This is a genomic window from Peribacillus psychrosaccharolyticus ATCC 23296, assembly GCF_000305495.1.
In the GTDB taxonomy this organism is placed as follows: Bacteria; Bacillota; Bacilli; order Bacillales; family DSM-1321; genus Peribacillus; species Peribacillus psychrosaccharolyticus.
Map to the genome: position 1 here is coordinate 1 of NZ_AJTN02000249.1, position 57671 is coordinate 57671.

Genomic DNA, 57671 nt, shown 5'->3' on the forward strand with positions numbered 1-57671 from the left:
GAAAAATGTTTTGAAGTGCTTAAATAACTTACACCTCTTACCTGCCCGTTAAAGGGCGTTGATTATGTGTATTAATAACAATATCTTGGAAGGCATTTCTGCCGCATACACAGAATACTTCCTCACTTTTTAGCAGTACATGGCAGTGCAGGCAATACTTCTTTTTCATATAGCTCAACTCTTTTCGTAGGTTCTGTATATATGATATTCAGAAAAAAAAAAGAGTTGCAGCAATGTGCAACTCTTTTTTCTATGATGCTTTTTGGACCGTCGCTAGTTGAGTTTGTTTTGTGCTTGGAATAATGTTAAATAAGATATTTAAAACGATTGCTGTCATACTTCCAGCTACAATGCCATTGCTCGTGAGAATTTGCATACTTTCTGGCAATTGGGCAAACAACGAAGGGACCACCGTAACCCCCATGCCCATTCCTACTGAACAGGCAATAATTAATAGGTTCTCTTGCGAAGAAAAATCTACGGTACTGAGCATCTTTATCCCATATGCAAGCACCATCCCAAACATGGCAACCATGGCACCGCCTAGAACAGCTGACGGTATGACGGTTGTGAATGCACCAATTTTCGGCACTAGGCCAATCAGTATAAGCATCCCGCCAGCCGTATAAATAACATTTTTACTTTTAACACCTGATAACTGAAGCACCCCGACATTTTGGGAGAAGGCTGTATAAGGAAACGAGTTAAATAATCCACCGAGTATTGTCGCTATCCCTTCTGCACGGTATCCCTTTGATAAATCCTCTTCGGTTACTTCTTTTTCACAGATGTCACCGAGTGCATAATAAACACCTGTTGACTCAACAAGACTTACGATGGCAACCAATGTCATGGTAAGGATTGCCGAAACATTAAACGTCGGCATCCCGAAGTAGAAGAGATGAGGGATATGCATCCATGAGGCATCACTGACAGCCGCAAAGTTAACTTTCCCCATTAATACCCCTGCTGCAGTTCCACAAAGAATCCCTATTAAGATCGCAGCAGACCGAATAAACCCATTGAAAAATTTATATAGAAATAGAATGAAAAGTAAAGTACCAAACGCAAGTGTGAGGTTTTCAACCGATGCAAAATCAGCCGCTCCCTCTCCACCAGCCATATTATTCATGGCTACTGGGATGAGGGTAATTCCAATAATCGTAACGACTGATCCCGTCACAACTGGCGGGAAAAATCGAGCTAACCGACCAAACCATTTACTAATAATAACGACAATTAACCCCGAAACAAGAATGGCCCCGTAAATAGAGGTAATCCCGGATTGCTTACCAATAGCAATCATCGGTAAGACGGCCGTAAATGTACAGCCGAGCACAATGGGAAGACCTATACCTGACACTTTGTTTTTCCAAACCTGCAGAATTGTCGCAATTCCACACATAAAGATGTCAATAGAGATCAAGTAGGTTAATTGTTCAGAAGATAGCTTTAAGGCACTTCCGACAATTAAAGGAATTATAATGGCACCCGCATACATGGCTATGACATGCTGAAATCCAAGAGCAGCTATTTTTAACGGTGATTTATTCATAAGCTGTTACCAAGCTTTCTTCAACAAAGGTAATGGATCCTTGTTGTAATGCTTGAATTCTTGCTAAAGATTCGACACGAACTCCCTGCTTTCGAAGTTGTGCGCCGCCGTCTTGGAAAGCTTTCTCAATCACAATCCCTATTCCTTGTACGGAAGCTCCAGCTTTCTCACAAATCTCCATTAATCCGAGCGCCGCTTGTCCATTCGCCAGAAAATCATCGATAATCAACACCCGGTCACCTGATTCAATATAGTTCGTTGAAACGGTTATCGTATTTGTTTCTTTTTTAGTATAAGAATATACCGTTGCCGTCAGTAGTCCTTCTGATAGTGTCAGAGATTTCTTTTTTCTAGCAAAAATCATTGGAACGTTTAATTCTAAGGCAGCCATTAGGCCCGGTCCAATACCAGAGGATTCAATTGTTAAAACCTTCGTAATCCCTTCCTCATTAAATCGTTCTGCAAACTCCTTTCCAATTTCCTTCATTAAGACAGGGTCCATTTGATGATTTAAAAACGAGTCCACCTTTAATATTTGATCGCTGAGCGCTAAACCTTCTGCTTTGATTTTGTCTTTTAAAAGCTGCATTTTTTATTCCTCCTATATAAACTCATTAAATACATAAAAAAGCCCGGAAGATCTTGCTTACTCTGACTAAAGAGTAAAGCAATATCTCCCGGGCTATCGTGAAGAAACAGCAAATAACACAGCTGTCCTTACTAGTAGACGGAATAGTACTGCTTACCCATAGTCAGATTATTTACGGTAATCCGGTAGAAACTTGCAGGCCATATCCCTGCTATTATATGAGTAAAACTATGACGAAAAATAATATAGTTGAATTATAACAAGATTTATCTCCTTTGAATAGACCAAAAACGTTATTTTTAGATAACTTCCTCATAATTTCTAAATGGTATTCTGACTTCATCCCTTTTTTAATAAAAATCGTTAGTCAAAACGTCCTCTTCACAAACCATTCACAGAAAGTTCATTTATCGTCACATTTAAATTGGTAAATAAGTCCTTGCCTAAAGCTTTACCCTATTTCCACAGTGTTAACAGGATCATTGAACACTTTGTGACTTTGTTAAAAAATGCTAGTTTCTATCCAGTTCTTTTGTATGATGAGAAAGTACTCATACCATTTAACTAGTTCAGAAGGGAGTGAAATCCATGCCGTCTCCTCAAGTAAAAAACAAAAAAAAGATATCAATTAAAGAGGATTCCACATTAAAAGGAACATTTGCTGCCGTTATGATTTTAGGAGCCATTATCGTCATTACCTGGGCTAGTGTTTATTTCTTATATGTAGGACGTCTTTAGGAACAAAAAGGGGGAAAAATCATGCATATGCATAGGTTTGAAAAAATTTGGCTTATTTTCGGAGTTGGGGCACTCCTTCTATTTTTAACCGTTTTAGGAGTAAGCGCATTCTATCTAGGCAACCAGCCGCCAAGCTGTTTAGTAACGATCGATCCTGAACAAGTAGACACAACTGCACCATTTAATAAACCAGGATTGAATAAAGTGGAAGGAAAGGACTGGGATTATGAGCTCGTTTATGTCGCTTCCGCCTTTTCCTATAATCCTGTAAAAGTTGAAGTTCCGTTAGGCTCCACGGTCAAGGTTATGGCGACTACCAAAGACGTAATACATGGATTTGAAGTAACTGGAACAAACATTAATATGATGCTTGAGCCCGGATATGTCAGTGAATATGTCGCAAAGTTTGATAAAGCGGGCGAATTCCTGATTATTTGTAACGAATATTGCGGAGCCGGCCATCATATGATGAGCTCCAGAATCGAGGTCGTTGAAAAATGAACAAACTCTCTGTAACTACCAAAGTTGATCCACGTGATGCTAAACTTTCCATGGCACATTTCCATGTCGCTTTTATCGCATTGGCACTAGGAGGTTTTGCAGGTTTGCTGCAGGTCTTAGTTCGTTCTGGGACATTCGAACTTCCTTTTGGTATTACTTACTATCAAGTGTTAACCGTACACGGTGTTTTACTTGGCCTTATATTAACAACATTTTTCATTATTGGTTTTCAATTTGCTGCCATCAGCAGGACCGCTGGCACTTTATCGAATAAAGCTAGGTTGATCGGTTGGATTGGTTTTTGGACTATGACACTCGGTACCGCAATGGCTGCTACAATGGTGTTATTAAATGAAGCCTCTGTTTTATTTACCTTTTATGCACCTCTAATGGCGCATCCAATTTTCTATATTGGATTGACACTTGTTATTGTCGGAAGCTGGCTATCCAGCGGAGCAATGCTTTCATCTTATATAGGATGGCGTAAACAAAACCCTGGTAAGGTCAGCCCACTGTTAAGTTTCATGGTTGTGGTTAATACCTTGTTATGGCTGGTTGCGACGATTGGTGTCGCTGCTACTGTCTTATTCCAAATGCTTCCGTTATCACTAGGAATGGTTGATTCAATAAATGTATTGGTCAGCAGAACGTTATTTTGGTATTTCGGTCACCCACTCGTTTATTTTTGGTTGTTGCCAGCTTATATGTGCTGGTATGTGGTTATTCCAAAAATTATCGGCGGGAAAATTTTCTCTGATTCATTAGCACGAATGTCCTTTATCCTATTCTTGCTTTTCTCTATTCCAGTCGGTTTCCATCATCAGCTTACCGAACCTGGGATTGATCCAGCGTGGAAATTCCTACAGGTTATCTTAACCTTTTTAGTGGTCATTCCATCTCTTATGACGGCATTCTCTATGTTTGGAATGTTTGAAAACTATGGTCGTTCTAAAGGAGCAAAAGGATTATTCGGCTGGTTTAAGAAACTGCCGTGGGGAGATGCTCGATTTGTCGTTCCGTTCATCGGGATGGTTGCTTTCATCCCAGCAGGTGCAGGAGGTTTAGTTAATGCATCTAACCAATTAAATCAAGTGATTCATAATACCATTTGGGTAACGGGTCACTTCCATTTAACACTTGCAACATCCGTTGTTTTAACCTTTTTCGGAATTGCTTACTGGTTAATTCCACATTTAACAGGTCGTGTGTTAACGAAAAAAATGAACAAATTGGCTATTATCCAAGCCTGTGTTTGGGCCATCGGTATGACCTTTATGTCAGGTTCCATGCACCTTGCTGGACTGCTTGGAGCTCCACGACGCTCTTCCTATTCTACGTACGGGGATTCCCAAACAGCGATTGACTGGATTCCCTATCAAATAGGTCAAGCAATTGGCGGATCTATTCTATTTATCGGAATTATTCTTGTTCTCATCATCTTTATTAATCTTTCATTCTTTGCACCAAAAGGTGAGCAAGAATTCCCAATTGGCGAAATGGCTGAAGAGGCAGAAAAGACACCAATGGTATTTGAGAATTGGAAGATTTGGATCGGTTTGACCATCGTTCTTATCCTATTCGCTTACACCATTCCATTTATTGATATGATACAAAATGCACCACCAGGCTCAAAAGGGTATAAATTTTGGTAATTAACATTGAAAAAAGTGCTTAAACTTTCCGTTTAAGCACTTTTTTTGCGTTCTGCTATCCTTGAATACAAAAAGCAGCAGGCACTTTGCCCGCTGCTCATTTTTAATCAAGCTGATAAATTTGACTGTATTTCTCTTCAAGGTAGCTGATCAGGTAAGCTGCATTTAACCCCTCACCAGTTGTAGCTTGAAGAATTTCAAGTGGTTTTTTTGTGCTGCCGTATTGATGAATATGTGTATTGAGCCAAGTTCTAATCGGTGTAATATCACCTTTTTGTAAATATGCATCAAAGTTTGGCAGCTCTTCTGTCATCGTATGCTTGATCTGTGCTGCATACATATAACCTAATGCATAGGATGGAAAATAACCGAAGCTGCCATCTGCCCAGTGGATATCCTGTAGGATTCCTTCTGCATCATTTCTCGGTGTAATGCCTAGGTATTCTTGATATTTCTTATTCCAAGCATCCGGGAGGTCCTTAACTTCTAAGGTTCCACTAAACAACTCTTTCTCTAATTCATAGCGAACCATGATATGTAATGGATAGGTCAGTTCATCAGCATCCACCCGGATAAACGACGGTTTAGATTCATTAATTCCCCGGTAGAAGTCCTCTAATGATACATCTGCAAATTGTTCAGATGCATATTCTTTTAGTACTGGATATTGTTTCTCCCAGAAATGAATATTCCGACCGATAAAGTTTTCAAAAAATAGTGACTGTGATTCATGAATTCCCATCGATGTTCCTGTATCAAGCAATGTCCCGGTTAATTCTTTTGATATGTTTTGCTCATAAATGGCATGTCCGCATTCGTGAATGCTGCCAAAAACAGCTCCGCGAAAATCATTTTCATCATAACGTGTTGTGATTCGGACATCTCCTCGATTAATTCCTGTTGCAAACGGATGAACTGTCTCATCCAAACGCCCTGCCTCGAAATCATAGCCAAGCTGCTGAAGAATATTCAGACTGAACGCTTCCTGGTCCTCTTTTGAGAAATGAGTATATAGGAATGATGTCTCAGGCTTATGATTACTTTGAGCAATTCTTTGTACTAATGGGACAATCCGTTCACGAAGCTCTCCAAACACTCTATCCAAAATCTCGACTGTCATGTCTGGTTCATATTTATCCAATAGGGTGTTATAAGGATGATCCGTATATCCCCAATAGTCAACAAATTTCCGCGTATATGAAACCATTTGTTCTAAGTATGGTTCATAAATCGAAAAATCGTTCTTTTCTCGAGCTTCCATCCAAGCACTTTCAGATTTAGATTGTAAGATTACAAATTCCTTGTATTCATGTGCCGGGATTTTCTTGTTACGATCGTATTCTTCCCTACTCTTTTCAATCATGATTTTGGTCGTCGCAGACAATCCGTCGGTTGAGGTGAGCAAGGTTATGAACCTGCCCATTTCTTCGCTCGTTGACAGCTGAAATACCTCTGCTGCTAACATACCGATTACTTCAGACCGTTGTGCTGTTCCTTTAGCAGGAGCACCTGTCCGTAAATCCCAAAAAATGACCGCTAATGCTTCGTTATACGCGGCAATTTTTTTCACATACTCTCGATATGCTGTTTCTACGTTTATTTGTTCAGCCATTTATTTACCCCCCTATTGTTTACTCTTGGATTTTACCATATTTTTTCAGAATTGAGACAGGAAGATGAAAAGAAAAAAACCGAGGAAATCCTCGGTTTTAGGGTGCAGTAGGTAAAACAGCAATTATTTTAGATAGTGTATCCTCAGTTAACTGTTTATCTGTCAGTATATGAATCGAACCTGAATCATCACTTGTACGGATTAACCGGCCGATTCCTTGTCTTAATCTAAGCAGCATATACGGAAGATCAACCTGTTCAAATGGCTGATCAGCTGCTTGACGTTTTGCTTGGAAAACTGGATCATGCGGCGGGAACGGCAGTGAGAAGATGATTACATTTTTCAATGAATCACCTGGTATATCAAGCCCCTCCCAAAGGTGATAAGAAAGAAGCACCGATTCTTCGTTTGTTTGGAATTTTTTCACCAGTTCACTAATTTCTTCGTCGCCTTCATAATAGAATGGAAACTCAGTATCCTTCGCATGCTTTTTAAACCAAAGCAGTTCTTCCTTCGATTGGAAAAGCACGAGTGTTCTGCCGCCATTATCACGAATACTATTCATGCTGTAATCTAATTTATCTATTTGGTTTCCTGATTCAAATACTGGTATAGAAAGATCCATAACCTCATCATACTCAAACGGAGATGATACAGAAAAACTGCTGTAGTCCTTGATACCCAAGCTTTCAGCCAGATAGTCAAATGACTTATTATCAGAGAGTGTTGCGGAAGAAAAAATATAAGGCATTTTCTTTGAAAACACTTCTTCTCCAAGAATATCCTGAACAAGCCGTGGCATGATAACCAGCGTTTTAGTATCTTGATTTTCTTCAAACCAGGTGACCGCCTGACGGTTCTTCAAGAATAATGATAATGAATAGCCAAGCTGTTCTAGGTATTCCTCAGTAACCTTTAAATCATAATCATTAATTGTATAAAGCTCAGCTTCAAACACAAGACTCTCTTCAAGCTCTTCCACCTTCTTGTGGAGTTTGCCTGCTAAAGAGATGATGTCATCTGATTCAGGAATTTCGTAACGATTTGATCCTTCGACAGGTATCGAAAGGACATCAAGCAAAGTAAAGAATTCCTCGTTTATATCGATTAAGTCTTCAATAATGTAAAGTGTTTCCTCACGAACTTGATTAGCCATTAATAATTCAAGAACATTAGCAAGCGCGGCTTCACTCACTTTATATGTTAATGCTTTTTGAGCTGAAATTTCTAGTAGATGTCCTTCATCAAACACGACACAGCTATGCTCCGGCAATAATGGAAGCTGTCCTTCACGTTTGCGTTTTTCTTTTGTCCACACATGTTCCATAAAGAAATCATGTGAACAGATAATCAGGTCCGTTGACTTCCGATAATGGTCACGTGACAACGTTTGACCACAGCGATGCCGTTTATCACAGGTAAAACAGTTCTGCAGCTGATCCCAGCCGACTTTCGACCAATCCTCGTCATTTAAGTATGCATATTCTTTTCGTTCCCCATAAGGGCTATAAGAGGCCATTGAGCCATTGCCATAAACGAATTTTGGTAATTCATCATACACACGGTCAATTCCTTCAGAATCTTCATTTGTAACTGCGGTCTCTAATTTTTTTAAACAAAGATACTGATCATGATATTTCGCAAGTCTTACATCAATGTCGATTCCCAGCATTTCTTTGATCTTTTGAATGTCGCCTTCTTCTTTAACAAGCTGTTCAATCAATGTTTCATCCGCACAGGAGATAATAGCGGGCTTATTCGTATATCGAGCGTAGCACAGTGCGTAGAGCAAATAAACCAAGGTTTTCCCGGTGCCTACACCTGCTTCAGCAAACATTACCTCTTTATCTTTAAATGCTTTTTCAAGCTGAAAGGCCATAAAAATTTGTTCATCGCGGAGCTCAAAGCCTTTTTCTGGAAGAATGTCATAAAAAACATCCCCTATCCATTCTGAAAGCTTATCGTAAAAAGAATCTTCCTTGGTAACTGGAAAAGGCAGCGTTTGTAGCATCGTATTCTCCCCTTATCTATCGTCAAATAAAATATACCCGTTTCAATGCAAAATTACATTATCCCCTATTTTATATGCAGAGTCAAGGGAGAGTTGCCGAAAGCGAATGATTCATCATTCCATTTTTCCTGCAAATAAAAAAGCATAATGAAAGGGGCTAAAGATGCCTTTTCATTACACTAACTCTTTTCGTCTATTCCTGCCGATAAGAAGAAGTTCCTTGAAGATGGTAAGCGAGTGCATGATAAAAATTTTTTTCCGCCTCCTTCAACCCGTTAATCCCCTTCTCATTATGGACATCACCCCTTATACATTCGTAAGAAGAGGATAAAGCTTTCGTAATTCGGTAAAATTCATCGACCTTCGAATTCATAGACACGTCTCCTTTACACAACTATTGATATGAATCTAGTTTATGCTGAAACGCCTCTTCCTATACCTCGTTTAGGACAACTCAGAATATAATAATGAATCCGCGCAGGGTTTAAACGTGTCGCTTTGTTTGACGTTAAGAACACACCCTGACACTTAATTATAGCGGGGGTATATTCTCTATTTCCTTACCTTCTCAGCTGTTATTCCCGTCTGGGCAGGCATTATTCCCGTCTAAAAGAGGCTTAATCCCGTCTCGGCACTATTTTTAATCAATTAATACCTGAGGGGGTATCTTCACAGGGTCGAAGCAATCTTTCGATTACCCATTTTTAAGAACAGCAAATGTATCATTTTCCCGCCTTTGATCATTCTTTCCAAACCTCTTTTGTCTATGATAAAGGCAAAAAGCAGGCTCTTCTTTAGAAGAGCCTGCTTTTTTCTTTGCATATAATTAAGCTTTTTGAACGTTAGAAGCTTGTGGTCCACGTTGTCCTTGTTCCACTTCAAAAGTCACATCTTGACCTTCTTCAAGTGTTTTGAAACCTTCGCCTTGAATAGCTGAGAAATGTACGAATACATCGTCTCCGTTTTCGCGTTCGATAAAACCAAAGCCTTTTTCTGCGTTAAACCATTTTACTTTACCTTGTTCCATTTGTTATTTCCTCCTAGTGTGCTAACCACACATTCTATTACTATCCTTGCTCATTGTGATGATGAGGTAAAAAGTTTAGAAAACTTGTTTTTCCTTACATCCGAACAAAAATAATTCTCCTATAGAATAGCAGAAATGGGCACTTTTTGCAATACATTCGCACGAAAAAATTGGGAGGTTTTTTACATTTATTCACTTTTTTCAGTCTTGGAATTTCTTCCGATTTCCCCAGTACTGATAATAATCTGTACGGATAAAACCATTGAAAAGTTTCCGTTTCTTAGTAGCTTGTTTTCCAAACAGTAATTCAAAGTCTGGATGAGATGTAATAATATAAATAGACCAAGTATCTAGATCACGGAAAACACGGCCCATATCTTTGTAAATTTGTTCTACCTCTAATTCCTCACCAATTCGTTCACCATATGGAGGGTTCCCAACAATAATCCCAAAATCTTTTTTAGTTGTGAAGTCACTTACCTGCATCTGTTTGAATTGAATTAAATCTCCAAGGCCCGCCTCAAAACTGTTATTTTGGGCGATTTCCACAAGTTTATGATCAATGTCGTATCCTGAGATATCCAAGTACTGATCATAGTCTGCAAGATCCTCGGCTTCTAGTCGAGCTTGTTCCCAAACCTTCTTATCAAACCATCCCCATGTTTCACTCAAGAAGTCACGATTAAAGCCTGGAGCTATGTTTTGACCAATCAACGCAGCTTCGATTGGAATTGTACCAGATCCACAGAATGGATCAACGAAAGGCTTATCTGGATGCCAGCTGGTCAACATAACCAATGCTGCGGCCAGCGTTTCTTTAAGCGGAGCTTCACCTTGACCAGTTCTGTAACCTCGACGATGCAGGCCTGTACCGCTTGTATCAAGCGTAATGGTCGCGATATCCTTTAAAATCGATACTTCAATTTTAAATAACGGTCCCGTTTCTTCCAGCCAAGAAACCCTTTTATAATGTGTCTGTAACCGATCAACAATCGCTTTTTTAACGATTGCCTGACAGTCAGGAACGCTAAACAAAGTCGATTTAACCGACTTCCCGCTTACAGGAAATTCTGCATCTACCGGCAAAAAATCTTCCCAGTTTAATGCCTTTGTATTTTCAAATAAATGATCAAAGGTCTTCACTTTAAATTCTCCAACCTTAATCTTTATCCGGTCTGCTGTACGAAGCCATAAATTTGAACGGGCAATCGCCGTCATATCACCCTTGTACATAATTTTCCCGTTTTCTACTTCACATTCGTATCCTAGTGCTCGTACTTCTTTTGCTACTATTGATTCAAGACCCATAGCTGAAGTTGCTATAATATCAAATTGTTTCATCGTTACACCAGCTTTCCTTCAAACCATACTCCCAAATTTGCAGTAAGCACATTTTCTGCTGGAGCAGGTTTTAATATCTTTCTATCCTGACACTTATCTTAGAACTGTGCTGTAATATACCAAAAACCAACAAGTTATGTATGACATCTATTATACCCTTTAATTCGACTGGGTATCTATTTCCTACTTAAAAAACAACTTATATACAAACAAAAACTCTCCTCGCTAAAGGAGAGCTGTGTTTGAGTTGTTTTGATATGAAAACGTTCTGTAAGCCATGTTTTGTTCCTCAGTACTGCGAACGGTGAATAATCACCTCGTACTTCGGTGGTAATCATCTATCTACAGAGAGCTAAGTCTCTGTCCTTCTCCTCGTTGAATTCCAAGGAAGAAAGCGCCCCTACCTTAATTTGGGTTTCTCGCTCGTGGGGTTTACCTCGTTCCACCCTTTTCATTTCTGAAAAGGCTACGTCACTGTGGCACTTTTATAGGTATTCACACCATATCCGAAGACTTAGGTGTTTTCCCTGCCGTCAGCAGTTAAACTGCTGCCCAAGCTTATTTTTTCACCAGGCACGAACACTACTGGCATCTCAGCCAGTGCGAGCATGGACTTTCCTCTACAATATAAAATATTGCAGCAATTACCCAAACGTTTTTCATAACATTAACTAGTATAATTCAGTTCGTGAAAAACATCAATGGTAAATGTTATTCACTTTTAAATAAAGACGTTCTTATTCGTACAGCTTACTTCCAAACACATGCTTTTCCAGATTAGACAGCCTTTTTAAAATATCAAAGTTGGTTGTACCCGGTGTTGCTGAAGGAGCTGCCTGGCTGCGGCGTGTTGATTCCTCTGCCAGTTTTTTTAATTTGGTATTCTCTTGACGTAAATCTTCAATTTCTTGATAAAATGCTTCATAATCCTTAATAACGAGATCTAAAAATTCATCAACATCTTCGGGCTTGTAACCCCTCATACCTGTTTTGAAATCTTTTTCTAATATGTCTTTCGCAGTCAATTTTATCTTATCAGCTTGCATAAGATTCACCTCAATACTTTCGCCATCGACTTTTTATTATTTTTTCAAATAAGCATACATTTGTCAACATTCTTCATTAAATATCATAAATCATTCAGCCCAGTTCTGCTCTTCCCCTGCTTGTTGAAGATCGTCGAAGGAAACTCGGAAGACTGGATAATCCCTGTATTCGCCCTGTTTCTTCGCCTCATTTAAGGCGAATTTCGGGCTTCCTTCTCTCTCTTCATCATAAAGCAGAAGCATTGCATCACTTTTTTTACAAGGTATTCATTTTTCATTTTTAACTGATGCGGACCTTCATAAGGCTTTTGGTAAATGGAACCAACAAAATCAGCTCGTCCAATAACGGATTCGTAATATTCTTTGTTATCTTCTTTCCAGGATTCCTCCTGATTTAGGTAGGGCGTAATCACACCAACCTGTGGTCTGCCGCCGAATTCTTCACGAAGCTCATAAGCTGTTTCAGCAGCCCATAGCTCTGTTCCCAGCTGGCCGGTGATAATGACCCATTCCAGTCCTTCTTCAACAAAAGGAGTCAGTCGCTGCTTAATCGCTTTTTTTATATATGTGACACCTTCATGGTCATTCTTAAAAATACCATATTCAAAGGGTTTATATCCAGTTATATACATCACTTTCATTTGATTCACTCCTATGTATAGGAACAAGGGCATAGCAGCCCTTGTATGCTAATTATAAGTTAAAAATGATGTGGTCTTGGCGGGCAGCAATGCTTATGCATAGGCATAGGCGGCGGGCTGCTGCAAATTAAATCTTGAGTGTAGCATTCGTTAACAACAGATTCAGAATGCGGGAAATAATGTTGATTTTGAATAATATGCTTATTTACAGTTGTATTATGAGTTGGGTGAACATACGGTACAACTGTTTTACTCACATTAGTATTTACTGTATTTTGAGTTGGTGAAACTTGTGCAGGTGCTACGTTTGTAGGACCTTGATTAACTGGTCCCATGCCGTAACCAGGTTGAGCTCCATAGCCCATCCCATAACTCGGCTGTTGTCCATACCCCATTCCCATTCCTTGTGAAGGCATACCATAACCTCCTGTTTGCGCACCCATTACTTGAGATGGTGCTGCAAAGCCTGCTCCTTGAGTCGGCGCTTTATAACCTTGGCTTAAAGATTGAGTTTGCTGTTGATACACATTAATTTTTTCCATAATAGCGAATATCCCCTTCCAACATATTTTTTATTTTACATTTACAGAATATGACAAGAAGGGCATTCATGTACTAGTCAATAAACCTATCTTTAAAATTAATCGCAGATTCTTGTTTAGATTGTTGAAATAAATAAAGGTCAAACCATCCTAAAAATAGAATGGGCTTAAACAGTTTATCAAGTCCTAGTCTCGGTTATCTGCCGATTGTTTGTCTTTTTCAAGATGTTCCTTAACTTGCTTTTTCTTCAATCGAATGAGCCTTTTATGAAGGTCCATAACGGAAGAGGATGAAATATCCATGGAGATGGGCAGCTCGGCGAATGCTTTTTCTACATACTCACAGGCTTTTGAATAATTCTTATACTGATGTTCGAAAAGCTTCGCACATTCTAGTGCCGCTTCTCTGCGGTGCTTACTACTCCCCTTTTCGCTGACCTCCTGCCAAATTTGGCAAGCACCATCGAAATCTTTTTCACGCTTTTTTTGAAAAGCAATTGCGTGCATGGCCGCTAAACGGTCTTCTTCTGTTCCTTCTTGGATAACCTGTTCATATGCCGCTATTGACTGCTTCTTTTCCCCAAGATATCCTAACCAGCGGGCAACTTCAAGCGATTCTTCTCCATATCCATCAGCTTGAAGAATTTGTCGGGATAAATGAATATACAGGGTAATTAATGATAAAACATCCAGCTCATTATGTTTGAGGACACCAAAGAGAATCTCCGGGTCTTGTCGTTCAACAAAATCAAAGTAAATTATGGGAGCTAAGTACCCAGGAATATCATCTTGACGGGAGAACCCAAGAATTTCGGATTCCACATTTGCTAATTTTACTCTTTCTAACTTGTTCTTCCATAGCCTTCTCGAAGCATGATACAAATCAAAATGTCCGAATTCGGGTAAAAGCGGTACATGATTCTTAATTAACGTGTGCTGCGTTTTAACTTGAGGCCAATCAAATGCCTTCCCGTTATATGTGACGAGCGTTTCATAATTAATTTTCTCTAAAAAACTATGATAAAATGGAACTTCGCTGCCCGGCTGTGGAAGAATATGCTGCCTGACAATCACTTCTTCACCGCTGAAAAAGGCGTAACCCAGTAAGAAAATAGACGTACCTGCACCAGCTCCTAGACCTGTTGTTTCTGTATCGAAAAAAAACAGATCTTCGCTGTTTAACCCTTTGGCTGACAGCGGGTGCTCGAGATTGCTTTCATTCCACAAGGATACGATTGTCTGAAAATCTGTAAAGGAATAGTTTCCATGTATAGTATCAATCGGATAACGCACCTCTCGTATTAAACAATACTGTTCATCGAGATAATAGGCTGTCGTATGATGCTCATTCCACTTTTCTATAAAAGGAATGTCTGTTGCTTGCGGCAATTGATTTACTTTTTGTACCGATGGTTTTTCCTCAATATTAAGATGACCCTTCATTCGGCTCAGCTTATTCTTCATCGACAAATCTATCTCACCTCTATATATTCAAGGCTTGTGTTGACCAGATCATTAAAACTGATCAAGCACCTCAATACTTCTTTGTTTAGCGCTTATCCCTTCGATTTCCGTACCAATACACGAAGGACAACCATCCTTACATGGACATTTTCGGATAAGGTTCTTTGCTGCTTCTTTTACTTGGTCAAATCGATTATACACATCTTCTGCCAGTCCAATTCCACCTGGATAATGATCATAAAGAAAAATAGTAGGTTTTTGAGTATGTGCTGCTTTAATCTGTGCAACAACATGAATGTCGTTACGATCACACATAACATGAACGGGTACCACATGCTGCAGTACATTAGAAATACCAAACAGCAGCTGCTCCAGGATTTTTTCCCCTAGAGTTTCATCGACTTCTTGTAATTCTAACCAAGCCGCACTCGTATGCAATTCCTCTTCCGGTAAGTAAATCGGGCCAGATCCTATATTTTCAAACGTAGACAACTTAATCTTTTTAAAAATGCTCGGTAATATATTAATCGAGACATCACCGTAATGTATAGATGATTTCTCTCTCTTTTTCGTTTTATCGATTTCTAACACCTTAAGCTGTACAGCGAGGTTCGCATCTGTATAGTATTCTACGTCTACTTGCCTAACGAACGCTTTTTTATGATCCCAGTCGAGCTTTTCAACCTGATACTGAACCCCTTCATGCAGGTATATGGCTTCGTCATGTAAAAGGGTCATGGCACTGAAACGATCCATTTCACCTATAATCTTAACATTTGCGGTTTCTGATTGATCAATAATCACTACGTTCTCCTGTGAAGCAGATCGTAAACTAATATTCCCTGCAGGAAAAGATTGGTTAGCCCAGTAAAATGTATCACCGTTTTGATGGATGACTCTTTCTTCAACAAGGTATTCAAGGATGTCTTTAACATCAAGGGGTCCAAATTCTTCATTTTCCTTTAACGGTAGTTCATACGTGGCACACTTTAAATGGTCGACCAAAATAATTAGATTCTCCGGGTTAATTCTAGCTGATTCAGGAGAACGATCAAAAAAGTATTCAGGGTTTTGGACAATATATTGGTCAATAGGGGTTGATGCTGCCACCATAAGAATAAGCGCTTCCCCATGCCGGCGGCCTGCACGGCCAGCTTGCTGCCATGTACTCGCGACACTTCCCGGATAGCCTGTCATTACGCATACCTGCAGCTGTCCAATATCTACTCCTAATTCGAGTGCATTCGTACTAACGACACCTATAATCTCACCTTGCCGTAACCCGCGTTCTATCTCTCTCCGCTGCTTCGGGAGATACCCGCCGCGGTACCCTCTGATTGCTTTTGAACTAATTTGGTTCTTAACCAGTTCTTGTAAGTGACTCAAGATAATCTCGACTCTTACCCTGCTCCTGGCAAAAACAATGGTCTGAATTTTATTTTTTAAAAATTCTTTAGCTAAATGATTCACTTCGACCGTTGCACTTTTCCTGATGTTTAATGGTTGATTCACAATCGGCGGATTATAAAAAACAAAGTGCTTTCTTCCACTAGGTGCTCCGTTGTCATCAATCAAGCGCATAGGTGCGCCGGTTAACTGCTCCGCTAATTCTTTAGGATTCGCTATCGTTGCCGACGTACAAATGAATTGAGGGTTACTTCCGTAAAATTTACAAATTCGCCTCAGCCTGCGGATCACATTGGCCACGTGACTTCCAAAGACTCCGCGATACGTATGAAGCTCATCTATTACAACGTATTTTAGATTTTCAAATAGACTTACCCATTTGGTGTGATGCGGGAGTATAGCCGAATGCAGCATATCTGGGTTGGTTATCACAATATGTCCCGCTTTTCTCACTACCTGACGGATTGAAGGCGAGGTATCACCGTCGTACGTATAACTTTTTATATCGATTCCCATTTCATCAATAATTTCATTTAACTCGCTTTTCTGATCTTGAGCGAGTGCTTTAGTTGGAAAGATATAGAGCGCGCGATTACTGTTATCTTCAGCTACTGATTGTAATACCGGTAAATTATAACAAAGGGTTTTACCTGAAGCTGTGGGCGTTACAGCAACAATGTTCTCACCCTTTTGTAAGGTTTCATAGGCAGTATATTGGTGGCTGTACAGTTCACCAATTCCTCGTTTTTGCAGAGCCGCCTTAATTCGTTCATCTACACTAGAAGGCATAGGCTTGGTTTTAGGCTCTTTGGGTTCGATTTCATGCCAATTAATGATATTCTCATTCTTCCGTAACTCTTGAATTAACTCCGAAAGTGATTTTTTACCTATCAAATCTCTTCACCTCTTTATATTTCGCTGATGGATATTATAAATTTACCTAACTTTCCATTCAAATAGACGGGCAGTCAGTTTAGGATGATTTTTTTCCGTTTCAATGTTTCCCTTGATTCTTCTATTCTATCGAATATGCGTTCTGTTAAAAAGGAAAACCTATTTTCCTTTTTAGGGAAACTCCATTTTACCATACAAAAAACAGGACATCTTCGTGTCCTGTTTGGTATTGATGCCTATTCAGTAAAAGCCAAAATGGCTTCTGCCAGCTTTTCTGTTTCTTCGAACATCCCCATATGACCACTTTCCTTTAGGGTTACTTCATTAATCATCGGCCCATGTACAGAAAATGTTTTTTCACTAGAGATGACTTCATCTTTTTCACCAGCTACTAGTAAAACAGGGACCTTAGCATGCTTTAACACGTCATTACGGTCTTTTCGACTGCGCATTGCGCCAAGTGCCCCGACTGCTCCTGAAGCACTGGTGTTAAGACCAATTTGTATGGCTCTTTCGACGTCTGCATTGTCTTTATCCGCAAAAAGTTTGGGCACTAAACCTTCTACGAAACTCTTTATCCCATTTTCTTTAATACTTTGGACAGCCTGTACTCTTCCCTCTTTGCCCTTTTCATCATCTGGAAAGGCGGTGGAGTGGATAAGTGAAAATCCAGCTAATTTATCTGGATAGGTATCTGCATAGGTGAGCGTAATATATCCCCCAAGTGAATGTCCAAATAAATAAAAATCAGTGAGACCGAGTTCTTCTATTAATTGGTGAACATCTTCAGCTAAATCTTCAATTTGATAATCTTTCCCATTTGGTTCTGTATCTCCATGACCGGGAAGATCAAGCGCAATCACTCTTCTTTTTGATTCAAGTAATGGGAGTAAATCCTGCCAGTAATCTTTACTGCCGCAAAATCCATGTAAAAATACTAAAGGTGTGCCTTGTCCGCTGTCTATGTACGAAAGTTTACTTGTCATCCTTATCCCTCTTTCTATTCTCCTTATTTATCCTAATAATTCCCTATCTGATTTTTTTCAAACCAACCTATGCAAAGAGCACATATCATTGAAAGCGGTCATAGCCTATTTAGAAGACTTTGAAAGGAGCGACATAGTGATGCCGTCGTCTAATAATGAAAAAAAGGAACCTTATCGACATGAAGTCCTCAATGAATTTGTTTCAAAAATGGATCGACTATTTGCAGATAAGCCTATAAAGGGTATGCTGCAATCTATGGATGACTTCTTCACTTCATCGAATTCCGGCCGCAGCTTTCCTGTAGAAATCATTGAAACGGAATATGCATACCAAATATCAGCCTCACTTCCAGGTGTAAAAAGACAGCATATTGGTATTGAAGTTCTTCCACAGGCGATTATGATAAAGGTGAAAGTTCAAGATAAAGAAAATAGTCGTTTAGGAATCAATGGTTTTCGCAGACCGACAGATTGGCTTTCCCGTACGATATCCTTATCCAAGCCGTTTGATGATAAAAAAATAAATGCTCGACATCGTGATGGCATTCTTCAGTTAACTGTTCCGAAATTGAAAGGTAAATCCATTTCTATTAATGAATAACTTTATTCAAAAAAACTGGCGTCAAATCCGTCTGCTGCTTGTATCAAGCATGCTAAAAGCGGATATGGCGTCAGTTTTTTTATTTCACAAATGTAAAGATGCTTCCCATTCCTTTCACCATGGAAGAAACCTGATTAACCGTATTCATCATCTGGCCAGCTGTGCTCATCATTTTATTAACATCCAGTGAACCATCCTGTGTTTTAAATTGGTTCATTACAGATGAAATTCCAGAAGGCTGACTCTTTTGCATAAACTGCTGTTGTGGGTAAGGATTGGCCGTATTCCCTTGTTGCTGCTGCAGTGGTTTCATCGGTTGCAGCGGATTTGCAAAGGGATTAAATGATTTTTTCACAGGTGGTCTGTTCGTTGGCTGCATTGGCATACCTGGAGCTGGAAAGCTCCCTCCCGCTTGAGGTGGAAAGGGCTGATAGGAAGGATAGGGAGGGTAATTTCCATTATAATTATACCCAGCCTGTTGAGCAGGTTCCACTGGCATATATGGCTCATTCATTTGAACATACTGGGGCGGCAGATAACCATTCCAAGGCGGTTGTTCCATATAATAACCCGTATATCTAGGATTCACGTTACAGTAGGATGTCCTATTATTCATATGTGCTCTCTCCTCACATGACATTAGCTGATATACTATATGACTATGTCTTTAGATGTGTGAGAGCCTTTCTTTTACCTACACGTTCGCAAGCTTACGATCAATTTCATCACGAACATTATGAAGAATGTAACGAACTGATTGGATATGACTTTTAAACCGCTTATAGCTTGTCTTTGGAAAAAAAGCCTGCACCGCTACGTCAGACAGATTATTTGCTGTTTGTTCGATTTGAAGAGGAAATAGATGCGTAAAGGATTCCATCCCCATCCATTCCTTCATACTATCTTTCCACTCGCTGCAGGCCGTGTGCACTTCATCAGCGAACGGCTTGACTTCGCTGTAAAAATCCTTTTCCTTCCCTGCTGCCCGAACTTCTTCATATATAACATCTGCTTGCTCATTAAACTGAATGAGTTTTTGCGTCAGCTCTTTTGCGTAGTTTTTATTTATCATAATGCCTCCGAATATTCTTTTTCCTTTAGTATAAAACACTTTTAGGAAATTTCATATGAAGGCATACTTCTCTTTAAATCTGCTTGATTCATTAAATGATTCATCGATTCTTTTTCAGCAAAGTCCACTCCAGCATTCCATTTTCCTTCTGTCTTCACAAAATCAGCTTCAACAGTTTGAACAAGATGTTCCTGCGTGCTCCATAAACTTGTACTTTGTTTGTGAACAGATGCAGCCACTCCTTTTTCAAGCTGATCAAGGCCGGCATTTATTTCATTAAGAAGATCTAAAATCTCCTTACTGGCAATCTTGCAGCTTCCCATTGCTTTCCCCTCCCTTTTCGTTATATATAGAGTTCTGCCTTTTTTTGAATTGCCCTTTCGCGTTGACAAAACTAGAAGGATATCGTCAAAGAAAGTGAAAATGCTTCATTTTTCTTTCTTTCGACAAGTTAAGAATGATTAAGAGCAGAATTGTAGAAACTACTAGCAGGAGGTGACACCTTTTGAAAAACAATAATAGTAAAGACCAAAACCTTAAAAAGCAAAAAAACCAAGAAAATAAAAAAGCAGGAACCGGTAATCCAAAAACTTCTGGTCCTGATCGTCCATCAACATAAGGCGTTTTAAATAGTTTAGACTAGTCATTTGCTTCAGGGAAGTGCAGCTTTAATCGCTGCAAATACCTGAAGCTGTTTTTGTTTCTTCTGGTACCATTTGGTCAGGTTAATGGTTTCTTGAAATTCCGGTTGATCATACCATTTACTCTTAACTAATACAGATCGATTCCATTGGATCGACTCATCAATATAGTGGGTAACGACAGGATAAATGGTTCGTAAATAAGGAGTTTGACTAAATACGATATTTGAAAACCGCTGATAATCATGTCTTGACCCTGTATGTTCTGTTTTATTTGAAAAAGCAAGGAACTCCGAATGAAGTAAGTCAGAAAATAAAATAGTATATAGTTTTTTTCCTAACTCGATTCGATCATCCAAACTTCTAAAATTTGCAACGGAAGACCCATACCATTCCCCGTACCTGTTTGGAAATAATACCGTGCTGAAATGGAGCATGTCTTGAAAGAGGAAACGAAACGAATGAAAGACTGTGGTATAGGGTCCTTTTCTGATTACAGGAAGATCAATGATATGCTGTTCATTGACAATCATTGAGTAAACCAGTCTTTTCTCGTCATGAACCTGCCAGAAATATTTCCATTCTGCCTCTATAAAGGAAGATATATAAAAATACTTACATAAATGAAACAAAGGACGCCTCCATTTCGTCGAATAATGAAAGAGAAGTAATTGCGGGTAGGCATCTCGAAAAATCAACCAGTTTGCCTGTTCATAGGTCAAGAAAAGGAGCTTTTTATAGGATGACGTCAACAAAATTCCATAGTTTCGACTTGCTAGATCACACATATTCCACCCAGCATTTCTCGATACCATACCAGCTAAATAGGACCAGTGAATCGTCGGGTGCATGGCAAAAAAAGCTTCATATGCTTTTGTTCTGGTAATATTATCCTTATTTTGATTGTCAGTTTGTTTCTGGATAATCCTAAGGAGTAATTGTTCTTCCCTTGGCAACTCCTTTGGAATCGTACAACTCATCATTCTTGCTCCCTCTTTTCTAAACGTTCCAATTTGCATTATCTGTTAGCGTTTTGTGAAAATAGACATTTTATTCACTATAACCATTCTTTTTTTGCTATCATAGATAGATGAAAAAAAAGGAGGGACAAAAATGGCTTTCCACTATCCCAACGGTCGTAAATTTATTCCGCGGAAATCAGACCAATCTGTACGCCCGCAGATTAAAGCAGGCTTCAGTAACCGCGGGAAAACGCTCGAGGATGACTTGAATGAGACAAATTCTTTCTATCTCGCACAAGGGATCGCCGTTGTTCACAAAAAACCTACGCCCATTCAAATAGTGGATGTTCATTATCCAAAACGAAGCGCTGCAGTCATTAAAGAAGCATACTTTAAACAAGCATCCACTACGGATTATAACGGCGTTTACAAAGGACACCATCTTGATTTTGAAGCAAAAGAAACCCAAAATACAACATCATTCCCATTAAAGAATTTTCATGAACATCAAATCGTACATATGATGAACGTGACCAAACAAGGCGGTATCGCCTTTGTTATTATTCGCTTCGCTGTCACGGATGAAATATACCTAATGAATTATCCTGAAATTCATTTTTTTTGGAAAAGGATGCAAGATGGTGGAAGAAAGTCAATTACGAAGGAAGAAGTAGAAGCTGAATCAAAAAGGATACCGCTTGGCTTTCAACCGAGAATTGACTATATTAAAGTAATAGATTCTATTCTTTCGAAATAGAGTCTGAGTTGTTTATTAAGAAAGGCAGGTAAGCTGTAATGGCTGAGAAATATAACAGTAGACAAGAAAGACGAAAGCAAACTGAGAACCAAAAGAAAGCAAAGAAAAAACCTAAACGTGGAATGTTTAAACGGATCATGATGATTCTTGGTATTTTCGTAGGGATCGGACTTATAGCCGGAGGAGCAGCATTTGCCTATTTTGTTAGTGGTACTCCCGAGCTTGATGAAAGTCTTTTAAAAGACCCCATTGCCTCAAAAATATATGATGTTGATAAAAAATTATTATCAGAAGAAGGTATAGAGAATAGAGAGTATGTCAATTACGAAGACATTCCAGAGCTTGTCCAAGATGCAGTTCTAGCAACGGAAGATGTTCGCTTTTATGATCATCATGGTATTGATTTTTACCGACTGGGTGCAGCGGTACTATCAAACGTTACAAACGGCTTCGGATCTCAAGGTGCTAGTACCTTGACGCAACAGGTCGTTAAACGTTCCTACTTAACTCCTGATAAGACAATTAAACGAAAAGTCCAAGAAATGTGGCTTTCGATTAAACTAGAACAAAAATATACAAAAGAAGAAATCTTTGAAATGTATGTAAATAAGATTTTCTATGGCAACCGTGCCAACGGAATCTCTACCGCAGCAAAAACGTATTATGGAAAAGATTTGAAGGATTTAACACTTAATGAAGTAGCTATGCTTGTCGGACTGCCGCAGAGCCCAAGTAATTATGAACCCTACGGTCATCCTGATAAAGCGAAGAAACGTCGTGACGTTGTCCTTCACTTAATGAATAAACATGGCTATATTTCAAAAGAAGAGATGGAAAAGAACCAAGCTATTGCAATTGAACAAGGCTTAAAAGACAAAGATACCAGTAAAACTGATACAACTCCTTACGATGCTTTCATCGATGAAGTAATTGAAGAAGTTCAAAGTATGGGTGATTATAACGTCTATACAGACGGTCTAGAAATTTATACGACAATTGACCGTGATGCACAGGAATATGTATATAAATTATTGAATACCAACGATATTGTTCAATATCCGAATGAAAAGTTACAAGCGGGTATTACCTTGCTTGATACCGAATCCGGTGAGATACGGGCAATCGGCGGCGGTCGTAACACCACGGTAAAACGCGGATTTAATTATGCAACAGAAGCGAAGCGCTCACCAGGATCAACCATAAAACCGATCATTGATTATGGTCCAGCTGTTGAATATTTAAATTGGTCAACCTATCAACCAATCATTGATGAACCATATCAATATACCAATGGTACCCCAATTAAAAATGCTGGGGGCACCTATAAAGGGCAGGTTACCGCTCGTGAAGCATTGGCCCGCTCATTAAATATTCCAGCCTTGAAGACCTATCAGGCTGTTGAGGAATACGGCGAAGGAAAAGGAAGAGAGTTTGCAGAGAAACTAGGCGTGCCTATTGATAATATTAACGAATCTGCCTCTATTGGATCAATGGATTCAGGAATCTCTTCCATGGAATTGGCTGGAGCATACAGTGCGTTCGGGAATAACGGAATTTATAACAAACCACATACCGTGACAAAAATTGTCCTAAGAGACAAAACAGCTATTAAGCAAAAAGTTGAATCGAAAGCTGTCATGAAAGAATCGACTGCGTTTATTATTTCAGATATGTTAAAGAGTGTAATCAATGAAAGCTACGGAACAGGAATCCGGGCGAAAGTTCCGGGACTACCGATGGCAGGAAAAACCGGTTCAACTAACTTCACTCCTGAAGAAAAAGCAGCCAATGGCATTCCGGCTGATGGTGTCCGCGATAGTTGGATGGGCGCATACACCACCAATTATACCGTCGGAGTCTGGGCCGGATATGATAATAAGCCGAAGGAAAAACTAGACTATGTGGGCAGCAGCTCGCAAAGAATCCCTAAAGAAATTATTAAAAACTTAATGCAATATGTCTCAAAAAATAAAGAAACAAAAGATTTTAAACAGCCAAACAGTGTAGTTAAAGTACAGGTTGTTAAGGGCTCAAACCCTGCCGTACTGGCTAACAGCTATACACCAAGTCACCGAATTACAAACGAGTACTATGTAAAAGGACATGAACCAACTCAAGTAACCAAGGAATACACTAAATTAGGTGCTCCGCAAGGTTTAACTGGTGCCTATAATCAAGAACTCAATGAAATTAATCTTAATTGGAGTTATCCAACTCAAGACGAAGGAACACCTGAATTTGAGGTGAAGGTTTCAATTGATGGCGGAGGTTCGAATGTACTCTCCTTGTCTAGTGATACGGGTCTGACTATTCAAAGTCCAACAGCCGGAGCCAGTTACTCCTTCAGTGTGACTGCGATTCTAAATGGCCAGCGAAGCGATGCAGCTACAACTTCTGTATCCGTTCCAGGCGAGATAGAGGAAGAACCAATCGAGGAACCTGAAGAAGAGGAAATACCTGAACCAGAAGATCCAAATCAAGGTACAGAACCTGATACCGGCGATAACGAAGAAGATCCCGGGGATCAAGATAATGGGAACAACGGAAATGGGAATGGGAATGGGAATGAAGGCTCTCCTGAAACGGACCCAGGTACTGAAAAACCAGGTACTGAAAAACCAGGTACTGAAAAACCAGGTACTGAAAAACCGGGTACTGAAAAACCGGGTACTGAAAAACCGGGTACTGAAAAACCGGAAGCCCCTCCTGAACAAAATAATGGTAATTAACCATCAAAAGGCTGTCGAGTATTTTCTCGGCAGCCTTTCCTTATGCTAAATTCCATAATTGACATCATGAGCTAATAAAAAAATGCCCACTCAGAAGAGCTTGGGCATTTTTTATGTATCGTTTATTCCTTGATTCTCTTTTTCACTGCTTTTTGTAATGCGGCAAGCTTGTAGAATTGCTTTTCTATTTCCGTCATCAGTTCTTTCAACTGAATATACGAGGAGTAATGGCCAGGTCGTAAGAGTATAAACGTGGCTCTCTCCTTTATATTAAGCGGATGGTTAGAGAGCTTATCCATTTGTTCCTGCCAATTTTCCAAGTGAACTGGATGGTTATTCATCCAGAATAAACAGGTTAGAAACAAACTAATTCCCGCTTTCATAAACGGCAAGGCTTCCTGAAGATTACGTTCTGCAAAGCATTGAGCAGATTCCCCGCTGATCTTCCGCCACTCTGTAAACATCCATACGATCGCTTCATGCGGTTCTTCCCATGGGCGGCTGGCCTCAATGTTTTGATAATAAAGAACTTCATAGGGAAATCGAATATATTCAGCATCTCCCTTCCACTGCAGCCTTTCTTCCTGATTAACGAACACCGTATCTTCAGAAAAAAAGAGTGAATGAGTAAGTTCCTCAGGAAGAGTAAAACGCCTTATCATATACTACCTGCTTTTTTCATTCGTTTTTTGCCTTCTCGGCAAAGATCGAGTAAAGGACAAACAGGACATTGAGGAGATTGAGCCTTACAATGATAGCGACCGAAGAAAATCATCCGATGATGAGCGGCGGACCATTCTTCCTTTGGAATTTTAGCCATCAGGACCGTTTCAACCTCCGTTACACTGTCTTTCCATCGAGAAATCCCTAGTCGTTTGCTGATCCGCTCTACATGCGTATCAACAGCAATTGCAGGTACTCCAAAAGCAACTGAAACCACTACGTTTGCTGTTTTTCTTCCTACACCTGGAAGCTTGGTCATTTCATCTCGATCCCTCGGTACTTCGCGATCATATTCATCAATCAGCATACGGCACATCTTTTGAATGTTTTTTGCCTTGTTCCGATACAGACCAATTGACCGAATATCATTTTCAAGCTCTTCCAGCGGTACACTTAAATAGTCTTCAGGGGTTTTATATTTTTGAAATAAATGTTCGGTCACTCTATTGACCAAAGCATCCGTGCATTGAGCAGATAATGCTACTGCAATGACCAGCTCGAATGGATTTGAGTGATTTAACTCACAATGGGCGTCAGGAAACATCTCTCCCATCACATCCAAACAATAGCGAATCTGGCTTTTATTCAGCATAACAATCTCCTTTTTCCTTATTGTTCAAGCCAATTATAAAACGGAACGTCTTTCACTGGTTGATTATCCTGTTTCTTTTCGCGCTTTTGATAGGATCTGAATTTCTGGCTTTGAGCCTTTGCTTGCTCTACCGTTTTTATTCCGTTTTTCTTCCATTCAAATAGGATTCTATCGATATATCGGAAATTAATTTTCCCAGAAATGACGGATTCTCTTAGAGCACCTTTAATCAAATCAGGATGATGCTCATCATCCTGCCACATGGCTAAGGTTTCACACTCAAAGGGTGACAGTGGACGGCCAAACTCTTGTTCAAATACCGTGTAGAGACTTTCCCCTTCCACTTGTACTTGAACCGCTTCTTCTTGCTTTTGACTTACTAAGTAACTGGTAATCATTTTTTCATATAAAGGCTGTAATGAGTATCGTTCATCCCCTATTGTACGATCAACTTCCTCTTCAATCATAACAAATCCTCGCTGGATGAGACGCTGAATCATAAACAGGCATTCTGATTCTTCAAATGTCATTCGGTCTGCAATTTGTGAAGGAGCGGGGAAATTCTCTCCCTTTTCTATAAAGTTCTGAAGCTGTAAAAGCAGCATAACTTCCTTTTCGTCAAGACCCATTTTCGGATAATGAGTTAACAAAACTGAAGGAATCGTAAGTGACCCTTCTTTAAACCAATTATATAATTTATCTTTTATCATGTTTACGGCACCTCATACACAGTATAACATGAATGTCTTTGGGCATTGAAGTGAAATCAAATTGGTAAATTTCTTACAAACTTTGACTTGCCCGCTGCGAATGGATTTCTCGAGGAACAAACAAAGGCTGTCGAGAGTCCTCGACAGCCTGTAGATTCATTATGGGTAAAGTCTGTTTAATAAACGCGGGAATGGGATTGTTTCACGGACATGGTCAACACCGCTGATCCAAGCTACCGTACGTTCTAATCCTAAACCAAAACCTGAGTGAGGTACTGAACCATATTTACGCAGCTCCAAGTACCAGTTATAAGCCTCTGGGCTTAAACCATGTTCGGCAATCCGCTGTTCCATAAGCGCTAAATCATGAATACGTTCTGAACCGCCGATAATTTCTCCATATCCTTCAGGGGCAATTAAATCGGCACAAAGAACAACTTCTTCACGCTCAGGATCCGGCTGCATATAGAATGGCTTAAGAGAAGTTGGATAATGAGTAATAAATACCGGCTTATCATAACTTTCCGCAATGGCCGTTTCATGCGGAGCACCTAAATCATCGCCCCATTTAATATCATCGAACCCTTTGTCATGTAAGAATTTCAATGCTTCATCATAAGTAATACGCGGGAACGGAGCCTGAATTTGCTCGAGCTTCGTTAGATCACGGCCAAGTGTATTTAATTCAAGCTGACAATTTTTTAATACAGATTGTACGATGAATGATACGTATTGTTCTTGAACTTGCAGGCTATCCTCATGTTGATAGAAAGCCATTTCTGGTTCAATCATCCAAAATTCAATCAGATGGCGTCTAGTTTTAGACTTTTCAGCCCTAAACGTTGGACCGAATGAAAATACTTTGCCAAGTGCCATCGCAGTTGCTTCCATGTATAACTGACCACTCTGGGAAAGAAATGCGTCTTCATCAAAGTATTTAGTCGCGAATAATTCAGTCGTGCCTTCCGGTGCACTTCCTGTCAAAATCGGCGGATCAACCTTTACAAAACCTTCTTGATTAAAGAACTCGTATGTAGCACGAATGATTTCATTACGGATTTTCATTACAGCATGCTGACGCTTAGAACGAAGCCATAAATGACGATTGTCTAACAAGAATTCCGGACCATGAGCCTTTGGTGTAATTGGATAATCAACAGATTCATGAATGACTTCAACATTTGTAACTTGAAGTTCATAACCAAATGGTGAACGGTCATCACTCTTTACGATTCCGGTAACATACATAGATGTTTCCTGCGTCAGTGATTTAGCACGTGCAAACAGTTCTTCGCCCACTTCTTCTTTTACGACGACTCCTTGCATGAAACCTGAGCCATCCCGTAATTGTAAAAACGCTATTTTTCCGCTGGATCGTTTATTAGCCAGCCAAGCTCCAATGACTACTTCTTGGTTAAGATATTTACTTACTTCTTTTATTGTAATTTTCAAAATTAGTTTCCCTCCAAAATGCTGCATTACTTAGGAATTTACTTATTCATTATACATTTACCGACAATATCAGGCAAATATATTAATTGTATTTTTTTCCTATTTCCACCTGATACCAGCCGTAAAAATGCTTCATGGCCGAACCCTCGAACATAAGGGAAACGGCCATGAACTAGAATTTACATTATCGAATCTGTGCCATTTTCTCAGAAACAAAAGTACTTATTCTTCCAACAGCTTTTTCCAGCTGATCTAAAGACGTTGCGTACGATAAACGCATGTTATCAGGTGCGCCAAACCCAGACCCGGGAACTACAGCAACCAATGCCTCTTCAAGCAAAGCGGCAGCAAACTCATCCACAGTTGCAAAATTTGCAGCCATTGCGGCTTGCTTCACATTTGGAAATAGATAAAAAGCGCCTTGAGGCTTCAAGCAGGTTACCCCTGGTATTGCTGTTAATTGATCATAGATCGTATTCAAACGCTGCTCAAAAGCCTTGCGCATCTCCTCTACAGGTTCCTGTGTGCCCGCATAAGCTGCGATGGCACCGTACTGAGCCGTTGTTGTTGGATTTGACGTACTGTGGCTGGCCAAGTTCGTCATGGCCTTCACAATCGCCTCATTACCAGCAGCATAGCCGATACGCCAGCCTGTCATAGAATGTGATTTCGATACACCATTAATGACCATTGTTTGACTCTTTAATTCCGGTGAAAGTTCAGCAATGGATACATGTTTTGCTCCTTGATAAACTAGTTTCTCATAGATTTCGTCAGAGATAATAAGAATATCATGCTTCAAACAAACTTCACCAAGTTCTTGAAGTTCCTCTTTCGTATAGAGCATGCCTGTTGGATTACTTGGAGAATTAATAATGATTGCTTTTGTTTTAGACGTAATACTTTCTTCAAGCTGCTGTGCAGTGATTTTAAAGCTATTTTCTTCTGACGCAGTAACAAAAATGGGATTCCCCAATGCTAACTTTACTTGTTCAGGGTAACTTACCCAATAAGGAGTTGGAATGATTACTTCATCTCCCTCATCGAGTATTGCTTGGAACAAGGTATATAAAACATGTTTAGCACCGGAACCGACAATAATCTCTGATGGTTTATAATCCAAGCCCTGGTCTCTATTCAGCTTTTTAGCAATTTCTGCTTTCAACTGAGGAAGCCCTGCAGATGGGGTATATTTTGTCTGTCCTTCATTCATCGATTTAACGGCTGCATCGATAATATGCTGCGGCGTATTAAAATCGGGCTCTCCGGCTCCAAGACCAATTACATCGTATCCTTGTGCCTTAAGCTCTTTCGCCTTTGCCGTAATAGCCAATGTTGAAGATGGTGTTAATGCCTGTACCCGGCTTGCTAACTTTGTCATGAAAAAAAGCCTCCAATTCTATATGCTTCGGTAATATTTCAGCCACTCGCCTGTTTTAAAATCATAATAATCATAATTATAGCGATTCGCATTATCTATATATGTTACTTCCCATAGCGCCACATTGCGCTCCATTCCAAGTTTAATGGAAATGATTTTTTCTGGTGCATGTTCTTTGACGACAATCTTACGAATTTCTTCTTTAGACTTTCCATCACTATACTTTTCTACTTTAATCTTTTGCTTATCATCTTCAGGAATCCATACAGCCAGCTTTTCCCCATCAGCGTTCTCTCCGATTACTACAGAGTACGTTTCCTCGCCATTATACATATAAAAGCTATCCATAGTGACAAGTTCCCCTTCTTGCTTTGCTTTGTTGAAGGCTTCCGTCGATGCTTCTTTTTTGGGACCCATCGCATTCACATATACACCGGCAATCGTTCCGATTATACAAAGGACAACGATAGTAAAAATAATCACCCATTTTTTCAAGGCAGTCACTCTTTCTATGTACGATAAATCGTGAATATCGCTTTTTCTTGGTTTTCAGAATCTAAAGCTAATCCGAACATTAAGTCACGGTCTTTCAATGTGCGGTTCAATGCATCAACTACTTTATATAATTCAGGTGAATGCTGCAATTTAACCGTTGAAATAATCTCAATCTTGTTTTCCATTAAGAAGCACCCCCTAACACCTAAATAAACTATTGAAGCAGTAACAGCAACGTTTCTTTGCCTTTACTGCTTATCATATTATAGCAGTTTTTGATTGTTTCCGTTACTATTTCTTTGCCTATTCCCGTAAACTTTAAATCCACTCTTCAATCCGATAAGTCATGTTATCCTCATTTACTTCCAGCCACTCTACAGGAGGAATGGCCTGACGGAATTCTGATCCATAAGAAGAAGTCATAATTCTACGATCTAAAACGAGCAGAACCCCGCGGTCCTTACTGGTCCGAATCAATCTGCCAAATCCCTGACGGAACCGTAGAATTGCTTCAGGAAGCGAATAAGCATAAAAAGGGTTTCTTCCTTCACGTGAATAGAGGCTGCACTTGGCTTGAATAATAGGATCATCAGGAGGTGAAAAAGGCAGTCTGACAATAACTAGACAGGAAAGATCCTCACCAGGAATATCCACTCCTTCCCATAAGCTTGTGGTTCCGAAAAGCACAGCTTTATCAAAGTTCTGGAAATTGCGGAGCAGACGCATTTTGCTGCCGCCGGTTAATCCTTGGGCAAACAAAGTGAATTCCTGCAAAAAGCCTGTCGCCTTAACCTTTTGATAAGTTGTACGCAGCATATCGTGAGAAGTAAATAGTACCATCATTCTTCCGTTGGCGGCTTGTGCTGCCGCAATAATATGTCTAGCTACCGCAATAGCATAGTCATCTGCAGAAATAGTATTAACCTCTGGAATATCGCTTGCGACAAGTACCCTGACATTTTCCTCATACTTAAACGGCGATGGAAAGTTGTAGGTATGAACAGGAATATTCTGCATCCCGAGCTGTTCGATAAAGAAACTGAAGGTGTCCTTTACAGAAAGTGTCGCCGACGTCATAATAACGCTCTTTTGGTGAACAAAGCACGAATCCCAAAGAATCTTATTCCCTGATACTGGCTGTGAAGACAATGTAATTCCATGCTGCGGAACTGATTTGGTAAATTCAATCCAATAGATTGATTGGTCACTCGGATGAATAAAGAATTCAGCTAAGGACTGGATAATCTCGTTCATCCCGCTGATTAGTAGTTCCACATCGTTCATATAGAACAATTCATTTTTAGTTAGTTCTTCGTTTTTTAACATACATATCCGATCGAACAAGGTCTTCTTGATGTCTGAAAGATTATCAATAAGCCTTTCAACCAGAAAACTAATCCCCTGCCATTCCTTCACGTCCTTGACCTTTAACGGAATCCGATGGGGACCGCTCGACTTCCCTGATTTATTTGCCTCTGATGAAAGCAATTGAAACAATTGCTCGAATTCATACATAAAGTCATTAAGCTTCCCATCAATAAAACTGCTCGTACGCTCAGGTGTAATCCCTTTATTACTAAGGATCTTTTCAAGCTTTCTTAACAGCTGTTTTTGATCAGATGTTCCCAGACGATTAAGCATAGTTTTGACCGATATATAATTTAATCGCTTTCCAAGGTACTTTGATGCTGCTTGCTCGATATGATGCGCCTCATCTAATACTAAGTAGCCTTCCGGTATTATCCGGTTACTAGACATAATATCCGCCATTAAAAAAGCGTGATTCGTTACAATGATATCCGCCTTAGAAGCGACCAATTTAGCTTTTTCATAGAAATCCTTAGATTTCCAAGGGATTTGAAGATCTGGAGAAGTAAATCCGTCACTCTTGATTCTGTTCCAGAAAAGCTCTCCGCCGCTTGTTAAAATGGAGTTCATCCTTTTCTCCGGTTTCAGTCTCCGTCAACCAAACTAAAATCTGCATTTTCGTTAGTGCAGTTTCATAATTATCTTCTTTTCCCCGAAGAGCCCGCTCAAATTTAGCCAAGCTAAGATAATTGGCCCGGCCTTTTAATAATACAACATGAATCGAAAAAGGAAGGATTTCCTTTAATTTTGGCACTTCTGTCGAAAGCAGCTGTTCTTGCAGCTGCAATGTATACGTAGAGATCACGACAGGTGTATCTTGCTGTTTGGCAAAATAGGCTGCTGGCAGCAAATAACCGAGTGACTTCCCTATCCCTGTTCCAGCTTCAATAATACTGTGCTGTTCTTGAACAAAGGAATGATAGACTGTATCCATCATGGCCAATTGACCTTTTCTAGCTTCAAAGTCTGGAAAAGCTTTCTTCATACGATCTACTTTTTCTTTCTCGCTAAACGGAAATTCAGGAATCTTTTCACTATTAGCTATCGCTGGTTGAACCTTTTTAAAGGCTAAGCCGCGAAATGTCTCAATAGCTGGATTATGCCGCTCTGCTTTTGAAAGTTTGGCCGTTAATAATTCATCAATTAATTCAGCTATCTCACTTTTCAAAGAATAGGACAGTTTATATAATTTTTTCAAGGTCATTACTGGCAGCGAATATAGTTTCTTCTTCAACTGCAATAGCAGTAATGCCGTTACATAGGCATCACTGTCAGCTTGATGAGGACGTGGATGCTCTAGATTTTCTTCCTTTGCCAATTGATTGAGCTTATATCCATCCGCTGTCGGTTTTAGTATTTTTGCAAGTTCGACTGTATCAATGGTTGATCCATAAAACGGTTCATACCCGCAGCGTTCAAGTTCTTCCTTCAAAAAGGACAGGTCAAAGAGAACGTTATGCGCCACAAAACAAGCGCCTTCTAACAGTGCGCAAATTCGTTCAGCGACCTCTTCAAACAAAGGGGCATCCTTGACTGTATCATTATTTATTCCCGTTAATTCTTCAATAAAAATGGAAATACTCTGTTCTGGCTGCAGATAGGTTGAATATTCATCAACAATTTTATCATTTTCAATTACGACGGCAGCAAATTGAATAATTCGATCTCCTTTTTTAGGAGAGTTACCGGTCGTTTCTAAATCTATTACCACATAGCGTTGCGCCATTTTCTGTACACCTCTAATAGTTCACTTGAAGCTTCACTCACTTGTTCCTTATGTTTTTATACCATAATTCCGGTAATAAAGAAAATAAGGTCAATCAAAAAAGGAAATGATCAAGGCATTCTGCGCCTTAATCATTTCCCCATTTTTCACATAATTGTTGCTTCTGGTTCATGTGACAGGATCTCAACTATTTCATTCTTTTCATTCATGATTGCAACCACTGGTTTGTGATTATGAATTTTTTCTTCCGCCACCATGACGTATGAAATTATAATAACAATATCATCACACTGAACAAGTCTTGCGGCAGCACCATTCAAGCAAACGACTCCGCTGCCTCTTTCACCCGCAATGGTGTACGTTTCTAAGCGAGCCCCATTGTTATTATTCACAATCGCTACTTTTTCATTAGGCATGATTCCGACTGCATCGAGGATATCCTCATCAATGGTAATACTGCCGACATAATTTAAATTGGCTTCTGTGACACGAGCACGGTGTATTTTTCCGTTCATCATTGTGCGAAACATCTGGAATCCCCCTTGATGGTTTTAAATGGATAGAATTAAATTATCAATCAATCTTGCTTTTTGAAACTTCACGGCAAGTGCAACTAAAATCGTTCCCGATAGAGTTTCAAGTGAGGTTAATTCAGGATACTGATATATTTCAATATAATCAATTTCTCCACTGGTTGTGGTTTCAATATGTTCTTTAATAATCTTTATAATTCTTTCTGGTTGTCGTTCTCCACGTTCAATTGCTTCTCTAGCTAGTAGGAGCCCTTGGTATAATTCCTTCGCTTCCTCCCGCTCCTGCTTAAGAAGATAGACATTGCGAGAGCTTTTAGCTAAGCCATCTTCCTCCCGGACTGTATCAACTGCAGAAATCTTAATTGGGAAATTGAAATCTCTCACCAGTGCATCGACGATTGCTACTTGCTGTGCATCCTTTTTTCCGAAATAGACGGTATCAGGGGTGGTTATATTAAATAGTTTCGTTAACACGGTTACCACGCCATCGAAATGGCCGGGTCTGCGCTTGCCGCAAAGGACATCTGTCCGTTTTTCAGCTGTAGCTTTTACCACTGACTCTGAGCCATACATCTCCTCTACTGTTGGACAGAACATATAATCTGCTCCGGCTTCTTCAGCTGCAGCAGCATCACGGTCCCTATCCCTTGGATACGACTCAAAATCTTCGTTAGGACCAAACTGCAGCGGATTCACAAAAATGCTGACAATGACCTTAGCGTGATCGCCTCGTGCCTTCTTTATTAAGCTCTGGTGACCTTCATGAAGAAACCCCATCGTGGGCACAAAACCAATTGTCTCACCCTTTTGCTTATCTTTTCTAATGTTTTGCTGTAATTCAGTAATCGTGGTGATAATCTTCATGATTGCCCCCCATAAAGCGCGTTGACTTCTTCATCATTCATAGTAAATGAGTGCTGTAATGCAGGAAAATCTCTTGTTTTGACTTCTGACACATACGACTCAAGTGCCTGTCTGATCAGCTCATTTGCGTTTCCATATGTTTTAACAAATTTAGCCACACGGTCTACACCATAATTAATAACATCGTGATAAACCAAGACTTGTCCGTCCGTATCCGGACCTGCGCCAATTCCTATTGTCGGAATGCCCAATGTCTCAGTAACTAATTTAGCCACTTGATGCGGCACACATTCCAGTACAAGGGCGATTGCTCCAGCCTCTTCACATTTTTTAGCATCCTCAATTAATTTCTTGGCGGACTCTGCACTTTTGCCTTGCACCTTGTAACCGCCAAGAACTCCCACTGATTGAGGAGTTAAACCGAGATGAGCAATAATAGGTACGCCTGCTTTCGTTAATGCCGATATCTTTTCAAGCACCTCATCTGCACCTTCCAGCTTTAAGGCATCCGCATTTCCTGTCTGGATGATTTTCGCTGCATTTTTCATGGTTTCTTCTAGTGAGGAGTGATAACTCATAAAAGGCATATCTGTGACGACGAACGTATTAGGTGCTCCCCTTTTTACAGCCTTTGAATGATGAATCATATCATCAACGGTCACTGGAATCGTTGATTCATAGCCGAGAACAACCATTCCCAAGGAATCTCCAACTAAGATCATATCCACGCCAGCCTGCTCCGCAAGCTTAGCAGAAGGATAATCATAAGCTGTCACCATAACCATTTTTTCGTCGTCTTGCTTCATCTTCAAAAAATGTCCCGAACGTTTCATTTTACTTCCTCCTTTTTTAGAGGGAGATGAACTAAAAAAGAGACCGACTCATATAGAACCCGTCTCATCTTAAAAAACTAAATGAGAATTGGTTCGTTCATGTAAGTCAGTCTCTTGTTTTTTTATTAATTGTTTCATCCCTCCGTCCCCGTCCAAATCATTGGATCAAGGCAGAAAATTTTTAGGTATTGGTTTTAATCAGGTGCAGTTCTTCCGATACTGCCCATACGTAGTATAACAATTTTTTACGCAATATTCTATTATTTGTTAGAAGGAATTTCGATATCAGCCGAATAAATAGAATGCACTTTCCCCTGCTTGTCTTCAAGGAGTAATACACCTGCATCTGTAATTCCTAGTGCTGTTCCAATCACTGTTTCATTCAGCATCGTTGCTTTAATTTCTTTGCCGAGACTCATCGCATAACTCTCCCAGAGAGCCTTAATCGGTGTAAAACCTTCAATCAGATAACGATCATATAACGTTTCAAAACACATGAGCACTTCAGCAATTAGTTTTGCTCGTGAAACGAGCTGGCCAGATTCAATAAAAAGAGAGGTAGCGATTTCTTCCAGTTCCTGAGGAAAATCACTAGGGGTTAAGTTGGCGTTAATCCCCATTCCAATAATCACTGAATGAATTTGATCTGATTCAGCCTGAAGCTCAGTTAAAATTCCAGTGATTTTTTTCCCATTTAGTAATAAATCATTCGGCCATTTAATTTCCGGCTGTAATGTTGTCACCCGTTCAATTGCTTGAGCAGCTGCTACCGCTGCAAGCAGCGTTAACTGAGGAGCTTCGTAAAAAGGGATTTTCGGACGTAAAAGCAAACTCATCCAAACACCCGTGTATTTTGGAGAGTGCCAGCTTCTTGAAAGTCTTCCTTTCCCTGTTGTCTGCTCTTCAGCTACAACTAATGTACCTTCAACGGCTCCACGATTGGCTAAAGAATGAGCAATTTTCTGGGTAGAATCTACACTTTCCTCGTAATGAATGACTCTGCCCAAGCTCTTAGTCTCCAAAAGCAGCTGGATTTCATTAGCACTTACTTTTTCTGGGATCGATAGTAATCGATAGCCCTTACGTCGTACGGCTTCTAGGATATACCCATCATTCCTAAGATCCTCTATATGTTTCCAGACCGCCGTACGTGAACAACCTATATAGTCAGCCATTTCCTGACCGGAAATAAACTCTCCCTCAGCTTTTGAAAAGGCCTCCATTACTTTGCTTCTTAAATCCGATTGCACTGCTCGAGCCACTCCTTTATTGCTGCTTTATTATTATCAATTTCCCCGGAGAGAACTGCTTTTAGAGCTGATTCCAGTGCCTGCTTCATCCACGCGCCTTGTTTTTGTGTAGACCAAGCTAATAAATCCCTGCCGTTAACGTCCAATTCATTCATCGTTTTGATGACAAGCTTATCATAGTTCATTTCAGCACGCTTCGCTGCTGCAGCAGGATCTCGTGCTTCGAGTACTGCTTGTACACGAGCTGCACTTTGAGCACCCGCACAACCAGCAGAAAAAAGAATGTATTCATCCTCTAAGAATCCAGAATGATTTTTGATAAGATCACCGGTACGCTTAATGTCTTTCATCAACAGCACTGGCATTTTCCAGCTTCGGCAAAAGGCTTCTACATTGGGTGGTTGAATCGTCCATACCAGCACTGTCCATCGCTCAGACAGATTAAGCTCCATATCAAGTGAATTAAATGCCTTTAGTGCCTCTTCTTCATGCTGCAAGCCAGGCAGACTTTGATATAAACCAGTTTCAATTAAAAGGTGAATCGCTTCCTTTTGTCTTGGGCCGCTTAGAATCTTTTCAAATTCAACTAGGAGCCGCTCAACTGAAACATTCTTAAGCAATGATGCATTGTTCTTAATGGATGCAATCACCGATTCTTCAAGCCGATAACCAAGTTGACTGACAAAACGAATGGCCCTGATCATTCTGAGTGCATCTTCCCCAAATCGTTCATCAGGATTTCCGACCGCTGTAATAATACGATTCTGAATAGATGCCCTTCCATTAAACGGATCATATAGGGTGCCATCCTTATCCATGGCTATTGCGTTCATCGTAAAATCTCTTCGTTTTAAATCATCCTCTAAAGACCTGATAAACTGTACTTGATCCGGACGTCGGTAATCACTGTACCCAGTCTCTGTTCGGAAGGTAGTAATCTCATAGGAATCCCCTCCAAAAAGCACAAGAACCGTACCATGGTCAATACCGACATCAACTGTTTTCGGGAAGATTTCCTTTATCTCCTCAGGTGTTGCTGAGGAAGCAATATCAACGTCATTAATGTCCCTGCCAGCAAGAAAATCGCGAACTGAACCACCAACAAAAAAAGCCTCAAACCCGGCTTTTTCAATTTCAACTAGTAAAGGTGCAGCCTGTAAAAACGGACTTTTCATGTCTGTACCTCGCTTTTTTCTTATTTCATTTGTCCAAGAGCCTTCTGTAAATAGCTAAATACTCTTCCATGATGGTCTCTGAACGGAATGAGGATTCCACAAGGCTCATTGCTGCCTCTGAAAAGGCTTGGTGTCGTGCAGAATCTGTCAAAAGCTGAATCGATTTTTCTGCCACTTCATCGACATTGCCAAACTCGCAAATATAACCCGTTTCACCGTCGATGATTACTTCGGGAATCCCGCCAATATTTGTACCGATACAAGGAACACCACAAGCCATAGCTTCTAACAAAACAAGACCAAAGCTTTCTTTCTCTGAAAGAAGTAAAAGCAGGTCGCTTAGTGAATAAAGTTCCTCGAGTTTATCTTGTTTCCCTAAAAACAACACATGATCGTCAAGACCGAGTTTACTGACTAATTTACAGACTGGTGTCATTTCAGGGCCATCACCAACTAATAATAATTTTGCAGGCACCACTTGTTGGATTTTCGCGAAAGATGCGACTACATCCTGTACTCTTTTTACACCTCTAAAATTGGATACATGTATAACTACTTTTTCGTGATCTAGTATTCCATACTCTTGGCGTAAATGCTTTGAGTCCGTCTTTTGATAAACTCGTTCATCAATAAAATTATAGACTGTTTCAATGGTTTTATCGGGATTTATCACTTCAATAGTTTGTTCAACCAAGGCATTCGAAACGGCTGTAACCGCATCAGATTTTTCAATCCCGAATTTAATTAAATCATTCAACGAAGGATCATAACCAAGAACAGTTATATCAGTTCCATGAAGCGTTGTGACGATTTTAACCTCTGTGCCCGCCATTTGCTTAGCCAAGATTGCACAGACAGCATGCGGAATCGCATAGTGAACATGCAGGATATCCAGCTTTTCTCGTTTAATTACCTCGGCTATTTTACTGGCTAACGCTAAATCATATGGTGGATATTGAAAGACCGAATACGAGTTAACCTCTACTTGATGATAGTAAATATTATGGTACATTTTATTCAACCTAAAGGGCAGCCCTGAAGAAATAAAATGGATTTCATGTCCTTTTTCCGCAAGAAGTTTTCCTAGTTCTGTAGCAACTACACCAGATCCTCCTACGGTTGGATAACAAGTAATGCCTATTTTCATTGTCATATTACTCTCCTAGTAAATCATTAGATAGCAGAATCGGTTTTTTAGTCATGAAGCCCTCAGCATATGTTACACCGACTTCTTTTCCAAATAAACGTTCTCTTGCCTCAACCGTCTCAATATATCCGTTCACCAGCGGTGTATCAACAGCCTCACCATTTCTTTCAAATTGGCTTTGATAGGCCCGCAGACTCTCTAGTTTCTTTTCTATTGAATCGGTTACGTCAATAACAAAGTCCGGTTTGTGAAAACCATTAATCATATAGAAATATACATTATCTGCTCTGTGAGCAGCACCAGTCTCTTGTGCATACTTCTTCACTCCTGCTGAAAAGACAGCTTCTTCAACGAGCTTCGCGCAGTTCCCATGATCTGGGTGACGATCTTTATAATAGGGAGCAAAGACAATTGCAGGCTTATATTCTCTGATAACAGCCGTAATTTTTTGTAAATTTTCTTCATTTATGTATAATCCACGGTCAGGTATATCAAGCGTTATACGTTCTACACCCAGTATAGACGCAGCAGCTGCAGCTTCCTCCAACCGCAGGTCTACCGTTCCATTTGACGATAAGTCCGCTTTTGTTAAATCACATATGATTATTTTCTTTCCCAATTCAGCATATCTAGCCAGTGTACCGCCCATGCCGATTTCTACATCATCTGCATGTGCTCCAAATGCCAGAATATCATACTTCGTCATTATTGATTTCTCCTTTGTCTTCAATCAGCTCTCGCCACTCCATAAAGCCTTCACTTAAGCCTTTAACCAGTACCTCTGCGGTGCCCATATTTGTTGCAAGCGGAACATTGTACACATCCGCTAGTCGAATTAATGCCGTTACATCCGGCTCATGCGGCTGGGCAGTTAACGGATCGCGGAAAAAGAGAACCATATCCATTTCATTCCGCGCAATCTTTGCTCCTATTTCCTGGTCACCGCCTAAAGGACCGGATTTAAATCGGAAAACGTCTAATTGAACTTCGGCAATAACTCTTTTCCCCGTTGTACCTGTTGCATATAAGTCATGCTGAGCAAAAACATCCCTATACGCTGTAACAAAACGAATGAGTTCATCTTTTTTCTTGTCATGGGCAATTAGAGCGATTTTCATACGTACATCTCCTATTCAATAATATTTTCAAGACCATAGACAAGCGTATCAATTTTCATTACTGTTTCAACGGAAAGCTTAACGCCAGACATAAAGGATGCCCGGGTAAACGAATCATGACGGATAGTCAGCAGCTGACCATCTGCTCCAAACATTACCTGCTGATGAGCAACTAACCCCGGAAGACGGACACTGTGGATATGCATGCCGTCTATATTGGCTCCTCTTGCTCCTTGAATCGTCTCTTTCTCGTTTGGATGTCCTTGTTGTTTCGCATCTCTAACTTCCTTAATCATTTCTGCCGTTTTAACTCCTGTTCCTGATGGAGCATCCAGTTTGCGGTCATGATGCATTTCTATCAGCTCGACATCCGGAAAATACTTAGCTGCCATTTGCGAAAACTTCATCATCAAGACCGCTCCAACCGCAAAGTTGGGAGCAATAATACAGCCAATTCCCTTGTCTTTAGTCAAGCTTTCTAATTCTTCTAAATCCTCAGCACTGAAACCCGTCGTGCCTACAACAGGACGAATACCATATGTTAGTGCTGTTCTTGTATGATACATGCCCACTTCAGGTGTCGTGAGATCAATCAGCACATCACATTCTACTGAAGAAAAGCATTGTTCAATATTCGAGTAAATGGGAGCACTAATCCCAGCAAACCCTGGGATATTCTCTAAATTCCCACCGTCGTTCTTATGGTCAATAACTGCAGTAAGCTCAAATGATTCAGTTTCTTGAACCAATTTAACAGCTTCCTTGCCCATCCTGCCCCTTGGTCCAGCTACGATAATTTTAATTGTCTTCATTGATACTGCCTCCTTCATCCTCAATCCTAGTCCATCTATCTTTATCTCGAGTAGTAAATTTGTGCATGACAGAATCATGCGTTTTTTCTAGATCTATACCTAAAGAATTAGCGAAGCAAATTAATACAAACAACATATCGCCTAATTCTTCTGCAACTGTATTTTCATCCTCTGAGTCTTTTTTTGGTTTTTCCCCATGATAGTGGTTAACTTCCCTTGCAAGCTCACCTAGTTCCTCTGTCATTCTCGCAAGCATAGCAAGTGGCGAAAAATACCCTTCCTTAAATTGACTTATGTATTCATCTACTTCCGTTTGCAATTCTTGTACTGTCTTTCGTTTCTCCACTATATGCACCTGCCCTGACTTATACTTTTGCTCTCTTAAGCCTAATCATCTATATGTTAGCTAAAACCTCGGCGAAAGACAACCGTTACGCAAAATCGGCCAATATTGCCGAGGCCATTTTGTTCCTATATAATAGGAAAAGCGACAATATTCTACTTATTATATCTGGGGGCTACTTACATATGTTGAAAGGCATACGGTTTAAAAATATTTTCTTCATTCTTCTAGGGGCTGGTATCTTCGCCTTCGGTCTTGTTCATTTTAATATGCAAAATATTTAGCCGAAGGAGGCTTCACCGGTCTTACTTTGATTATATTATCAAAAAATCGGGATTAACCCTTCCTATACGAACCTACTACTAAACGTACCTCTTTTTATTATTGGTCTAAAATACCTCGGACGCATTTCTTTTATTTATACGGTCATTGGCACAGTTGGACTTTCTGTTTGGTTATGGATATTCGAACGGTATCAATTCACCATCGAGCTTGGCGACGATTTAATGCTTGTTGCCCTATTTGCCGGTATCTTTGTCGGTGTTGGACTGGGAATCATCTTCCGTTACGGTGGGACCACAGGCGGCGTTGATATCATCGCTCGCTTAGCACATCAGTTCCTTGGTCTTGGAATGGGACGAACCATGTTCTTATTCGATGCCTGTGTAATCGGACTCTCAATTATTACCTACCTTGGATATCGTGAAGCCATGTATACACTTGTAGCTGTTTTTATTGGTGCTCGTGTGATTGACTTTATGCAAGAAGGAGCCTATTCTGCAAGAGGTGCTATGATTATTAGTGACAAAAACACTGAAATTGCCGACAAAATTATGAAAGAAATGGATCGCGGGGTTACCGTTTTAAGGGGATACGGTTCCTTCACAAAAACAGACCGTGAAGTCCTTTATTGTGTTGTCGGGAAAAATGAAATTATCCGACTGCGCAACGCCATCACCTCCGTAGACCCACATGCTTTTGTCACTATGAGTGAAGTGCATGATGTCTTGGGTGAAGGGTTTACTCATGATGAAAATAAAAACCCAATTCAGCGCTGAATACATAAATAAAAAAGGAAGACCTTAAGCCCGTTTGGCTCTAGGTCTTCCTTTTTTTCTGATCAATCATTACTTCTTGACATACCCGTATACATTAGGACAAGCCGGACCAATTCAAGGACAGCAACAAGTGCTGCAGCTACATACGTAAGTGCTGCGGCATTCAATACTTTCTTCGCATCCCGCTCTTCATCATTCCTGATTATCCCAAGTGAAACAACCTGATTCATTGCTCGCGATGAAGCATTGAATTCCACTGGCAGGGTAACGAGTTGAAAGACTACTGCAGCTGCCATAAAGACAATCCCCAGTAATAACAGATTGGGAATGGAAGCAATGATTCCAATCATAATTAAAATCCACGAAGCATTTGATCCTAAATTAGCAACTGGTACTAACGCATGACGTACACGAAGAAATGAATAATTCTGCTGATCCTGGATGGCGTGCCCCACTTCATGAGCAGCCACAGCAACACCTGCAAGAGAATGACCATGATAGTTACTAGTAGAAAGTCGAACCGTTTTCGTGCGAGGATCGTAGTGATCACTTAAATGACCCTGAACTTCCTCAACAGAAACATTATATAGACCATTATCATCTAAAATTCTCCGAGCTGCCTGCGCTCCAGTCATTCCAGTAGATGAAGCCACCTTGGAATACTTGTTAAAGGTACTTTTCACTTTCCCCTGTGCAAATAAGGGGATTAAAATAATGATCGCAAAGTAGATTATAAACGCCATTGTACCCTCCTATTATGTGGTTATCTTCATTGTAGGTATTGCAGCGAGGGGTGTCAATCATCTTGTTCTTTCCGAGTTTTTCCAAAACGGGTGCCCGTATACTTTCTCCAACCAACATAGGATAATGTACTAATGATAATACTCCCTGTGGTAATAATTACCCACCATAGTGATGGATCCGCATCGTCTTCTTCTGTCTTATCAAAGATCGTCTTAAAATCCTGTTCCAACACTTCCAATTCCTTAAGGCTGGTTTTATCAGTAAACAAGACTGGCTGATACGTAGTGATATAGTTCATCCTAGCATCCAGCTCTTGGAAAGTCTCTGGTGATAGATCCATTTTCAAACTAGGATAAAGCATGTCATAAAGCGCTGTCAACTGATTAATTTGCACCTCAAATTGATCAGAATCATCGTGAACAAGTGCAGACTTTGATTCAGCAAAGGTAGTCATAACCTGTTCTTCTAGGGCTGTCCACAAAGGATCATGATTTTTCTCAACTGCGTCCATCGCAAGCCTCAACTTGGTAACCGCTCGGACTCTTTCTGCATCAGGCATGTCCTTATTCGTGACAGCCTGCACCGCATCGTCATACGCGACTGTAATGATTCGTAATTCATCCATTCCAAATAGCTGCTCGCGGGCATTTGTCTTCATAAATTGTTTTGAGAAAAATTGCAGCATACCCTTAGATTCTTCAAATCGATACTGTTTAGCAAACTCTAACGCCTTATCAGAAATGGTGTCCAATTTTTCAAGACTTGAAGAGGATGCGGCAAAGACATTCGAAATAGAAGTAACCCATAAGACGATCACTAACAGCAGGATTTTTTTTCTCATACCACTTGTCCCTCCCCATACATCTATTAAACAATATGTACTAGGGAAGCCAAGTAGACCAAAACCTATAAATTTAGAGCTTTAAAGTAAACCGATTTTTTCTTACTCCTAGATAATAGCAAATAAAAATGGAGATGATACTCAGCCAAAATGTAAAATAACCGATTTCATTCATATAGACTGCAAGATCACTGTATGTAGGCATCATCTTAAACACATAATCAATGATGTCATTATGAAGCGTCCAAATGGCTGCAACAGCAAACTGCCATGGTTTAATACGATAAAAAGGGGCATACAGCAAACCCTGTACTGCCATGGCAAAATGAGAAGCCATCAGCATATATCCGACGCCAGTTAAGCTGCCAGTGGTCAATAACACTAATAAATTCATGACGACTGCCCATATCCCATATTTAAATAAGGTCATGATCGCCAGCGCTTCAACCAGCCCCCAGCTTTTACCAAGTAAAAAGGCAGCCAGAACAAACACAAAGAACAATGTGGCAGTCGGACTATCTGGAACAAACGGTAAGAAAACAGTTGGAGTGTTAGACAGTTGGTGTTCATACCAGTAATATCCGTATATGGTGCCAAATAAATTCACAAAGAATAATAAACGTAAAAAATTACGGTTCCCAAGATATCCATAAAGCATTTGCATACTACTCCCTCTTTTAACAAAGTAAGACTCCCATTTATTCTATCTTGATTAACCAAATTAACCAACATTTAGAGACAAAAAAACTGACGGAATAATCCGCCAGTTTTTTAAAAGCACCTGTATTATTCTGTTTTTACATTAGAAACAAATTCAGCAAGGACTTTAAGCTCTTCGTCTGTCCCTTTGAAAACGCCGGCTGGCATTGTGCCTTTACCTTTTACGGCAATTTCAGCCACTTCTTCAGGAGTAAGACCAGTATCAACAAGTGATGGTGCAGCGGGCCCGCCTGTCAGCTCAGCACCATGACAGGAAATACATGTGTTGGCTTCAAAATACTTATAGCCTTCACTATCCTTATCAATATCTGCACCTTCAACAATTGCCCCTTGCTTTTTAGAAGCTTCCCAGTCATGATGGGCAGCGGATTCCCATGTTAGATAGAAAACTGCTGCAATCGCAAGAAGCATAAATCCAACAGCAAGTGGACGTTTAGTCGGTTTGCGTTCAGGACCTCTATCAAGAAATGGCGCTAAGAACAACGCACCAAAAGCAAGACCTGGAACAATCATTGCTCCAACGATATTATATGGACCTGATGCATACGTATACTTTAACAATTGGTATAAGAATAAGAAGTACCAATCTGGAAGTGGTACATATGCGGTATCAGTCGGGTCAGCAATACGCTCCAATGGAGATGGATGCGCGGCTGTTAAGCATAGAAAACCTACAAGGAAAACTGCTCCAACTATCCATTCCTTCAAAAGGAAATTCGGCCAAAACGCTTCCGTTTTACCAGGATATTCCGAATAATCTTTTGGTATATTCGGCTTACGATCCGTAGAGATACGTGAGTCCCCTACGAATTTCATACCTTTTCCACGATGCATTGAATAATCCCCCTCCTTTATGCAAAGGTGTTAACCTCGATTTTTTACAACGGTCCAGAAATACCTTGTTTACGAATCATTAAGAAGTGAGCCGCAATTAATCCAAGCAATGCTGCCGGTAAGAAGAATACGTGAACAGCAAAGAAGCGTGTTAACGTTTGTGCTCCGACAATTGTTGGATCTCCGGCAACCAGCGTTTTAAGGGCTGGTCCAATCAATGGTACTGATTCCATAATAGTAAGCGTCACCTTCGTTGCAAACAATGCTTTCATGTCCCATGGTAATAGATAGCCTGTTAAACCTAAAGCAAGCATGATGAAGAAAATTAATACTCCGACCATCCAGTTAAGTTCACGAGGTTTTTTATATGCACCTTGGAAGAATACCCGAAGAGTATGTAAAAACATCATGACGATTACAAGACTTGCACCCCAGTGATGCATACCGCGGACAATTTGTCCAAATGCTACTTCATTTTGTAAATAGTACACGGATTCCCATGCATTTACAATATCTGGTACATAATACATTGTTAAGAACATACCAGAAAGAATTTGAATAACCGTGATGAAGAATGTTAATCCGCCAAAACAATAGACGAATGCAGAAAAATGATGCGCTGGATTAACATGTTCCGGAACCTCATGGTCAGCAATATCTCGCCACAATGGCGTAATGTCTAAACGTTCGTCAACCCAATCATAAATCTTGTTTATCACGTATTACGCCCCCCTTATTGTGGAATTAACTGACCTAAGTAAAGTATTCCGTCTTTTTCCTTTGTTGCGTACAAATCCAGTGGTGCGATTGGTGGTGTCCCTTTTACATTGACACCATCTTTCGTGTATCTGCCATAATGACACGGACAGAAAAATTGATTAGGATTTTCTTTGTCCGTATTCCAGGCAACTGTACAACCTAAATGTTTACAAATCGGTGATAAGGCAACAATCTTCCCATCATCTGTCTTGTAAACCCAAGCGGTATTCGTTTGCGAGGTTTCGTACCAACCATCCTTTTGGTCGAATGAATAATCGACACGGACAGGTTCTCCCGTTAATTCTGAAACTTTCATCTTCGTTGCCACAAAATCTCCTGAAGCTTCTGCTTTTAACACAGGGTCGATAGCAAATCTGACCATCGGCATTATCATGCCTGCTGCCATAAATCCACCAACACCAGTAAGTGTGTAATTAAGGAACTGACGTCTTGTAACATTTTGTTTGCTCATGCTTTCTCCCCCCCTCTATCACTGAACTCAGCCCATCGGACCATTCAATAACAACACTATAAAACTAGGACATTACAATGATATATCATTCCTTGGTCAAGGTCAATATTTGTTAAATTTTTATGACAGTATTATTTTGCCTATTTTTTTGCTCATTATTCCAAATTTCTTTGAAAGATTCTCCAATTTCTTGTGCTCTTTCCTTTGCCAGCACTCGAACTTCACCATCTTCGGTTTCAGGATCAAGCAATGGAATTAAAAACACCTCTGCCTCCAATTCTTGTTCTACACTCCATTCCTCATCAGAAGTAAGAAGGAAAACATGTTTAATCCTTTCTTCCTTAAAACAGTTGTTACTGGTTTAACCAAATCAACCCTATTCCCTTCATCTTCCAGATACACAAGCTGCGGAATGATGAGGATTCTCCCTTTAAATTGCTTTTCAAGTTCAAAATTTAATCCAGTCATGAACTCATTCATTACAGCCGATTGCTCCATCTCTTCATTAAACGAAAGTGGAACGGCGGTGAGCAAAGCACTGTCTACATATTCCTTAGCCTGCTTGTACATGGTGATATCTTTTGGAACCCATTTCATAAACTCACTCCTTAAAATCCCATTTCTCATTATTTTACTATATCTTTTACCATTTCCTCTAGTTTTAACAACTTTTTTTACCAAATCCTTTGGAAACTTATTGATCGTATCATACTGTCCTGCTAAAGGAATGAACGCTGCAGGTTTTTTCCTAAAAAAATAAACTCCTCCAGGTTATGGAGAAGCTTTATACATGGCTTTATTTTATATACGTGTAAGGCTTTTTAATCGACCTGTTAAGGTACGAAAGGCCTCTTCATCATGCTGATCTAAAGCCGCGTCAATTTCCTGAAGGATTCGCTCACGCTGGAAAGAAACCATCGTGTTTTCAAGAAATTTTTCCGCCAGCATTTTATCTTTTTCATTCGCTTCCGAGCTTTTAGGCCGAAACGGATTATCCTCAAGTACGGCTGCGTATTGATAAGAAGAGTATGCAGATTTAAAATTCAACTGGATGTAAATATCTTCATCTCGATTGAGGCGGATATCGTGAAAGGATTTTTCAGCATCTGTTGTCATAATATTGGATTTGTAGAATCGAAAAGGCGCTTCCTCCACACAATGGGTAGACATGATTAACCCGCGTGGACAATACTGGGCATGCTCAACAAAATGTACCTTTTTCATCAACTGGTCGTGGCTCATGAGGTAATTTAAAATCCAAACACATTCCCTGCGCTTCAATTGATAATGATTTAAAAACCAGCGGATAAAATCTTTCTTTTCGTTCACAGATACAGGGGTAGCCACCATAATTTCCCTCCTCTGCCCATTTTTGAACTAGTTTTGGCTATCCAACTAGTGTTCCGGTGTTTCTTCTAGACGCTCCAGAACTAAGGCATATTCATCATTGGCTGGATCCATTTTTTGCAGCCTATTAAATATTTCTCTAGAGGTATGCCTGTCTCCTTCTTCAATTAAAAAGAAACCATAATCTTCAAGAAAATCTTGGTTGTTATTAAAAGAATTATATGCTTTATGGTAGCTGTTTAATGCCTCTTTATATTGCTCTAAATTTTGCTGACTGACAGCAGAGAGCCAATCAAATTGCGGATCATCTTCTCCGTATGATCGTATACTTTCAATGGTTTCGAGGACATCTTCATATTTTTCAGCCTGGCTTAGCAGTTTCAATAAAGTCAGTGCAGCCTCTAAATAACCCGGATCAATGGCGAGTGCTTCTCGAAACAGTGTTTCCGCTTCTTCTGCTTTTCCTTTTTTAATTGAAATTTTTCCTGCGAATAAATAAAGTTCTTTATTAAATTGATCGGCACGAATTCCATCTTTAGCTGTTTCAAGAGACTTGTCCAGCTCCTCAAGATGCTCGTACGATCTTGCCAGCGGCAGATAGAGGGAATGATATTCAGGGTCAAGTTCTTTTAGCTCAATGAACTTATTAATTGCTGTTTCAAAGAAACCTGCCTGATAAGCAGTAAGTGCATATTCAAACAGAGTATTAATCTCTAATTTTTCTCCTATAGCTGTTTCGTAATAAGGCATCGCTTCTTCGAAACGTCCAGTACTGCTTAAAGCTTCTGCAACTCTTTGATTAATATTTACTCCGCCGATTTCCGTTTCATGAGGAAGGACCAAATTATAACTTTCAATCGCTTTCTGATCCTTCCCTTGTTGGAAGTATAACTCTCCAAGCGCAAAATCAATCAAAACTTCATCTGGAAGCAGGTCTTTCGCCATTAATAATTTTCTTTCGCTTACTTCATCCATTCCTTGGAGCTGATACAAATCAGCTTCCAATAACAACGCACTCGGATAAACTTCATCTGACGGATCAATTTTCTCTAAGAGAAGCATCGCTTCATCCTCTTGATCCATATCAACAAGGATTTCTGCCAAAGAGACAATTAACTCTCCCTCACCAGGGTACATTGCATTTAAATGCTCAAATAAGGCCTTTGCTTCTTCCATAAAACCCAATTGAAACATTTCTTCAGCTAATATTAATAGGTCTTCCGCCGACTCAGAGGCCTTAATCCGTTTTATCAGGATTTCCGCCTGTTCAAGTTCACCTTTTCTCAAAAGGTCTATGGCTTTTTGTACAGTATTCATTCGGGTAATTCCTTCCTTGCAATCAATTGACTATCAGTCAAAAACCTTTATAAAGTCTACTCTACGTATTTCTTTAATTAGTAATCATCACTATGTGGATAGTGACCACAATTTTATCATAATTCTTCCTATCAATGCTATTTAAGCAGCTTAATTATTCTTCACATCTGCTATTCACTTGTTTTAATCATTTACTTTCATCCTATAAGACGGTGCCGTTCCCCCGGGTTTATTGGATAGAATTAACATGTTAGTAAGACAGAAGATTTTTAATCACCCTCATGAATACAGCAGATCAAGCCTACCTGCCATGAAGCGCAATCATGCTCCTATTACCCTTCACCCCGCATATCCCTCCTCCCCTATACCTTGTTATAACATATGGATAAAAGAGAAAAATAAGAATCGTTTTATCAAATTGCAGAACATACTTTTAAAACAAAAAACCCTCATAAGAGGGCTATTCTACTGCATTAATGTATGTAAGTCTTCAAAAAATGTTGGATAGGACACCTGAATCGCTTCCGGTTCTTCTAAAATCAATTCATCTTCGGCAAGCAATCCCGCTACAGCAAGCATCATTCCTATACGATGGTCACCATGACTGGATACCCGACCGCCAGAAAGAGAACTTCCACCCTTTATAATTAAACCATCATCAGTTGGGGTAATGTCAGCACCAATACTCGACAATTCATCTGCTACCGTATCAATCCGATTCGTCTCTTTCACTTTAAGCTCAGCAGCATCCTTAATGATTGTCGTTCCATCTGCTTTGACGGCCAATAAGGCGATCACAGGCAGTTCATCAATCAATCGTGGTATTAAGTCCCCTTCGATTATGGTCGCTTTTAATTTTGAAGACCTGACAGTAATATTTCCATATGGTTCAGCATCATTATGTGTCACTTCAACATGGATGTCCGCACCCATATTTTTCATAACATCAATAATACCGGTTCGAGTTGGATTTAAACCGACATTTTTTAAAACGACTTCACTATTTTCTGTTATGGCCGCAGCAACCATAAAGAATGCAGCTGAGGATATATCACCTGGAACATAGATTGATGTTCCTTTAAAGTGCTGATTTCCTTCGATGCTGATTTCATTTCCTTCTCTTGAAACGGTGCCGCCAAATTCCACAATCATCCTCTCGGTATGATCCCGTGTTCTTTCAGGTTCAACTACAACTGTTTTTCCTTCAGCTTGCAGTCCTGCCAAAAGAATAGCTGATTTGACCTGAGCACTAGCGACAGGCAGTTCATAACGGATTCCCTGCATTTTCGTTCCTGTCACAGAAAGTGGGGTGAGTTCTCCGTTATGGCGACCCTCAATCCTTGCCCCCATTTCTCTCAACGGATTAACTACTCTCGTCATCGGTCGTTTAGCAATTGACTCATCGCCCATTAATACTGTATGAAATGGACGTCCAGAAAGGATTCCCATCATTAAACGAATGGTTGTACCTGAATTTCCAACATCAAGTACGCCTTCCGGTTCTTTAAGTCCGTTGAGTCCTTTACCTTCAATGTATACACTTGTTCCTTTTTGTTCAATGCTGACACCAAGGTTCTTAAAACACGCAATTGTGCTTAAGCAATCTGCACCCGGAAGAAAATGTTCGACCTTGGTTGTTCCTTCAGCAATTGACCCAAACATAATCGAGCGATGTGAAATGGATTTATCTCCAGGTACAGAAACCATTCCACGTATAGATGTAACATTTGTCTTTAACACACGAGTATTCATGGAAGTCTCCTCCGCATCATTATTTAACCTACGCTAATATCGTTTCGTAACTCGTATACTTCGCTATACAATCTGCGGCCTTTTGACGGTCAGCTTCTGTTTGAAAACTGACGATTAAGACACCATAGATTTCTTCTCTTGTTTCAAGTATACGAATATTTGTTAAACTGATCGACTCTTGCGCCAAATATCCGGTAATTTCAGAAACGATACCTGGATAATCTGGAATATCAATATATAAGTCATAAAAGGCTGGAATGGCACCTTTTCCGCCTGATGGAAGTTCATCACGAAAATCTTTAGCTTCTGTAAAAAAGCGAAGGATTTCATCGCTGTTCTCACTCTTAATATGGTGTTTAATGGTTTCCATTTCAACCTGCCAGTCATTCATCAATTTAAGCAGCACGTCTTTATTATTGATTAATATATCATGCCACATCACGGGATTGCTTGAAGCGATACGCGTAATATCTCTAAACCCGCCTGCAGCGAGTCTCGTAATCAATGGATTATCACGGCTGTAATTCTCCGCCTGTTTAACCAGGCCGGCTGCAATAATGTGTGGAAAGTGGCTGACCACACCTGTAAGCAAATCATGTGTATTTGGATTAACAGTTAAAAAATTCGCCTTCGTTCCACTCAACCACTCTTTTAACAACATCATTTGATGATCCTGTATATTTTCAGGCGGTACTAATAAATAAAAGGCATTCTCGAATAAGTGCAGTTTTGCCGCTCCCGCACCGCTTTTATGAGACCCTGCCATAGGATGACCGCCGATAAAGGTAATCCCTTTATCGATCAGCCTTCTTGCGGCAAGATGTATGGTCCCTTTTGTACTGCCGGCATCCGTGACAATAACATCTTGTTTTAGCAGCATGTCAGCCAAACGTATCAGAATTTTCTCTGTTTCGACAACTGGGATTGCCAAGAGAATTAAATCAGCAGCTTTGGCTCCCTCTTCAATTGAATCAACAGAGTCATCTATAATTCCAAGCAATTTTGCCAAGTTCACATTATTTCTATCCGTATCGAAGCCGGTAATGACAGCGGTTCGATGTTTATCTTTGATGGCCATGGCTAGTGATCCGCCAATTAAACCAAGACCAATTACGAATACATTTCTGCCCATTCTATTCCCGCCTTCCACACAGCTCACTTATTTTGTCAGGCTTTTTTGAAGAGTTAAAAACTCCTTAATAACTGCAATGATTTCCGAATTCTGTTCCTTTGAACCCACTGTAATACGCAAGCTGGTCGGAAAACCGAGGCCTTTTCCAGAACGTGTAATATACCCATTTTCAAGTAAGTATTGAAAAACCTCATCAGAATCTATTTTAAAATCAATTAAAATAAAATTGGCTTGTGAAGGGTAATAAGAAAGATTCTCTTCTTGACAGAATGTATAATATTGCTCGAGTCCCTGACGGTTTTCATACCGGCAGCGCTCAATAAATACCTGATCCTGAAGCGCAATTTTTGCTGCCATTTGCCCCATTGTATTAGCATTAAACGGTTCACGTGCCGGATCCAGTTTTTGGATAATGTCTTCATCAGCTATTCCATAACCAATTCGAAGACTGGCAAGACCATATGCCTTAGAAAAAGTCCGCAGAACAATGATGTTTTTATAAGTTTCAATCCATTTCTCTGTTTTCGGATAATCCTCTGCGACTGCATACTCACTATAGGCTTCATCCAGCACCACAAGTACGTCTTCAGGTACTTGATTAAGAAATTGACGAAGTGATGCTTCATCAATGTAAACCCCCGTTGGATTATTCGGCGTACATACCCATACCACAGCTGTATTTTCATCAATCGCGGCGAGCATTCCTTCAAGATTATGTGCGCCATCAATTAACGGAATTTCTCTTACTTCAGCACCTTCAAGGATGGCATTATGACGATATTGAGAAAAAGAAGGAGTCGCCATAACTGTATTCTTTGAAGAATCTAAAAGACTACGAGAGATAATTTGTATATTTTCATCGGAACCATTTCCAAAAATTAATTGTTTTTCATTTACTCCGACATGTTCTGCAACTGCTTCTCTGAGTAAAGTAGCATAGCCGTCTGGATAGATAGCAAACGAATCTGCATAGGCAGCAATCGCTTTTTTTACTTCCGCTGAACATCCGAATGGATTTTCATTCGATGCAAGCTTCGTTATTTTTTCTAAACCATATTGCCTTTTTACTGCTTCAATAGATTTACCAGGTTGATAGGGTGTTAAAGATAACACCGCTTTATTCCATTTCAATCTTCTCACCTCATCTTAAGATTTTAAATTCATCGCTTTAAAGTGACAGAGTATATAGTTAGTATATCATACTCCGCACTTCGTTATAGGCAGATTGTTCATTATTGACTTTCTATGAAAAGGTCAGGACGAAGAACTGTCGCGCCTTCTTGATAAACATGCTGAATCTGAGTTTGATCTTTATCCGTATTTAAATGAAGCATAATCCGAATACAAAAAGGCAGCGAATTTACGATCGGGATTTCTTGCATACAAACGACAGGGACATATGTCCATCCATCAATTTTACGGAGCGCTTTTGCTGGAAAAGCAGCCCGCAAATCCTCAGTCATCGAAATAAATATCGACGCAACTTTTTCAGCCTCAATAGAATTCAGTTCAATCATTTCCCTTAATAATCGTTCAACAGCTGTCAAAATCTCTATATCTGTATCAACTTGTACGGTCGTCGCTCCTCTAACGCCTCTTATCATGCTTCTGCCTCCCATGCAGGGTTAAAACGATTTTAACCTACTGCCTCTTTAGCTCTCCCATTACTGTTCGATCATCCACTTCAGTTAAATAAGGCTTCCCAAGTTTAGCGAGAAGTACAAAAGTAATTTGTTCGCTAATGGTCTTCTTATCTTTTTTCATATTGCTGAGTAATGTTTGCTTTTGCAGTGTTTCTGGAATATTGGTTTGGTAGCCGAGTGATTGCACCCATTGAACAAATTCGGCTAGATTAAATGGAAAGTCTTGTTTTTTCAAACTTAAATTCAGAGCAAAAACAGTCCCGATTAATACCGATTCACCGTGAGTAAAGTTCCCATAACCCATAGCTGCTTCAATGGCATGTCCTAAGGTGTGGCCGAAATTCAAATACGCTCGTACACCATCTTCTCTTTCATCGGCTGCTACAATTGCAGCCTTAACTTCTATTCCTCTTTTGACAATGGTCAGATACTGTTCATCTGTTATCGAATTTAAATTCTTGATATTCGTAATCAACCATTGATAAAAATCAGAATCGTCAATTAAAGCATGCTTGATTACTTCAGCAAAACCTGAGCGTAACTCCTTTTCTGGAAGAGTTTTAAGGAAATCTAAGTCATAGAACACAGCGTCAGGCTGATAGAAAACACCAATCATATTCTTACCTTCCGGATGGTTAATGGCCACTTTGCCGCCAACGGCACTATCATGTGCAAGTAACGTAGTAGGTAATTGAATAAACGGAATACCTCTCATAAAGGTTGAAGCCACAAATCCTGCTAAATCGCCAACAGCTCCGCCTCCTAAGGCAAGAACCAAGGACTTTCTATTAAGATTATGAGCTAAAGCAAAGCTCTGACATTGATAAAACACTTCAAATGTTTTTGCATGCTCACCTTCAGGAACAATACAGACTTCAACAGGCTTGCCAGTTTTCTCCACCATTTCTTTTACTCTATGTAAATGAATGCCTGCAACCTTTTCATCCGTAATAAGTAAAATACGGCTAATCTGACTGTAGCGGTTAATAAATTCCGGCAGAGCTTCAATCGCGCCTTGTCCCACATAGACCGGGTAGCTTTTCGATGTTTTAATATCGATTATTTCCATTATTAAAACTCCCTTGTTTCTTTCCTATATGATTCAAGATAAGCTGCAAGTTGATCAAAACGGTCTGATGGAAATTGTTCGACAATGGCTGCCGCTAACTCCCATGCTACAGCGGCTTCTGCTACTACAGCTGCTGCTGGAACCGCACAGCTGTCAGATCGCTCAACACTTGCTGTAAATACTTCCTTAGAATCAATATCCACACTTTTCAGCGGCTTATATAAGGTAGGGATAGGCTTCATTACTCCACGAACAATAATTGGCATCCCACTCGTCATTCCGCCTTCAAATCCGCCAAGACGGTTGGTTTTCCGGTAATAACCAGACTCCTCGTTATAGGCAATTTCATCATGAACTTCACTGCCAAAACGGTGTGCAGCTTCAAATCCAATCCCTATCTCAACACCCTTAAACGCATTGATGCTGACAATGGCTGCTGCAAGCTTCGCATCAAGCTTCCGGTCATAATGGACGTAACTTCCCACTCCTGCCGGCATACCTTCTACAACGACCTCGACAATTCCACCTATTGAATCGCCATTTTTCTTAGCAAGATCTATCGCATCTTTCATCTCTTGTTCTACAGAAGAATCAAAACATCTTACTGTGGAGGCTTCTGTTACCTCTTGTAATTCCTTAATAGAGGTGTAAGGAGCTGGATTGGCTTTTACTCCGCCAATTTCAAGAACATGTGAAGCAATCTCAATACCTAATAAGGATAACAGTTTCTTTGCTGCAGCCCCTGCTGCTACACGAACCGTTGTCTCACGAGCAGAAGAACGCTCAAGTACATTTCGAAGATCACGGTGACCATATTTGATTCCACCGTTTAGGTCTGCATGACCAGGACGCGGTCTAGTAATTTTGCGTTTAATATCTTCCTCTTCTTCTTCCGATATTGGTTCACTGCCCATAATTTTTGTCCAATGTTTCCAATCGTTATTCTCGACAACGAGTGTGACTGGAGAACCAAGTGTTAGACCATGCCTTATTCCAGACCCGATAAATACCTGATCTTTTTCGATCTGCATCCGTCTGCCTCGGCCATGCCCTTTTTGGCGCCTTGCTAATTGTTCGTTAATGTCATCTGCTGTGATTGGCATCCCTGCTGGAAGACCTTCAATTATGGTCGTCAACTGTGGACCATGTGATTCACCTGCTGTTAAATATCTCATCTGTATTCTTCCCCCTTTTAAACCATTAAAGGATTTATGTATCAATATACCACAATTTTGCGAAAAGTGGGAACAAGATAAATAGAAAATAACCAGTCCTGTTCTATCTCTTAATTTTACATGAACTTTCTCTTTCCATACATCCTTTAAAGATAAAAAAATACGGACGTCTTTCACAAGACTGCCCGTACTTCAATGAACTATTATATTTTTTTATAAAAAAAAGTATCTTCTGTCGTCAAGTCAAATTGAGCTGGATTAAATATCTGTTCTGTGCTTCCAACAAAGAAAACCCCATCAGATTTTAGTGCTGCACTAAACTTTTGATAAAGGTGGTTTTTTGCATCTTCCGTAAAATAAATTAACACATTCCTGCAGACAATCAAATCATAATGAGTCTGAAATCTTTCCGCCAGCAAATTATGTTTTTTAAACGTGACCGTCCGTTTAATGTCATCTGTCACTCGATAAAACCCGTCTTCTTGAATGAAGAATTTGTTTTTTATGTCGATAGGTACTTCATTTAATGACCTTTCGGGATAGATTCCCCGTTTTGCTTTAACCAGAACATTTTCATCAATATCGGTTGCATAAATAGAGAGATTCGATAGCGGCAGGTACTTAGAAAGTATCATTGCAATGGTATAGGGTTCTTCACCAGTTGAACAAGCCGCACTCCATATTTTCAATGATGGTGATGATTTAAGCATCCTTGGTAAGATCTTGTTCTCAAAGATCTCCCAACGCTTATAATTCCGATAAAACTCTGAAACGTTAATCGTCATTCGATCTAAAAATTCATTTAAAATCGCTGGTTCCATTTTAATATTTTTATAGTATTCGGTAAAAGAGGAATAACCTTTTTTTTCATACAAGGAAGTTAATCGGCGTTTCATTTGTGATTCCTTATAAAGAGACAGATCAATCCCTGTCAGTGTTTTTATATTTAAGGTAAACTGTTCATATTCGCTCGGCATTCCAACGACTCCTTCACCAAAATCCAACAATAGTAGTTATTGAGTATATCGGCACGTCATTAGGATACCTTAATAAAAATGCCGGTAATTAGTAGTTTTTTTGGGTTTTTCATACATTCGAACACAAAGAAAAAAGGCCTCGGAATTCCGAGACCTTTGCTTAGTAAGTAAAAATTAATAAACCCACTTGCTCATTAATTTCGAGTAATCAACTAATTCTTCTTTATTAAAGAACAAGCCGATTTCACGTTCAGCGCTTTCACTTGAATCTGAACCATGAATGATGTTTTTGCCGACAGTTACTGCAAAGTCACCACGGATAGTAGCTGCTGCTGCATCCTTAGGATTTGTAGCACCCATCATTTGGCGTGCAGTAGCAATTACATTTTCGCCTTCCCAAACCATTGCAAAAACTGGACCAGACGTGATGAACTCTACTAATTCACCAAAGAAAGGACGTTCTTTATGTTCTCCGTAATGCTGTTCAGCCAGCTCTTGTGTGATCAGCATTAATTTAGCTCCAACAAGATTAAAACCTTTT

At 39.9% G+C, this 57671-nt stretch carries 58 protein-coding genes, 1 other RNA gene, 3 pseudogenes and 1 riboswitch (1 of these 63 running past the window's edge); of the genes and pseudogenes, 7 read left to right on the forward strand and 55 right to left on the reverse strand.

The window, feature by feature from the left end; genetic code table 11:
- Nucleotides 1-37 precede the first annotated feature (37 nt).
- The 3 genes from WYK_RS26080 to WYK_RS20120 all read right to left on the reverse strand — a co-directional run bounded on the left by WYK_RS26080 (nt 38) and on the right by WYK_RS20120 (nt 2144).
- Nucleotides 38-169, reverse strand: a complete 132-nt coding sequence (locus WYK_RS26080; RefSeq protein WP_268870070.1) for a hypothetical protein — start codon at nt 167-169, stop codon at nt 38-40.
- An 81-nt stretch (nt 170-250) separates the two neighbouring features.
- Nucleotides 251-1555 (reverse strand): nucleobase:cation symporter-2 family protein, encoded by a 1305-nt coding sequence (locus WYK_RS20115; RefSeq protein WP_040376239.1) that lies wholly within the window; start codon nt 1553-1555, stop codon nt 251-253.
- Complete coding sequence (locus tag WYK_RS20120) at nt 1548-2144, reverse strand: xanthine phosphoribosyltransferase (protein WP_040376240.1); 597 nt, start codon at nt 2142-2144, stop codon at nt 1548-1550. The genes WYK_RS20115 and WYK_RS20120 overlap by 8 nt, the downstream gene beginning before the upstream one ends.
- 140 nt (nt 2145-2284) lie before the next feature.
- Nucleotides 2285-2386, reverse strand: a riboswitch (purine riboswitch).
- A 346-nt stretch (nt 2387-2732) separates the two neighbouring features.
- Between WYK_RS20120 and WYK_RS20125 the strand changes: the two genes are divergently transcribed.
- From WYK_RS20125 to WYK_RS20135, 3 genes are read left to right on the forward strand one after another with little or no spacing between them, the layout of a single operon-like run.
- Nucleotides 2733-2882, forward strand: a complete 150-nt coding sequence (locus WYK_RS20125) for a hypothetical protein (protein WP_040376241.1) — start codon at nt 2733-2735, stop codon at nt 2880-2882.
- A 21-nt stretch (nt 2883-2903) separates the two neighbouring features.
- Entirely contained in the window at nt 2904-3383 is a 480-nt protein-coding gene (locus WYK_RS20130; RefSeq protein ID WP_040376242.1) for a cytochrome c oxidase subunit II, read from the forward strand.
- A complete protein-coding gene (locus tag WYK_RS20135) occupies nt 3380-5035 on the forward strand; it encodes a b(o/a)3-type cytochrome-c oxidase subunit 1 (protein ID WP_040376243.1) in 1656 nt (551 codons plus the stop codon). Before WYK_RS20130 ends, WYK_RS20135 begins: the two co-directional genes overlap by 4 nt.
- 103 nt (nt 5036-5138) lie before the next feature.
- Here WYK_RS20135 and WYK_RS20140 read toward each other — a convergent pair whose 3' ends face one another.
- The 12 genes and pseudogenes from WYK_RS20140 to WYK_RS20190 form a co-directional block, all read right to left on the reverse strand.
- The gene (locus WYK_RS20140; RefSeq protein WP_040376244.1) at nt 5139-6647 is read right to left on the reverse strand and encodes a carboxypeptidase M32; all 1509 of its coding nucleotides are present in this window, start codon (nt 6645-6647) and stop codon (nt 5139-5141) included.
- Between the two features lie 97 nt (nt 6648-6744).
- Nucleotides 6745-8658, reverse strand: a complete 1914-nt coding sequence (locus WYK_RS20145; protein WP_040376245.1) for an ATP-dependent DNA helicase — start codon at nt 8656-8658, stop codon at nt 6745-6747.
- Nucleotides 8659-8851: 193 nt separating this feature from the next.
- Nucleotides 8852-9031: a hypothetical protein gene (locus WYK_RS20150; RefSeq protein ID WP_040376246.1), complete on the reverse strand. Its 180-nt coding sequence runs from the start codon at nt 9029-9031 to the stop codon at nt 8852-8854.
- Nucleotides 9032-9484: 453 nt separating this feature from the next.
- Nucleotides 9485-9685 carry a cold-shock protein gene (locus WYK_RS20155; RefSeq protein ID WP_040376247.1) on the reverse strand — a complete coding sequence of 67 codons (201 nt, stop codon included), beginning with the start codon at nt 9683-9685 and terminating at the stop codon, nt 9485-9487.
- 201 nt (nt 9686-9886) lie between these two features.
- Nucleotides 9887-11026 (reverse strand): THUMP domain-containing class I SAM-dependent RNA methyltransferase, encoded by a 1140-nt coding sequence (locus WYK_RS20160; protein ID WP_040376248.1) that lies wholly within the window; start codon nt 11024-11026, stop codon nt 9887-9889.
- A gap of 266 nt (nt 11027-11292) precedes the next feature.
- An RNA gene (gene rnpB / locus WYK_RS24245) (RNase P RNA component class B) lies at nt 11293-11682 on the reverse strand.
- Between the two features lie 81 nt (nt 11683-11763).
- On the reverse strand, nt 11764-12072 hold the full coding sequence (gene gpsB, locus WYK_RS20165; RefSeq protein WP_040376249.1) for a cell division regulator GpsB: 309 nt from the start codon (nt 12070-12072) through the stop codon (nt 11764-11766).
- Nucleotides 12073-12162: 90 nt separating this feature from the next.
- Nucleotides 12163-12746 (reverse strand): annotated as a pseudogene (locus tag WYK_RS20170) (SLOG family protein).
- Nucleotides 12747-12772: 26 nt separating this feature from the next.
- On the reverse strand, nt 12773-13255 hold the full coding sequence (locus WYK_RS26220) for a CotD family spore coat protein (protein ID WP_326238925.1): 483 nt from the start codon (nt 13253-13255) through the stop codon (nt 12773-12775).
- Between the two features lie 186 nt (nt 13256-13441).
- The gene (locus WYK_RS20180) at nt 13442-14719 is read right to left on the reverse strand and encodes a ribonuclease H-like domain-containing protein (protein ID WP_235782574.1); all 1278 of its coding nucleotides are present in this window, start codon (nt 14717-14719) and stop codon (nt 13442-13444) included.
- A 51-nt stretch (nt 14720-14770) separates the two neighbouring features.
- Nucleotides 14771-17017 (reverse strand): DEAD/DEAH box helicase, encoded by a 2247-nt coding sequence (locus WYK_RS20185; RefSeq protein WP_040376288.1) that lies wholly within the window; start codon nt 17015-17017, stop codon nt 14771-14773.
- 239 nt (nt 17018-17256) lie between these two features.
- Nucleotides 17257-18006 (reverse strand): alpha/beta fold hydrolase, encoded by a 750-nt coding sequence (locus tag WYK_RS20190; RefSeq protein ID WP_051387786.1) that lies wholly within the window; start codon nt 18004-18006, stop codon nt 17257-17259.
- A gap of 139 nt (nt 18007-18145) precedes the next feature.
- Between WYK_RS20190 and WYK_RS20195 the strand changes: the two genes are divergently transcribed.
- Nucleotides 18146-18607, forward strand: a complete 462-nt coding sequence (locus tag WYK_RS20195) for an Hsp20/alpha crystallin family protein (RefSeq protein WP_040376252.1) — start codon at nt 18146-18148, stop codon at nt 18605-18607.
- A 79-nt stretch (nt 18608-18686) separates the two neighbouring features.
- Here WYK_RS20195 and WYK_RS23540 read toward each other — a convergent pair whose 3' ends face one another.
- The 4 genes from WYK_RS23540 to WYK_RS20215 all read right to left on the reverse strand — a co-directional run bounded on the left by WYK_RS23540 (nt 18687) and on the right by WYK_RS20215 (nt 21303).
- On the reverse strand, nt 18687-19223 hold the full coding sequence (locus WYK_RS23540) for a YppG family protein (RefSeq protein ID WP_051387788.1): 537 nt from the start codon (nt 19221-19223) through the stop codon (nt 18687-18689).
- A gap of 78 nt (nt 19224-19301) precedes the next feature.
- The gene (locus WYK_RS20205) at nt 19302-19679 is read right to left on the reverse strand and encodes a YppE family protein (RefSeq protein ID WP_040376253.1); all 378 of its coding nucleotides are present in this window, start codon (nt 19677-19679) and stop codon (nt 19302-19304) included.
- A gap of 41 nt (nt 19680-19720) precedes the next feature.
- On the reverse strand, nt 19721-20002 hold the full coding sequence (locus tag WYK_RS20210; RefSeq protein ID WP_040376254.1) for a hypothetical protein: 282 nt from the start codon (nt 20000-20002) through the stop codon (nt 19721-19723).
- A 329-nt stretch (nt 20003-20331) separates the two neighbouring features.
- Nucleotides 20332-21303, reverse strand: a complete 972-nt coding sequence (locus WYK_RS20215) for a DUF2515 family protein (protein ID WP_051387790.1) — start codon at nt 21301-21303, stop codon at nt 20332-20334.
- A 130-nt stretch (nt 21304-21433) separates the two neighbouring features.
- Between WYK_RS20215 and recU the strand changes: the two genes are divergently transcribed.
- Entirely contained in the window at nt 21434-22039 is a 606-nt protein-coding gene (recU, locus tag WYK_RS20220) for a Holliday junction resolvase RecU (protein ID WP_040376255.1), read from the forward strand.
- A gap of 38 nt (nt 22040-22077) precedes the next feature.
- Entirely contained in the window at nt 22078-24768 is a 2691-nt protein-coding gene (locus WYK_RS20225) for a transglycosylase domain-containing protein (RefSeq protein WP_081704984.1), read from the forward strand.
- A gap of 122 nt (nt 24769-24890) precedes the next feature.
- On the opposite strand, the gene WYK_RS20230 is transcribed toward WYK_RS20225, so the two are convergent.
- The 19 genes from WYK_RS20230 to WYK_RS20310 form a co-directional block, all read right to left on the reverse strand.
- Nucleotides 24891-25430, reverse strand: coding sequence for a YpoC family protein (locus tag WYK_RS20230; protein ID WP_051387791.1), 540 nt, complete (start codon nt 25428-25430; stop codon nt 24891-24893).
- A complete protein-coding gene (nth, locus tag WYK_RS20235; protein WP_040376256.1) occupies nt 25427-26083 on the reverse strand; it encodes an endonuclease III in 657 nt (218 codons plus the stop codon). Before nth ends, WYK_RS20230 begins: the two co-directional genes overlap by 4 nt.
- A gap of 17 nt (nt 26084-26100) precedes the next feature.
- Nucleotides 26101-26793: a DnaD domain-containing protein gene (locus WYK_RS20240; protein ID WP_040376257.1), complete on the reverse strand. Its 693-nt coding sequence runs from the start codon at nt 26791-26793 to the stop codon at nt 26101-26103.
- Nucleotides 26794-26952: 159 nt separating this feature from the next.
- On the reverse strand, nt 26953-28245 hold the full coding sequence (gene asnS / locus WYK_RS20245; protein WP_152526519.1) for an asparagine--tRNA ligase: 1293 nt from the start codon (nt 28243-28245) through the stop codon (nt 26953-26955).
- A gap of 184 nt (nt 28246-28429) precedes the next feature.
- A complete protein-coding gene (locus WYK_RS20250) occupies nt 28430-29626 on the reverse strand; it encodes a pyridoxal phosphate-dependent aminotransferase (protein ID WP_040376258.1) in 1197 nt (398 codons plus the stop codon).
- A gap of 18 nt (nt 29627-29644) precedes the next feature.
- On the reverse strand, nt 29645-30121 hold the full coding sequence (locus WYK_RS20255; protein WP_040376259.1) for a cell wall elongation regulator TseB-like domain-containing protein: 477 nt from the start codon (nt 30119-30121) through the stop codon (nt 29645-29647).
- A 14-nt stretch (nt 30122-30135) separates the two neighbouring features.
- On the reverse strand, nt 30136-30306 hold the full coding sequence (locus WYK_RS24250) for a YpmA family protein (protein WP_081704985.1): 171 nt from the start codon (nt 30304-30306) through the stop codon (nt 30136-30138).
- Nucleotides 30307-30439: 133 nt separating this feature from the next.
- The gene (locus WYK_RS25860) at nt 30440-32059 is read right to left on the reverse strand and encodes a helicase C-terminal domain-containing protein (RefSeq protein WP_051387792.1); all 1620 of its coding nucleotides are present in this window, start codon (nt 32057-32059) and stop codon (nt 30440-30442) included.
- Nucleotides 32004-33215 (reverse strand): exonuclease domain-containing protein, encoded by a 1212-nt coding sequence (locus WYK_RS25865; protein ID WP_051387794.1) that lies wholly within the window; start codon nt 33213-33215, stop codon nt 32004-32006. The genes WYK_RS25860 and WYK_RS25865 overlap by 56 nt, the downstream gene beginning before the upstream one ends.
- Before the next feature lie 146 nt (nt 33216-33361).
- On the reverse strand, nt 33362-33745 hold the full coding sequence (gene panD, locus WYK_RS20265; protein ID WP_040376260.1) for an aspartate 1-decarboxylase: 384 nt from the start codon (nt 33743-33745) through the stop codon (nt 33362-33364).
- 21 nt (nt 33746-33766) lie between these two features.
- Nucleotides 33767-34612, reverse strand: a complete 846-nt coding sequence (gene panC, locus WYK_RS20270) for a pantoate--beta-alanine ligase (RefSeq protein WP_040376261.1) — start codon at nt 34610-34612, stop codon at nt 33767-33769.
- The gene (gene panB / locus WYK_RS20275) at nt 34609-35445 is read right to left on the reverse strand and encodes a 3-methyl-2-oxobutanoate hydroxymethyltransferase (protein ID WP_040376262.1); all 837 of its coding nucleotides are present in this window, start codon (nt 35443-35445) and stop codon (nt 34609-34611) included. Before panB ends, panC begins: the two co-directional genes overlap by 4 nt.
- Before the next feature lie 260 nt (nt 35446-35705).
- Entirely contained in the window at nt 35706-36695 is a 990-nt protein-coding gene (locus WYK_RS20280; protein ID WP_040376263.1) for a biotin--[acetyl-CoA-carboxylase] ligase, read from the reverse strand.
- The gene (locus tag WYK_RS20285; protein ID WP_040376264.1) at nt 36680-37870 is read right to left on the reverse strand and encodes a CCA tRNA nucleotidyltransferase; all 1191 of its coding nucleotides are present in this window, start codon (nt 37868-37870) and stop codon (nt 36680-36682) included. Before WYK_RS20285 ends, WYK_RS20280 begins: the two co-directional genes overlap by 16 nt.
- 25 nt (nt 37871-37895) lie before the next feature.
- Complete coding sequence (bshA, locus tag WYK_RS20290) at nt 37896-39023, reverse strand: N-acetyl-alpha-D-glucosaminyl L-malate synthase BshA (protein ID WP_040376265.1); 1128 nt, start codon at nt 39021-39023, stop codon at nt 37896-37898.
- Nucleotide 39024: 1 nt separating this feature from the next.
- Nucleotides 39025-39723, reverse strand: a complete 699-nt coding sequence (gene bshB1 / locus WYK_RS20295) for a bacillithiol biosynthesis deacetylase BshB1 (protein ID WP_040376266.1) — start codon at nt 39721-39723, stop codon at nt 39025-39027.
- Complete coding sequence (gene mgsA / locus WYK_RS20300) at nt 39710-40135, reverse strand: methylglyoxal synthase (protein WP_040376267.1); 426 nt, start codon at nt 40133-40135, stop codon at nt 39710-39712. The genes bshB1 and mgsA overlap by 14 nt, the downstream gene beginning before the upstream one ends.
- Nucleotides 40136-40146: 11 nt before the next feature.
- Nucleotides 40147-40947, reverse strand: coding sequence for a 4-hydroxy-tetrahydrodipicolinate reductase (dapB, locus tag WYK_RS20305; protein WP_040376268.1), 801 nt, complete (start codon nt 40945-40947; stop codon nt 40147-40149).
- Nucleotides 40934-41293: a nucleotide pyrophosphohydrolase gene (locus WYK_RS20310; RefSeq protein ID WP_040376269.1), complete on the reverse strand. Its 360-nt coding sequence runs from the start codon at nt 41291-41293 to the stop codon at nt 40934-40936. Before WYK_RS20310 ends, dapB begins: the two co-directional genes overlap by 14 nt.
- Before the next feature lie 182 nt (nt 41294-41475).
- Here WYK_RS20310 and WYK_RS20315 point away from each other — a divergent pair.
- A pseudogene (locus tag WYK_RS20315) lies at nt 41476-42348 on the forward strand (YitT family protein).
- Between the two features lie 62 nt (nt 42349-42410).
- Here the strand turns inward: WYK_RS20315 and WYK_RS20320 are convergent.
- The 17 genes and pseudogenes from WYK_RS20320 to ndk form a co-directional block, all read right to left on the reverse strand.
- Nucleotides 42411-43091, reverse strand: a complete 681-nt coding sequence (locus tag WYK_RS20320) for a zinc metallopeptidase (protein ID WP_040376270.1) — start codon at nt 43089-43091, stop codon at nt 42411-42413.
- Between the two features lie 53 nt (nt 43092-43144).
- On the reverse strand, nt 43145-43933 hold the full coding sequence (ypjB, locus tag WYK_RS20325) for a sporulation protein YpjB (protein ID WP_040376271.1): 789 nt from the start codon (nt 43931-43933) through the stop codon (nt 43145-43147).
- Nucleotides 43934-44006: 73 nt separating this feature from the next.
- Nucleotides 44007-44597 (reverse strand): lipoprotein heptaprenylglyceryl N-acetyltransferase LhaT, encoded by a 591-nt coding sequence (lhaT, locus tag WYK_RS20330; RefSeq protein ID WP_040376272.1) that lies wholly within the window; start codon nt 44595-44597, stop codon nt 44007-44009.
- A gap of 122 nt (nt 44598-44719) precedes the next feature.
- Complete coding sequence (locus tag WYK_RS20335; RefSeq protein ID WP_040376273.1) at nt 44720-45487, reverse strand: menaquinol-cytochrome c reductase cytochrome b/c subunit; 768 nt, start codon at nt 45485-45487, stop codon at nt 44720-44722.
- 44 nt (nt 45488-45531) lie between these two features.
- On the reverse strand, nt 45532-46206 hold the full coding sequence (gene qcrB, locus WYK_RS20340) for a menaquinol-cytochrome c reductase cytochrome b subunit (protein ID WP_040376274.1): 675 nt from the start codon (nt 46204-46206) through the stop codon (nt 45532-45534).
- A gap of 14 nt (nt 46207-46220) precedes the next feature.
- Entirely contained in the window at nt 46221-46718 is a 498-nt protein-coding gene (locus tag WYK_RS20345) for a QcrA and Rieske domain-containing protein (protein WP_040376275.1), read from the reverse strand.
- A gap of 112 nt (nt 46719-46830) precedes the next feature.
- Nucleotides 46831-47345, reverse strand: a pseudogene (locus WYK_RS26420) (DUF2487 family protein).
- Nucleotides 47346-47519: 174 nt separating this feature from the next.
- Nucleotides 47520-48068 (reverse strand): ReoY family proteolytic degradation factor, encoded by a 549-nt coding sequence (locus WYK_RS20355; protein WP_040376276.1) that lies wholly within the window; start codon nt 48066-48068, stop codon nt 47520-47522.
- Nucleotides 48069-48113: 45 nt separating this feature from the next.
- Nucleotides 48114-49382: a tetratricopeptide repeat protein gene (locus WYK_RS20360; RefSeq protein ID WP_040376277.1), complete on the reverse strand. Its 1269-nt coding sequence runs from the start codon at nt 49380-49382 to the stop codon at nt 48114-48116.
- Between the two features lie 465 nt (nt 49383-49847).
- On the reverse strand, nt 49848-51134 hold the full coding sequence (aroA, locus tag WYK_RS20365) for a 3-phosphoshikimate 1-carboxyvinyltransferase (RefSeq protein ID WP_040376278.1): 1287 nt from the start codon (nt 51132-51134) through the stop codon (nt 49848-49850).
- A gap of 28 nt (nt 51135-51162) precedes the next feature.
- Entirely contained in the window at nt 51163-52266 is a 1104-nt protein-coding gene (locus WYK_RS20370; protein WP_040376279.1) for a prephenate dehydrogenase, read from the reverse strand.
- 27 nt (nt 52267-52293) lie between these two features.
- Complete coding sequence (gene hisC, locus WYK_RS20375) at nt 52294-53397, reverse strand: histidinol-phosphate transaminase (RefSeq protein WP_040376280.1); 1104 nt, start codon at nt 53395-53397, stop codon at nt 52294-52296.
- A gap of 101 nt (nt 53398-53498) precedes the next feature.
- Nucleotides 53499-53870, reverse strand: a complete 372-nt coding sequence (aroH, locus tag WYK_RS20380) for a chorismate mutase (RefSeq protein ID WP_040376281.1) — start codon at nt 53868-53870, stop codon at nt 53499-53501.
- A gap of 37 nt (nt 53871-53907) precedes the next feature.
- Nucleotides 53908-54978: a 3-dehydroquinate synthase gene (aroB, locus tag WYK_RS20385; RefSeq protein ID WP_040376282.1), complete on the reverse strand. Its 1071-nt coding sequence runs from the start codon at nt 54976-54978 to the stop codon at nt 53908-53910.
- 2 nt (nt 54979-54980) lie between these two features.
- Nucleotides 54981-56153 carry a chorismate synthase gene (aroC, locus tag WYK_RS20390; RefSeq protein WP_040376283.1) on the reverse strand — a complete coding sequence of 391 codons (1173 nt, stop codon included), beginning with the start codon at nt 56151-56153 and terminating at the stop codon, nt 54981-54983.
- 203 nt (nt 56154-56356) lie between these two features.
- Nucleotides 56357-57130, reverse strand: a complete 774-nt coding sequence (locus WYK_RS20395) for a CheR family methyltransferase (RefSeq protein ID WP_040376284.1) — start codon at nt 57128-57130, stop codon at nt 56357-56359.
- Nucleotides 57131-57304: 174 nt separating this feature from the next.
- On the reverse strand, nt 57305-57671 hold the 3' portion of the coding sequence (gene ndk / locus WYK_RS20400; protein ID WP_040376285.1) for a nucleoside-diphosphate kinase. The gene runs 80 nt beyond the window's last position; only the last 367 of its 447 coding nucleotides appear in the window; the start codon falls outside the window, past its right edge; its stop codon occupies nt 57305-57307.

What these genes read in the sequence shown, in the direction of transcription:
- WYK_RS26080 (WP_268870070.1), bottom strand. Translation starts at nt 169, where the DNA reads ATGAAAAAGAAGTATTGCCTGCACTGCCATGTACTGCTAAAAAGTGAG.
- WYK_RS20115 (WP_040376239.1), bottom strand. Translation starts at nt 1,555, where the DNA reads ATGAATAAATCACCGTTAAAAATAGCTGCTCTTGGATTTCAGCATGTC.
- WYK_RS20120 (WP_040376240.1), bottom strand. Translation starts at nt 2,144, where the DNA reads ATGCAGCTTTTAAAAGACAAAATCAAAGCAGAAGGTTTAGCGCTCAGC.
- WYK_RS20125 (WP_040376241.1), top strand. Translation starts at nt 2,733, where the DNA reads ATGCCGTCTCCTCAAGTAAAAAACAAAAAAAAGATATCAATTAAAGAG.
- WYK_RS20130 (WP_040376242.1), top strand. Translation starts at nt 2,904, where the DNA reads ATGCATATGCATAGGTTTGAAAAAATTTGGCTTATTTTCGGAGTTGGG.
- WYK_RS20135 (WP_040376243.1), top strand. Translation starts at nt 3,380, where the DNA reads ATGAACAAACTCTCTGTAACTACCAAAGTTGATCCACGTGATGCTAAA.
- WYK_RS20140 (WP_040376244.1), bottom strand. Translation starts at nt 6,647, where the DNA reads ATGGCTGAACAAATAAACGTAGAAACAGCATATCGAGAGTATGTGAAA.
- WYK_RS20145 (WP_040376245.1), bottom strand. Translation starts at nt 8,658, where the DNA reads ATGCTACAAACGCTGCCTTTTCCAGTTACCAAGGAAGATTCTTTTTAC.
- WYK_RS20150 (WP_040376246.1), bottom strand. Translation starts at nt 9,031, where the DNA reads ATGAATTCGAAGGTCGATGAATTTTACCGAATTACGAAAGCTTTATCC.
- WYK_RS20155 (WP_040376247.1), bottom strand. Translation starts at nt 9,685, where the DNA reads ATGGAACAAGGTAAAGTAAAATGGTTTAACGCAGAAAAAGGCTTTGGT.
- WYK_RS20160 (WP_040376248.1), bottom strand. Translation starts at nt 11,026, where the DNA reads ATGAAACAATTTGATATTATAGCAACTTCAGCTATGGGTCTTGAATCA.
- gpsB (WP_040376249.1), bottom strand. Translation starts at nt 12,072, where the DNA reads ATGCAAGCTGATAAGATAAAATTGACTGCGAAAGACATATTAGAAAAA.
- WYK_RS26220 (WP_326238925.1), bottom strand. Translation starts at nt 13,255, where the DNA reads ATGGAAAAAATTAATGTGTATCAACAGCAAACTCAATCTTTAAGCCAA.
- WYK_RS20180 (WP_235782574.1), bottom strand. Translation starts at nt 14,719, where the DNA reads ATGAAGAATAAGCTGAGCCGAATGAAGGGTCATCTTAATATTGAGGAA.
- WYK_RS20190 (WP_051387786.1), bottom strand. Translation starts at nt 18,006, where the DNA reads ATGACAAGTAAACTTTCGTACATAGACAGCGGACAAGGCACACCTTTA.
- WYK_RS20195 (WP_040376252.1), top strand. Translation starts at nt 18,146, where the DNA reads ATGCCGTCGTCTAATAATGAAAAAAAGGAACCTTATCGACATGAAGTC.
- WYK_RS23540 (WP_051387788.1), bottom strand. Translation starts at nt 19,223, where the DNA reads ATGAATAATAGGACATCCTACTGTAACGTGAATCCTAGATATACGGGT.
- WYK_RS20205 (WP_040376253.1), bottom strand. Translation starts at nt 19,679, where the DNA reads ATGATAAATAAAAACTACGCAAAAGAGCTGACGCAAAAACTCATTCAG.
- WYK_RS20210 (WP_040376254.1), bottom strand. Translation starts at nt 20,002, where the DNA reads ATGGGAAGCTGCAAGATTGCCAGTAAGGAGATTTTAGATCTTCTTAAT.
- WYK_RS20215 (WP_051387790.1), bottom strand. Translation starts at nt 21,303, where the DNA reads ATGATGAGTTGTACGATTCCAAAGGAGTTGCCAAGGGAAGAACAATTA.
- recU (WP_040376255.1), top strand. Translation starts at nt 21,434, where the DNA reads ATGGCTTTCCACTATCCCAACGGTCGTAAATTTATTCCGCGGAAATCA.
- WYK_RS20225 (WP_081704984.1), top strand. Translation starts at nt 22,078, where the DNA reads ATGGCTGAGAAATATAACAGTAGACAAGAAAGACGAAAGCAAACTGAG.
- WYK_RS20230 (WP_051387791.1), bottom strand. Translation starts at nt 25,430, where the DNA reads ATGATAAGGCGTTTTACTCTTCCTGAGGAACTTACTCATTCACTCTTT.
- nth (WP_040376256.1), bottom strand. Translation starts at nt 26,083, where the DNA reads ATGCTGAATAAAAGCCAGATTCGCTATTGTTTGGATGTGATGGGAGAG.
- WYK_RS20240 (WP_040376257.1), bottom strand. Translation starts at nt 26,793, where the DNA reads ATGATAAAAGATAAATTATATAATTGGTTTAAAGAAGGGTCACTTACG.
- WYK_RS20250 (WP_040376258.1), bottom strand. Translation starts at nt 29,626, where the DNA reads ATGACAAAGTTAGCAAGCCGGGTACAGGCATTAACACCATCTTCAACA.
- WYK_RS24250 (WP_081704985.1), bottom strand. Translation starts at nt 30,306, where the DNA reads ATGGAAAACAAGATTGAGATTATTTCAACGGTTAAATTGCAGCATTCA.
- WYK_RS25860 (WP_051387792.1), bottom strand. Translation starts at nt 32,059, where the DNA reads ATGAACTCCATTTTAACAAGCGGCGGAGAGCTTTTCTGGAACAGAATC.
- WYK_RS25865 (WP_051387794.1), bottom strand. Translation starts at nt 33,215, where the DNA reads ATGGCGCAACGCTATGTGGTAATAGATTTAGAAACGACCGGTAACTCT.
- panD (WP_040376260.1), bottom strand. Translation starts at nt 33,745, where the DNA reads ATGTTTCGCACAATGATGAACGGAAAAATACACCGTGCTCGTGTCACA.
- panC (WP_040376261.1), bottom strand. Translation starts at nt 34,612, where the DNA reads ATGAAGATTATCACCACGATTACTGAATTACAGCAAAACATTAGAAAA.
- panB (WP_040376262.1), bottom strand. Translation starts at nt 35,445, where the DNA reads ATGAAACGTTCGGGACATTTTTTGAAGATGAAGCAAGACGACGAAAAA.
- WYK_RS20285 (WP_040376264.1), bottom strand. Translation starts at nt 37,870, where the DNA reads ATGAAAAGTCCGTTTTTACAGGCTGCACCTTTACTAGTTGAAATTGAA.
- bshA (WP_040376265.1), bottom strand. Translation starts at nt 39,023, where the DNA reads ATGACAATGAAAATAGGCATTACTTGTTATCCAACCGTAGGAGGATCT.
- bshB1 (WP_040376266.1), bottom strand. Translation starts at nt 39,723, where the DNA reads ATGACGAAGTATGATATTCTGGCATTTGGAGCACATGCAGATGATGTA.
- mgsA (WP_040376267.1), bottom strand. Translation starts at nt 40,135, where the DNA reads ATGAAAATCGCTCTAATTGCCCATGACAAGAAAAAAGATGAACTCATT.
- dapB (WP_040376268.1), bottom strand. Translation starts at nt 40,947, where the DNA reads ATGAAGACAATTAAAATTATCGTAGCTGGACCAAGGGGCAGGATGGGC.
- WYK_RS20320 (WP_040376270.1), bottom strand. Translation starts at nt 43,091, where the DNA reads ATGGCGTTTATAATCTACTTTGCGATCATTATTTTAATCCCCTTATTT.
- ypjB (WP_040376271.1), bottom strand. Translation starts at nt 43,933, where the DNA reads ATGAGAAAAAAAATCCTGCTGTTAGTGATCGTCTTATGGGTTACTTCT.
- lhaT (WP_040376272.1), bottom strand. Translation starts at nt 44,597, where the DNA reads ATGCAAATGCTTTATGGATATCTTGGGAACCGTAATTTTTTACGTTTA.
- WYK_RS20335 (WP_040376273.1), bottom strand. Translation starts at nt 45,487, where the DNA reads ATGCATCGTGGAAAAGGTATGAAATTCGTAGGGGACTCACGTATCTCT.
- WYK_RS20345 (WP_040376275.1), bottom strand. Translation starts at nt 46,718, where the DNA reads ATGAGCAAACAAAATGTTACAAGACGTCAGTTCCTTAATTACACACTT.
- WYK_RS20355 (WP_040376276.1), bottom strand. Translation starts at nt 48,068, where the DNA reads ATGGTGGCTACCCCTGTATCTGTGAACGAAAAGAAAGATTTTATCCGC.
- WYK_RS20360 (WP_040376277.1), bottom strand. Translation starts at nt 49,382, where the DNA reads ATGAATACTGTACAAAAAGCCATAGACCTTTTGAGAAAAGGTGAACTT.
- aroA (WP_040376278.1), bottom strand. Translation starts at nt 51,134, where the DNA reads ATGAATACTCGTGTGTTAAAGACAAATGTTACATCTATACGTGGAATG.
- WYK_RS20370 (WP_040376279.1), bottom strand. Translation starts at nt 52,266, where the DNA reads ATGGGCAGAAATGTATTCGTAATTGGTCTTGGTTTAATTGGCGGATCA.
- aroH (WP_040376281.1), bottom strand. Translation starts at nt 53,870, where the DNA reads ATGATAAGAGGCGTTAGAGGAGCGACGACCGTACAAGTTGATACAGAT.
- aroB (WP_040376282.1), bottom strand. Translation starts at nt 54,978, where the DNA reads ATGGAAATAATCGATATTAAAACATCGAAAAGCTACCCGGTCTATGTG.
- aroC (WP_040376283.1), bottom strand. Translation starts at nt 56,153, where the DNA reads ATGAGATATTTAACAGCAGGTGAATCACATGGTCCACAGTTGACGACC.
- WYK_RS20395 (WP_040376284.1), bottom strand. Translation starts at nt 57,130, where the DNA reads ATGCCGAGCGAATATGAACAGTTTACCTTAAATATAAAAACACTGACA.